Below are 56,741 nucleotides of genomic sequence, written 5' to 3'. Positions count from 1 at the left end.
TTGCCGAGACGTAAACGACACGAGCTTCGGGAAGGGCGCGCTGGAGGCGAAGACCCCCGCGGCCCTGTTGCGAGGCGGCTTTTTCGCCGCGCTCGGACTTGCCGCCGGCGGCATTGGCCATGGCATGGCTCTCATCGAAGATGACGACACCCTCGAAATCGCCACCGAGCCAGTCGACGATCTGCTGGACACGCGAACGTTTTCCTTCGCGCTCGTCGGTGCCCAGTGTGGCGAACGTGACGAAGAGGATGCCTTCATCGAGCTTGATCGGCTTGCCCTGGCGGAAGCGTGACAGCGGTGTAACCAGCAGCTTTTCCTGCCCGAGCGCGCTCCAGTCGCGCTGCGCATCCTCGATCAGGGTCTCGGATTTCGAGATCCACAGGTGGCGGCGACGGCCCTTAAGCCAATTGTCCAAGATGATGCCAGCAGCCTGGCGGCCCTTGCCCGCACCCGTGCCATCACCGAGAAACCAGCCACGGCGAAAGCGGATAGCGCCTTCCGCTTCGGGTGCGACGGCCTTGAGATTGTCGAAACTGGTATCAATGGACCAATGGCCCGCGAGATAGCCGGAGTGAGCCTCGCCGGCATAGATGACGCTTTCAAGCTGGGCATCGGAGAGATCGCCGTCTGTAATAACGCGCTTCGGCAGTTGCGGCCGATAGGTGGGCTTGGGTGGCGCGACGGATGCCATGGCGACGGATTCGACCAGCTTGTCCGGATGCGGTTTTGCGTCCGGAATGCGGATCGCCTGCAGCCGATAAGGCTCGTAGATGCCCTCGGCGACCTCGACGCGGGCCGGCGGGGATGCTTCGCGGAGTTCGTAGGTGAGTTCGACCGCTTCACCACCAACGGGCGGGGGCGCTGAAGACAGCGGCTGTGGCACGCGAGCAGCGGCCGAAGAGCGCGTTGCCGGAGTCGTCACGGCCGCGGGGCGCAGGGTATCCGCCGCCTTGCGGACGGCCATCTTTGCCGCACAGGCGCGTAAGATTCCGTAGGAAAGCGCGCCGATGGAGTTCGACGCGGTCGAAGGCGAGCGTGGCGGAAGGTCTGAGATCCATGAAAGCAATGTTTCCAGATCGGGAGCGACATCGTGCGAGACGATGAGGCGTGTCGGATCGGCGGCGGCGATCTTGTCGATCACGGTCAGCCGCGTTTCCATCGTCGTCCCGTGCCGGGCATAGACCGAGCCATCGATCGCGGCGCTGAACAGAACCGTGCCACGCTCCTGCAGGCCGACGAAGGCGTCGCGCCATTTGGAATTGTCTGGAGACAAGCTGGAGCCGGTGATCGCCACCAGCCGGCCGCCAGGAGCAAGCCGCGCGAAGGCGGACGCAAGGTGACGCCAAGCGGCGTCGGCCATGCGGCCTTCGACATGAACACCGGCGGAAAATGGCGAGTTCATCAACACAAGAGTGGGGCGAACCGAACGGTCGAGATAGTCGTCGATGTGGGCGGCGTCGTGCTGCGACACCGCCGATCCCGAGAAGAGTTGTTCCAAGAGCGAGCGGCGGACCGCGGCGTATTCGTTTAGAGAAAGGCGCGCATGCGCGAGTTCGGCAAAGATCGCCATCAGGCCGGTCCCGGCCGAAGGTTCAAGCACGATATCGTCAGCCATGACGCCGGCGGCGCGGGCTGCGACAAATGCTAACGGGATCGGGGTTGAGAACTGCTGGAGATGCTGGCTTTCCTCCGAGCGGCGTGTGTGCGTCGGGGCCAGGCACGCGACCTTTGTCAACATCGCCAACGTCGCCAGCGGAGCATTCGCGTGGGCGCAAATCGCCGCGCCGAACTTGCGCAGAAACAGGACCTGCGCCACTTCGGTCGCTTCATAGGCGTCCTTCCATGCCCAGAAGCCTTCGGCGTCCGAACCGCCGAAGGCAGCCGTGAGGATAGCGCGAAGATCGGCTGCGCCGATTGCCTGGCCGCGTTCGAGAAACGGCAAAAGCTGATGACCTGCGAAGAGAATTTTTCCAGCGCGGCCGGCGCGATCGGTGGAAGCAAGCGAGGTGACCGCCGCGTTTGCGGCGCCGGATGTGATGACGTTCATGACAAATCCTGTCGAGAGCGAGAAAGGACAGACCCGCCCCGACGCTCTCCAAAACCCCGGCAGGCCGCCCCTTTCCGGCCCCTCTCTCCCTCCGGGCGAGCAGGCGGGGAGCCCCCTGCCCTTCACCCAGGTGCGAGATTCAGGTTGCCGAAGGCTGCAGCGCCGGCGACCGAAAGCTCATGGAGGGCGGCGTTGCCGCCGGCGGCAATCCAGTTTGCGGCCTCATCTGCGCTGAGCTGGTGGACGTAGGGCCGTCAATGGACGAGCGCGAAGCGGACGGCCCGGACAACCTCCGAGCGGAAGTTGAGGATGACCGGTGCGACGGGTGAGACGGCCGAGCGGGACTGGTCGGTTGCAGGCATGGACATGATGCTCTCCGTGGAAAGCGGAAGGCCCGGCGCTCATGTCGGAGCACCGGGCCGGACGGTCTGGTGCGGGACGAGTTGTCACTTGAAAGGTGGAGGCAAAAGCCTTTACTATCTGTTATTTGATAGTAAAAGGAGGCCATCGATATACGCCCGAGCGCGGCAAGGGAGAACAGAGGTGCGCAACTTCACGATCGGCGATCAGACATTGCCCGAATCCTCGCCAGAGTTTCGGGCACTGCTTCCCCACGCCTATGAGCAACGGCTTCGCCCGATGTGTATGTGCAAGAAGCCGCCGGTTCCAATGTATATCGCGCGCCTGGAGGATCAGTATCACATCAAGCGCATGCCGCTTTCGGGTCGCGACCACGACCCTGCGTGCCCTTCCTATGAGCCGCCCTACGAGCTGTCCGGCCTCGGTCCCCTGATCGGAAATGCGATCCAGATCGATGCCACCGGCAAGGCAGAGCTGAAGCTGGATTTTTCCCTGACAAAGCGCGGGCCACGATCGGCGCCAGGCGCAACGACTGAAGCAGCCGAGCCCGGCATTCGCAGTGAGCCGAAAAAGCTGTCACTGAGGGCGATGCTGCATTATCTCTGGGAGGCGGGCGAACTGACGGAGTGGCGCTCGACATGGGCGGGCCGGCGCGGCTGGAGCCGGGTGCGCACGAGCCTCATCAATGCCGCCTCACAGATGACAGCAAGGGGCGGTCCGTTGAGCGACATCCTCTTCGTCCCCGAGGTGTTTCATCCCGAGGATAAGGACGGGATCGGTGCCCGGCGCGCCGCTGCGCTCAAAAACATACAGGCGACAGGGTCGGGACCGCGCAAGCTGATGATGATCGTGGCCGAGGTGAAGGAGTTTTCCGCGGCCCGCGTAGGGCACAGAATCGTTCTACGGCAAATGCCGTTCCCGCTGATGATCGAAGGCGGCGCATGGCGGCGGCTCGCCGCGCGCTATGAGATCGAACTGGAACTTTGGCGCTTGAGCGAGGCCTTCCATCTGATCGTTATCGCCACGTTCGGCGTCTCGGCGGCCGGCATCGCGTCAGTCGAAGAAGTCGCGCTCATGGTGGTCAACGAGCACTGGCTGCCCTTCGAGGACATCAATGAGTTGCGGCTCCTGGAAAAACTCAATCATCTCAAGCGAAAGTGCGTCAAGGGGCTGCGTTTCAACCTGCCCCGCGATGCGCCGATCGTGTCGGTCACATTGCCAGAACAAAAGCCCTCCCCGGTCGCGATGTTCATCGTGCCGGCAAGCGCCGGGGACGATTTCGAGCACGCGCTAGCGGATATGGTCGAGTCGAGACCGGAGATGGCACCTTGGATCTGGCGGGTGGGCGACGGCGAAATGCCGCGACTTCCTTGATATCGGCGCGTGGGAACCGGGGCGTTGACAGGGCGAGGCGAATAAGAGCACCCGCACATCGCTAACTCATTTTTGACCGGACCATGATGAAGCTTGAAAAGAAACCATTCGTCGTCGAGATCAAAAATCGACGCCGCCTGTCCCGGCAAGAGCACTCGATCTGGGGAACAATCGATCTGAAGGCCGCTGGCGATCAGGTCGCCGCCGAAGAGAAATCCGGCAAAAATGGTGCAGCGATGCCTCTGGGGCAGTCCGAGGCTGTTTCAGAGCAAACCGCAACCGAGATCAACGTCTGATCGCATCATAGACCAACTTCGGAACCACCCATCCGTTGACGTAGAAATATCACTTCGCCTTGAGACGCCCGATATAGGCGTCTTGTGCCTTGTGGGAAGCGAGCCGGTTGAAGTGCCTCCGGGAATAGTCGATCGTACCGTCCTCTTCGGTCAGATCCAGCAGACCGGCGGCCGCCAGCACCTCGATATGGCAGCGGAGCGATTTGACAACACCGTCGAAACGGTACTGCTTGTCTAGAGTCGCGTCCAGGCGGCCCTGCTGCATGGGAGAGAGTCCTTCGATCACGAACGTTGGATTGCCTTTCCGGGAATGCTAAAACCCGGCGCAACGGCCGGGTTCCGATCGGGAGAGAGAGGAGATGCGGCCTTCGAACACCATGATCAGGCAGCGCTTTCGAGCAGCTTTCGGCCTTTGCTCTCGAGTTCGAGGCGGGTGTCCTGATGGGTCTTGCCACGCGCCAGCGCGGTAATGCCCTGGACAAAGTCAAAAATTGACTCGGGCGGCCTCCCCTCTTCGGACAAGACCGTCTCGATGATCTTGCCGGTTTCGGCCTTGGAGAAGCCGCGCTTGCGCAGGAAATCCGAGCGATCCTCATCATTGCGAGCAACCACCCTCTCACGGGCGGCGCGAATGCCGGCGATGAAAGGCGCTGGGGAGGAATTGGCAAAGTTCGTGAGCGCGGGCGCCGCCTCGTGGGCGAAGCGTTGCGCCGCAAATTTCGAGTGGCGGATGGTGATTTCCTCGAAATTTTCGGTGCCCCACAGATTGCGATTGGCACAAACCGCCCGCAGATAGAACGACGCGATGCCGAGCGTCTTCGACCCGACTTCGGAATTCCAGGCATAGAACCCGCGAAAGTAGAGATCCGGATCGCCGTTCGGCAGACGCCCAGCCTCGATCGGGTGCGTGTCGTCGACGAGGAAGAGAAAGACATCGCGGTCGCTGGCATAGAGCGTCGTCGTGTCCTTCGTGATATCGACAAAGGGATTGTGGGTCATAGTCGACCAGTCAAGCACGCCCGGTACCTTCCAGATCGTGTCGCCGGTTCCGTTGCCGGCGATGCTCATCACGGCGGCAACCAGGTCTTTATCCCAGATGCGCCCATATTCGGGTCCAGTCACAGCCCGCAACTCCACGCGACCGTCGTCCATCTCCAGTGTTTTGACCAGCTCGGCGCTGTGGTTCAGGAGCCCGTGTTGAAGATTGATCGCCGCCAGCGGCGCAGGCAGCTGCCGCATATAGCTCGTAGGCGCGCCGACCAGGCTGCAAAGTTGACCGTAGCTCCAGTGCGTCGGTGCAATCGGCTGCCGTCCGCCAGGAACGATCAAGGCAAGGCGTTCGGCATTGTCACGGGTGGCTTCGACACGGATCTCGGCGCTTTCAACCGTTCGAACACGGGCGCGATCGGCCCTGGTGCTGACCGCGCGATGAAGATCGGAGAGCGACAGATAGCGCTCGTCGTCGTGGCGGGAGAACCATTCGGACGAGGCACGGCCGATGCGTTCGCCGCGCGAAATATCGACCTTGAAGCCGGAGGAAACCGGCAGCGGGCTGGAAATCATGGTGTTCATGCTCAAATCTCCTGAAACGAAGAAGCTCGGCTGATCGCTTCTGCGATAACCGGGCTGGTGGGGTTGCAAGATGGATTGCTGCCGAAGCGTCTATCCGACGCCGCGACGCGGGCGGGAACGCTTCAGGCGCGCCACCCGGGGGTGGCGCGCAAGCTTCTCAATCGATTGCCTGGAATATCTCGGCAGCTTCCGGATGCTCGGCCGAATAGGCGTAGAGACGCCCGTAGCCCTCTGAGAGATAGTCCGAAGGGTACTGGAACGAGAGATGGGAAAAGGCGAAAAGGGTGGCGATGATGCCGGCGGCCTCGGCGGACACCTCCCCCTGAAATCCGGTGATCTCACCGGTAATCCGAAACCGCGATCTGGATTTCGGCGCAAGGAACAGCGGCTTGCCTTCGTGTTCGTAGAAATCCCAGAAGCCGCCGCCATAGTCGTGCGGGCTCAGCCGGTCCATCAAGCTGTAAACGGCGTTCTCGGCAACAATCAGGAGTGAACGTCCGAACAAAGTGGGCAGGAATACCTGGCGACGCTCTTCGGGGACGACGGTGGCGCATTGAGGTACAATTTCGGATGTCGACATCGATAACTCTCCAGAGAGGCGACAGGGTTCAGGCCGGCCAACCCTCTCTGCATCGCCCGGCTTCGGCCCTGCACTGGCCCCTCTCTTCCTCCTCCGGCCAACCGCAGCCCCTTCCCGGCCCGACGCGCTTTGCCTCCAACGCTCAGACATCAGAAAGGCCCGACACGTAGTCGGGCCTCCATTGAGCGATGGGTTTGGCGCGATTATTCCGCCGCTTCGAGGCGCTCGCCGCCGCCCTTCGCAAGATCGATGGATGTCTCTTCGGCATCCACGCCTTCCCTCAGAAACGCAGGAAGTTCGACAGCGGTACTCTCCATGGCATTATCATCGATGCCATCCGCGTCCGCCACGGAGGCATCGTCGGGTTCGGCGAGGGTCGCGTCGACCGGGAGCCGCAGCACTTCGGGGAGCCAACCACTGCCTTCCAGCAGCCGAGCGGCTTCGCGCGCCATGTCGGGCTTCTTGAGATGATCGATGAGCTGCGCCGACTGTTCGCCCTTCGCCTCACGTACGGCTTGAAGGATATGCGCTTTGGTGACGCGGCCGAGGTAGTTGTCGACCGTCGGCGTCCAGCCCGCCGCGACCATTTCGAATCCGAGCGAACGCGCCAACTGCTTGGCATGAGCGGTTTCCTTCGTGCGCCGGTTCCACGCCTGGACGGTGGCGTTCACTGACAGCGAGACGCAATGGGCAAACAGCGCCATGCGGCTATCCTGGTCGAGCGCGATCAGATAGTCCCAGACCTCGTCGGCATTGCCAGGCAGGTCATAGCCCCAGGACTCCTGCCGCTGTTCGATCTCCTTTGCCCAGATCGTATCTCCGAGCCCCTGCGTCTGACTGAACGCGGTATGCTGCAGCGTGATCTCGAGGCACGAGTCCGCCCCGTATCTGTAGAAGATTTTCAGGACGGCGACATGCAGGGCGGCGATGAAGGCCATCACCGGGTCGTTGGCCAGAGCATTGCGGAGCGCGACCGTGCGGGCGGCCGTGAGATCCTCGATGACGCGATCGGAAAGCGGACGAATCTTGCCATCGTCGTCTTCCGCCTCCTCGACTGCGACGGGCTTGCCGTTGATCGAGATGCCGCCATTCGGCGAAGCCGCAACGGCGTCACCGCTTTGCCCATCACCTTCGCCATAATTGGCATCGACGTCATGCGATTCGACGACAGGTTCATCCTCGGGCCGGACAAAACCGCGTACGATCGTCAGTTCGCCATTGGCGGCAAGCGAGATGAAGGCGCCGCCGCGGGCGACGTCTTCAGAGTCGAAGACGTAGGGCCGGTCGTTCATGGCATCCAGCGCGTTGCCGAGTTCCTCAAGCCGGGCTTCGGTTTCCTCGGAATAATCCGCCGCCGCCGCATATCCCGCGTCGAGCTTATCATATTCCGCCTTCAGGGCGTCATGACGTACAAGCTCCTCCTCGGTGTATTCGGCGCGTTCGCCATAGAACCGGCGAAGACCGGAGGTGTGGCCATAGGAGAAGTCCAACGCCGCATCGACCCATTTCCAGCCCTCCCCGGCCTTCAGTGCTTCGGCGTCGGCGGTCAGCTTTTCGAGGACGAGCTGTTCGAGCAGCGCAGGATCCTGCAGCCATCCGCCATTGTCCTGTTCGAACAAGTCGCGCATCACGACACCGCCGGCTGCCTCATAGACGTCGATACCCACATAAACCACGCGGCGATCGGAGGCTCGGACCGCGGTTTCGGTCAACATCCGCCGGATATAATAGGCATCCTGATTATGTGACCGCGAGATCGTGTCCCAGACCTGCTCCTGGCGGACATGATCATTGGTGATCGAGAATGCCATGACCTGTCCGAGTTTCATCTCGTCATTGGCATAGAGCTCGAGCAGCCGCGGCGAGACCGAAGCCAGCCGCAGGCGTTGCTTCACCGTTGCGACAGACATATGGAAGCGGGCGGCGATTTCTTCCTCGTCAAGTCCCTGTTCGCGCAGCGTCATGATGGCTCGATACTCATCCAGGGGATGCAAATCGACGCGCATGACATTCTCGGCCAGCGAATCCTCGACTTCGAGGGTCTCGCTTTTGCTGACGATGCAGGGAATTCCGACTGTCTTCGAGAGTTTCTTTTGGTTGACCAGCAATTCGAGTGCGCGGTAGCGGCGGCCCCCAGCAGGGATACGATAGATTCCGGTCTCGTTGCCGTCGCCGTCAACTTCAGCACGGACATTAAGGCTGGTCAGCAGTCCGCGATGGGCTATGTCGTCGGCAAGCTCCTCGATCGAGACGCCGGCCTTGATCTTGCGCACGTTCTGCTGGCTGAGCACGAGCTTGTTGAAGGGGATGTCGCGCCCGACGTTGAGCGTGATTTTCTGGATGGCCTGTGCCATGTCGTTTCTCCGTGGCGGGCTGGCCGGAGCCTCTCTCCGACAACCTCAACCCGCCGCGAACACCCCTTCCCCCCTCTCCCTCCTTTTCGGGTCCGCAGCATCCACCGCCCCAGATGGTAGAGAAGGATTCGAGGGCCTTCGCCCGGACGAACGAAAAAATTTCCGGACAAATTCAACGAGAACCCTATTTCTTGGCCATTTCTGGTGTGCTTCCGCTTAGTATGCAAGCACCCTAGGCATTTTTCGCACTTATCATGAGCTCAATCCTCATAAGTCGCTGTATTATATAAGAAAAACACGGAAAAAAACGGCTGACAAGTTCTGGCACTGATCCCTTGGCGCGATCGCTTTGGGGTAAAAATCGACGGCACCGCCGACGGTGACCAGCTTCGGCCGTCAACCTGCGCGCCGCGATCCCTCCCCATTTGCCTTGAGCAACGCAATCAGCATCGGGCCGAGCGAAAACTCGCCACGTTCCGACCGTTTCGTCAGGTCCCGCAGGTAACCACCTGCAGAATTTATGAAGTTCGACCTTTCCAGAATGCACGCCACAGCCACGGCGGCATTCTGCGGTCCCATGGCTTCGCACGCCTCTTCGTAGGCGGACGGGCTGACGCCCAGCATCGAGCGGACCAACACGGCCGCCGCCATCAGCTCGCGCCAATGCGAAATGCCGCCGCCCGGCCCGTAGTCGGCGATTTGGGGGCAAGCTCGAAGAACCATGCCCAGCGGGAAGGACTTAATTGGCTGCGCTTCTGCCTGCGGCACCTTCCTCGGCTGCTGTTCAAGCCGCCCCGTTTCGCCCTGCTCTTTTTCGGAGCTAGGTTCAAGTTCATAGATGGATTCGGGTTTTGAATTCTGTATGTGACATCCATTTTGAATACCATTGCCATCTATATTTTCAGTTTTTATCTGGATTTCTAGGAGGTTGAGGACTTCCACTCTGAGAAGCTCCATTTCATCAAGTGTCGCTTCGACCTGTGTCCGGGAGGGGTGCCGCGGTAGATGCCCAAGAATGCCTGCGCACATGGCTTCTACGGCAAGCCAGTCGCCCGGCGCTCCCTCGTCAATCGCTGCTGTAATCAGTTTCCGAACGTCTCGCCGGCAAATGGTCAATGCTTCCTTCGCCCGGCGAAAGCGAATGCGTTCAGCTGCGATGTCCTGCGCAATAGCTGCAAACTCTGCGGCGCGTGCCACCAGCGGCGTGAGATCGAAGCCATATGCTTGTTCGATCTCACCGTCGCGGTTGCGATGCGCGTAGCGCTTTCCGTTGGGGCTGTCACGGCGCTGGATGAGCCCAGCATCGACGAGCGCCGCCAAGTGTCGCCGTAGCGTGGTTCCTGTGATCCCGTGCGCGCGCACCGATAACTGGCCGTTCGAAGGAAAAACGACCAGGCCCTGCGCCGCGTCGAGCTCCGTCTGGGGATAAAACGTCAACAGCGCGTCGAGAACGGCAAGCGCTCTGTCCTGGAGGCCGAAGCGCTCTCGTGCCTCGCAGAGGTCGCGAAACACTTTCCACTTTTCAACACGCGCAATGAGTTTTGATTCCGCGACCTCAAGCTGGCCCTTCACCAAGGCAAGCGTCATCGCCCGCCGCCCAAAGGGCGTCGTCACATGTCCCGTATGCATTTCTCTCTCACCTTTCTTTAGGCAAAAGAAATCCGCTCACCAAATCGGTGTCAAAGACACTTGACTAAGATTCCGGGAAATGCGATTCTCAATCTTGCTAAGGATAACGAGAGAGGCTTCCACGGTTTGCCGTTTGGGGGCCTTTTTCTTTTGCGGTCTAATCTCCGTCTTCAGGTTTTGACCGTCTGTATTCGTCGTACAGCCGGTCCAATCTGTCTTTAAGCCAATCGCTAAAGGGTTTCGCTTCGACATTCGAAAGCTCGATCGCAACCCTCTTCGCCCTCGCATTCATCACGAAACTCAATGAACTATCGTTCGACGTCCATTGCGTCTCGGATGAGGTGGCCTTCGTCTTTTTTGCCGCCGATCTGATCTTGTATCGCTTTAGATACTCGTGGAGATCGTCGAATCTGCTTTCTTCGGCGAGACCGAGAAACTCGGCACTGCCGGCGTAGTCCGTGGCAACTCGAAGAAGGGCAGGGGCGAGCAGTAGCTGGCGTAGGCTCAACCACTTGTCGCGTCCGATCCTCTTGGCGGCGCCGAGCACTTTAATGACAGGGGCAGGAACTACTTCGACGACGCCAAGCATCTTGGAGAGCATTGCCTCATCAATCGCGAGCGACGACCGGACGATTTCTTTCGTCATCCCTGAGGCAAGCAGGTTCTGAGCAAAATAGGCACGTTCGATAAATGACAGATTTGAGCGGGCGGAATTTTCCTGCCCTTGCGCGATCGCAGAGGCGATGTCGTCGAGTTTTTTGACAACGGCCTTGACCGGGATACCGAGCTCCTGAGCGACCCTGAGGCGACGATGTCCGAAGACGACCATGTAACGCTGGCCATCGGTCGAACTCGGCCGAACTAGAATGGGCGTCGACTGGCCGGATTCCTTGATCGCTTGCTTGAGTTCCTGATACTCTTCGTCATCGTCGGAAAGTCGATCTGCAACGAAGGACACGTCGAGCGACCGCGGATCCAACTCCACGATGACTTCGCCTTCCATCAGCCTCTTCGTATTCTCTGCCAGGTCCTCTATTGAGCGGACAACCGTTTTTGCGGCGCCTGTCATGCCGTAGCCCGGTTTGGTGGGTGCCTTGTTAGCCGTGATGGACGCAATGTCCAATTTTGCAAACGGGTTTTCACGCGACATAATCGGCCTCCAGTTTTTCCTTCAACCCGAATAAGGCACTGAACTGGCGGACGAAATCGGGAGAAAAAACGGCTGACAACTTCGTCATTTTCTCCCCCACGCGTTGTGGATCAGCTCCACTATTTCGCCGTTGGCCAAGTTCAAACTTTCCATCGCGCGGTCGTAAGTGGATCGAACAAAATCGCCTCGCTCGACCTCGTACAGCGTCTGCTTTTTTATCGAAGCATCGGAAATCGCAGTCGACTTCAGCACATGATTTCGCAGCATCTGCTGAGCAAACATCGATTGCATGAAGCCGACCATCTGGGCTTGCGGTATGTCCGTCGGTTCGAAGCGCGTCACGAGATAGCGGAACCATTCGACGCGGATTTCGGCGCCCGCTTCTGCGACCGGTGTCATGATCCCACCTAGCATCATCAGAAATTGGCTCATCGACATGATGTCCAGCATCTGTGGATGAATAGTGATGAGAATCCCGGTTGAGGCCATAAGTGCAGTGATAGTCAGATAGCCCAACTGTGGAGGGCAATCGATGACGACGACGTCATACTTATCGTCCACCACCTTCAAGGCGTTGACGATGCGCATGTAAAATAACCGACCGTCGTCACCTTTCTTCGAGGAGATCGCCAGGGGAACGTCGTACTCGTACTCCTGCAGAACAAGGTTAGCAGGAACTACGTCCAAGCCAGGAATGTTTGTTGGCTGAATGACGTCTGAAATTGACTTCCGCTCATCATCGAAACGAAGCGCCTCATACAGGGAAGCTGTATCGTCGAGTTCAGGCTGAATCCCGAAAAGAGATGTAAGCGATGCCTGGGGATCGAGATCGACTGCTAGAACGCGATGGCCGGTGAGGGCGAGATATTGCGCAAGGTGCGCGGCGGTCGTTGTTTTACCGCTTCCACCCTTGAAGTTTACGACCGATACAACCTGCATCGGCTCACCTTCACGACGCTTCGGAACGTAATATCTTTTGTCCGATTTCTTGTTGGCCTCAAGATAGTCCCGAAGTTCCAGCATCTGATCAGCTGTATAATAGCGTCTTCCGCTAACCGATTCGATCTCGGGGCCCTTACCTTCCGAATGAATTTGTCGAAGGTGGCTCTGGGTGACCCCGATAAATTCAGCGACCTCTCCGAGCTGGAACTTGCGCAATCCCTTGCGAGCGTCGGGGGGATATTGTTGAGTGCGCAGCATATGCAACGCACTTGAGATCTTCGCGCCTTGCTCAGCGATCTCGATATCAAATCGGTTAGGCAGCGACTGGCTCATTTTGCAAACTATTTCCCAAGGGACCATATTTTCGAAAAAATGGCTTCAATGCCAATAATTGCGAAACTATCGCCCGATTCCCGCTTCGCCGCAAGGGATTTAAGGTTAACAAGAAGTTAACGCGGCTTGGGCAATGACGAGAAGATCCTGAATCTTCATTACTAACCGAGAGTTAGGAAAATTTCGTTCCCTGCGGCCACTGTCTAAAAACGCAATTCTGCACGTGAGATTTGTGCTTCCGCACGGCGAAAAGTTGCGCGACCAGCAGCTTAAGAGACGACACCGTAGAATCGATAGACGCAAATCTGCACGGAGGCACAAACCCGACAAGATCATGTTGACTGCCGTTAGCCGAGCCCCAATCTCTCAAAGATTTCCGGACAGAACTCGTACTGCCAGGCCGTTCCGCGCCCTACCGAATTTTTCACGATCGTTTCCTTCAGAATGCCGCGTGTAACGAGCGGATCAATCGATTCCTTCGCTGTGTTGCGCGTCATCCCCGTCACCGCCTTGATATTCGCGAGGGTTAGCGTCTCGCCCCGCTGGTGCATCATGTAGAGCACCGTCATCATGCCGACCTGCTTCAGCCGCGACTGCGGCGTCTCTCCATCGACTGGTTTGTCGAGAACCTCCTCCAGGGCGAGGACCGAGACCCGTTGGTTCTGCAATTCCGGTTTGTGCGTGGTTGCCATCTGTCAAACTATCAGATATTTGATAGTATAACGAGTCGCGATTTTGAGACCCAGTGGCCTCCGAGTCGCGTCGCACCGGTGAAGGGTGGTGATCATGAACAAGTCTCTCGCAAAGGCATTCGTCGCTGCAGCCAGTCTAACGTTGTTCTCCTTCGTTTTCGATAGCAAAGCGCGCGCCGACGACTGGGGATGCCAGGTTATCCTATGCCTTTCCAACCCGGGCGGACCGACGCAGTTTGCTGAATGCCGTCCTCCCATCGAAAAGCTGTGGAGCGAACTGGCAAAAGGGCATTCTTTCCCGAGCTGCAGCGGCGCGGGATTCCAGATGTCCCGGCCTGGATATGAACCCTACTACTGCGACGAGGGCCATCGGCTGACGGTTCGTTACGGCGACCATGGACAGGAGGCGAGCTGCGTCTCTACGACTCCGCAGACTGTTTCAGACACCGAATGCTACTCTGACGGACGCAATTCGGGATTTTCTTCCAATTGGAGCTGGAACGGCAACGAACGTCAATGCCAGCGCTACGTGACCGTGCAACCTCATGTCCGCTCCCAACCGCGCTACGTCGATGTAACGATCGATGGGATCGGCCGCCAACGGGTGTGGTACTGAGCATGCCCGTCGTCTTCGTCGATCTCGCACAGACGTGCGCGCCTCTTGTTGCCGCAGAAACCTTGGCTGGCGTGGTGAGCCTCGATAGCCGCTTCGCCCCCTACAACATTCGGATCAACAGTGGTGCGCCTCTCGCCAGTCAGCCGAAGTCGAAGGCCGAGGCGATTGAGGTTGCGACGACACTCGCAGCGGAGCATCAGGACCTTCAGCTCGGCCTCGGTGGCGTGGGGATAGACGAGCTTCGGAAGCTGAAGCTGTCGATCTCCGACGCGTTCGATCCGTGCCTGAACCTTCAAGCAACTGCCACGCTGCTCGATGGTTATTATCGGCTCGCGATCAAGGCTGGCGCCGATCCAAAGCGGGCCGAGCAGGTGATGCTGCAATCCTACTATGGCCGGGACGATCCCTCTGTTGGTGCCATGGTCAAATACGACGAGCAGGTCCGCCAGGAAATCAACAGGCTGGGCAAAACCTTCGCAACGCTGACGATTGACGAGGGCGAAGAGGCGAGGGGGCCAAACGAGGCGACGCCTGTAGATGTCGCAGTCGAAGCCGAGGGCGACGATCCGCCGGTCGATCAGACGGCGTCCGCGCCGGCCTGGGATGTCTTCAATTCACGGCGGCAGTCCTCCGTCCTCGTATTTCAGAACAGTCCAATGGAGCAGAGTGAATGACTTTGAGTTCTCGAATCCGCCCAATCGCCACCTCCAGCGTGATGGCCGCCGCCATCGTGGCCATCTTGGTCGAACCGGCTTTCGCACAGGCTGCCGGCATCGAGACCGTGTTGCAGAACATCGTCGACATGCTGACTGGCAACATCGCCAAGCTGCTCGCCGTCATCGCGGTAATCGTGATCTGCATCGCGTGGATGTTCGGCTACATGGATCTGAGGAGAGCCGGATTCTGGATCATCGGCATCGGCGGCATCTTCGGCGCGACCGAACTCGTCAACACCATCGTCGGGAGCTGACGGATGGCTAACCAACGGTCGATGCTCGAGGAGGACACCCTTTTCGTCGCCTGCACCCGGCCAGCGATGATCGCGGGGGTGACGATGGAAGCCATGGGCATGAACATCATGCTCACGACCATTTTGTACATTGTCGCCGGTTCCATCGCCTACGCCCTCGTCGGCGTCGTCTTCCATCTTATTTTCCGTGCGCTCGTCAAGCACGATCACAACATGTTCCGCATCCTGCTGGCCTGGGTGGAAACGCGCGGCCGGTCCCGCAACAGCTTCTATTGGGGCGGGGCAACCCTATCGCCGCTCAGGCTGGGCCGTCGTTACAATGAAAGGGATCTCGCCATTGCCTAGTATTGCGACGCTGAAAGCCCGAGAGCTCGGACCGGAGACCTTCATCCCTTATGTCCGTCACGTCGATCCGTCGACGATTGCGCTGAACTCCCGCACCCTGATGGTGATGGTCGCACTCGAAGGCGTCTCGTTTGAGACTGCGGACGAGCTCGACCTGAACGCACTGCATCGTGACCTCAACACGCTCTATCGGAACATTGCCGATGAGCGGCTTGCCTTGTGGACCCATCTCATCCGTCGCCGGGACAGCGATTACCCCGACGGCACCTTCGCAACGGCTTTCTCGTCCGCGCTCAACGACAAATACCGCGCGCGCATGGTGCGCGAGGATCTGTTCCGCAATGACCTCTATCTGACGATCATCTGGTCCCCGGCTCGCGATCCGGCCGACAAAGCAGCCAAGCTCTTGTCCCGGCTGCGACAGGCTCGTCGGGCGAATGTCGAAGTCGATGAGGAAGCGCTTAAGCAGCTTCGGGATAAGGTCGTTGACGTCACCGCGGCGTTGAACCGCTTCGAACCCCGCGTATTGTCACTCTACGAACGCGATGGCGTCCTGTTCTCGCAACCGAGCGAGGTGCTGCATCAGCTCGTCGGCGGCCGACGGGAGCCAATTCCACTCACCGAGGGGCGCATCGCCTCGGCGATCTACTCGGACCGCGTCATCGTCGGCCGCGAAACGATCGAAATCCGGCACGAGGCGACGAGCCGCTATGCCGGTATGCTGAGTTTCAAGGAATATCCGGCGCGCACCAGGACCGGCATGCTCGACGACGTGCTCACCAGTCCCTTTGAGCTCATCCTGTCGCAATCCTTCTCGTTTGTCTCGAAGGCCGACGCCCGCACCATCATGGGCCGCAAGCAGAACCAGATGGTCAGCAGCGGCGACAAGGCGGCTTCTCAGATTGAGGAACTCGATGACGCAATGGATGATCTGGAGTCCAACCGGTTTGTGCTCGGCGAACACCATTTGACGCTTTGCGTCTTTGCCTCGGCAGTGAAGGAACTGACCGACAGTCTCGCCAAGGCGCGTGCCAGCCTGACCAACGGCGGCGCAGTCGTCGCGCGCGAGGATCTCGGCCTTGAGGCCGCCTGGTGGGCGCAATTGCCCGGCAACTTCCGCTACCGCGCCCGGTCCGGCGCGATTACATCGCGGAACTTCGCCGCACTGTCGCCCTTCCACTCCTATCCGATAGGACAGAAGGACGGCAATGAATGGGGTCCCGCCGTCGCTCTTCTCAAGACGGCTTCGGGCTCGCCATATTACTTTAATTTCCACCATGGCGATCTCGGCAACACCTTTGTCTGCGGACCATCGGGCGCCGGCAAGACGGTGCTGCTCAACTTCATGCTGTCGCAGCTCGAAAAACATGATCCGCATGTGGTGTTCTTCGACAAAGACAGGGGCGCAGATCTCTACGTCCGCGCCGCCGGCGGCACTTATCTGCCACTCAAGAATGGTATCCCGACCGGCTGCGCCCCCTTGAAGTCGCTCGAACTGACGCCGGAGAACAAGGTGTTTCTGACCCGCTGGGTCGGCAAGCTCGTCGGGTCCTCGTCTCGCGAACTGACCGTTACCGAACTTCGCGACATCGCTGCCGCGATCGACGGTCTCGCCGACCTTCCGGTGGACGGCCGCACGATCGGCGCGCTCAGGACCTTCCTCAACAACACCGATCCGGAAGGCATTGCCGCAAGGCTGCGCCGGTGGGAGAGGGGAGGCCCCCTCGGCTGGGTCTTCGACAATGTCATTGAGGACATCGGCTTGGGTGAATTCGGCGTCGGAGGCAAGTTCGTCGGGTACGACATGACCGATTTCCTCGACAACGAGGAGATCCGCACGCCGCTGATGGCCTACCTCTTCCATCGCGTCGAGCAACTGATCGACGGCCGACGCATCATCATCGTCATCGACGAGTTCTGGAAAGCGCTGCAGGACGAAGGATTTCGCGATCTCGCCCAGAACAAGCTCAAGACGATCCGGAAGCAGAACGGTCTCATGCTGTTTGCGACGCAGAGCCCGCGCGACGCGATCGTCTCGCCGATCGCCCATACGATCATCGAGCAATGCCCGACGCAAATTTTCCTGCCGAATTCGCGCGGCGATCGCGGCGACTATGTCGACGGTTTCAAGCTGACGGAGCGCGAATACGAGCTGATCGCGCGCGAGCTCTCGGTCGAGAGCCGGAGGTTCGTCCTTAAGCAAGGTCACAATAGCGTGGTCGCCGAACTGAATCTGAACGGTTTCGACGACGAACTTGCCGTACTTTCCGGCCGAACCGCAAATGTGGAACTCGCCGATGCGATCCGCGCCGAGGTCGGTGACCGGCGGGAAGACTGGCTTCCGATTTTTCATCAAAGAAGGAGTGCGAGCTGATGACCGGATATCGACTTTTTCGGGCGGCACTGGCCACGATCCTGATCCTTTCGGCGGGCGGTGCCGCGGGACAGGGGATTCCGGTCATCGATCAGACGGCGATCGCCAAACAGATCGAGAGCATCGTGCAACTAAAGGCCCAGCTCGATGCCCTGAACCAACAGATCGAACAGGCGCAACAGCTTTATGGTTCGCTGAACAAGCTGACAAACATGGCTGAAGTCGCCAGCGTGCTCAACGATCCGGATGTCCGCCAAGCGCTGCCGCCGGATTTTGCGGCAATCGAAAGCTTGCTCAAGGGGCAAAGCACCGACACGTTCGGTGACTCGGCGTCAAATTTCCTTGAGAACAATTCGACCTATCGCACGAGCGCCGACGATTTCTACGCCCAGGAACTGACTCGCATCCAGAACCAGAATGCCGGCCAGATGACCCTCGGCCAGCAGATTTATGACACAGCGACCAAGCGTATCTCTGGCATCGACCAACTGCGTCAGCAGATCTCCGCGGCCAGTGACGCCAAGGATGTCGCCGATCTGCAGGCACGCCTTCAGGCCGAAACGGCCTTCCTGCAGAACGATGTGCTCAGGATGGAAGGGCTGAAGATGGTGCAGCAGGCGCAGGTACAAGTGGATGACCAACGCAAGGCCGAGGACTGGCGCCAGCGCATGGACGCGATGAAGGCCGCCCTGCAATGAGACAGCTTGCCCTCTATCTCGCCTTACTCGTTCTATCGGGCTGCTCGGAACAGCCCGAAGTGTCCTATACCGTCGATGAGCTCATGGCGGACAAAAGCCTGCTCTCCGAGCTGATCGACAAATGCCGCAACAATCCCGGCGCGCTTCGCAACACCGCAAACTGCAGAAATGCGGAGGCTGCCGACGGCAAGCTTCGTCTCGAGCAAATGCGGCAATCGCTGGGAGGTTGAGCGATGTACCAGGTGTTCAGCTTCGTCGACGGGCAGTTCAGGACGCCTTTGGAGACATTCATCTCCACGGGGACCTCGAACATCGCCGGCTGGGTTACCGGGCCCTTGACGGCGGCAGTCACCCTGTATGTCGTCCTTTACGGCTACCTCGTGCTCCGTGGCTCGGTCCAGGAACCGATCCTCGATTTTGCATTCCGGGCGATCAAGCTCGCCATCATCGTCATGCTGGTCAAGAATTCCAGCGAATATCAGACCTATGTCACGAACATCTTCTTCAACACGCTGCCGCAGGAAATTTCCCAGGCGTTGAATTCTGGCTCGGCGCCCAGCGCCTCGACCTTTGACAGCCTGCTCGACAAGGGCCAGGCATCGGCCACCGATATCTGGTCGCGCGCGGCCTGGCCGGTCGATATCGTCACTGGCGTCGGCGGTATGATGGTGATTGGTGCGAGCTTCATCGTGGCTGCGATCGGTTACATCGTTTCACTCTATGCACGGCTGGCACTGGCGATCGTACTTGCCATCGGCCCGATTTTCGTGGCGCTCGCCATGTTCCAATCAACCCGGCGTTTCACCGAGGCCTGGATCGGCCAGCTCGCAAACTTCGTGATCCTACAGGTCCTTGTCGTCGCGGTCGGCTCGCTGCTGATCACCTCGATCGACACGACCTTTACACAGATCCAGGGCTATAGCGACGTTCTCATGCGGCCGATCGCGCTTTGCGCGATCTGCCTGGCCGCCCTCTACGTGTTCTACCAACTGCCTGGCATCGCTGCGGCACTTGCCGCCGGCGGCGCGTCGTTGACCTATGGTTATGGCGCGGCGCGCGATGCCCATGAAAGCACGCTTTCCTGGGCCGCTTCTCATGGCGCCCGCGCTGCTGGACGCGGCATCCGTGCCGTCGGGCAGACATTCAGATCGAGAGGCTCCAGCTAGCAGCCACGCTCGCATCATCAATAGGAAGGCTTACCTCGCATGATCAAGACAGTTTCGCTGCTGTTCATCGCAGCTACACTGAGCGGCTGTGCATCGCTCACATACCCCTTGCCCAAATGTGACGGCTACACGCGTCGGCCGCTCAATCGCGCGATGTGGCAGTGGGAAGAAAACAGCAATCTGACGCAGAAGCGTGCTGATGCGAGGTTGACGACAGCCGGCCAACTGGCGGCGTCTTATGTCGAGGAAAAGGATCCGGCCGCCTTTGCTCACTTCGATAGTGCCCGCTCTTATCGTCGTTGCGAGGCGTGAGCGAGATGATCACAAGAGACGATCTCAAAAGCTATTTCGACAAGGCGCGGCGTTTCGATCAGGATCGTATGCTCCAGGTGGAGCGGTCAAACCGCATTGCCTGGTCGATCGCCATTGTCGCCAGCATAGTCGCCGGCGCTTCGATCTTCGCAATTGCAGGACTGACCCCGCTAAAGACTGTCGAGCCCTTTGTCGTGCGGGTCGATAATTCAACCGGCATCGTCGATGTTGTTTCGGCGTTGACGTCGAGTGCCGGAACCTACGATGAAGCCGTCACCAAATACTTCGCCGCGAAATACGTTCGCGCCCGCGAGGGCTACGTTTGGAGCGAGGCCGAACAAAATTTCCGGACGGTCGCCCTGTTGTCGACGCAAGCTGAACAGACCCGGTTCGCGGCAATCTATCGCGGCAGTAATCCGGATTCCCCGCAAAACATTTATGGACGTAGCGCGACCGCGCGCATCAACATCGCCTCGATCTCCCTGATCAATTCGAAAGTGGTTTCCGTCCGCTATATCCGGAAAATAACCCGTGGCGACGAAGTCCGAACAACCCATTGGGTCGCAACGCTCACCTTTTCCTATGCAAACGCACCGATGTCTTCGACCGACCGGCTGGTGAACCCCCTCGGATTTGCCGTCAGCGAATATCGGGCCGATCCGGAGGCGATCAATTGAAACGAACCGTTGCTCTTCTCATCTTGCTGTCCGCCTTGCCATCAACAGTTCCTGCCCTTGAGATTCCAAGAGGTGCGAGCCAGGACAGCCGGGTCCGCTTTGTCAGCTATCAACCCTATAACATCACCAGGATCGTCGGCTCTTTGCGCTCGTCCGTGCAGGTCGAATTCGCGGCCGACGAGGAGATCGCCCATGTAGCGCTCGGCAACAGTGTCGCATGGGAGGTCGCTCCTGCCGGCAATATCCTGTTTCTCAAGCCACGCGAAAACCAGCCGGTAACCAATATCTCGGTCGTCACATCGCGCCGGGACGGATCGACGCGCAGCTACCAGATGGAGTTGACGGTGCGCGATGGATCCGTCGCCACCGGTCAGAACACCTATTTCTACGTCAAATACCGCTACCCGGCGGATGAGGCCGAGCTCCGACGTCAGCAGGCCGCCGCCAAGGCGCTGGCAAGGCAGGCAAAGAATGCTGACAACGTCCTTGGACTGCATGAAGCTTACGGACCACGGAACTGGCACTATTCGGCACAGGGGTCGCAGGCGCTCGAACCGCAAGCGGTCTACGACAACGGCAAGGTCACAACCTTCGCCTTTGTCGGCAATCAGGAAATGCCGGCGATCTATATCGAGAACTCGGATGGCAGCGAAGCCCTCGTTCCGAAATCCGTCGACGGCAATCTGGTCTTGGTACACGCGATCAGCCGGAAGTTCATTCTTCGCCGGGGCGGGGACGTGCTCTGCGTCTTCAACGAAGCTTATGATCGGGTTGGCATCAATCCCGACACCAACACCACGTCCCCGTCAGTCGAACGAATCGACAAGACCAATCCCGACGCGGCTCAGTAGGAGACGGCCATGGTTGAGCAAGACGATAACCGCATACCGGGCGAGAGAGCCGAGACGGTCGTGGGCAGAAGGATCGACAACAACCCCATTCTGAAGCGGGGCGCCGTGGCACTGGCCGTCATGGCATTCGTCGGCTTCGCTTTGTGGTCGATGAGCGGCGAGAAAGCGCAGACTGTTCAGCCTGAAAAGGTTGTCATTCGCCAAACAAACGACTTCGAGCCTGCCAAGGAAAAGGTCGAACCGGTCAGGGCAGTACCCGTGGTGAAACTGCCAACGCCAGCTGTCACGGAAAAAATCAAAGCCGAGGAGGATCCATTGCTTGACGCCGCGCGGCGCGCACCCGTGATAGCTTTCAACGGGCAGAAGACCCCGACGAAGCGCGATGGCGACAATACCGCAACGACGCAGGATAAGCCCTTCGTTCCCATTGACGGCAATCTTGCGAGCATGAATGCCCAGGCCAACAGCGAGGAACAAAGATTCAACGGCTTGTTGAGGCCCACACAGCTTGAGGGTTCGCGTGCCGGGACACTAGGAAATCGCGACTTTGTCGTCGCGATGGGCACGTCCATTCCTTGCATTTTGGAAACGGCACTGTCTTCGGACCAGCCTGGCTTTACGAGTTGCGTCATCAATCGCGACGTCCTCTCCGATAACGGGCGTGTCGTGCTGATGGAAAAGGGCACGCAGGTCGTCGGCGAATATCGGGGTGGACTACAGCGCGGACAAAAGCGGCTCTTCGTTCTGTGGAACCGGGCCAAAACTCCGACGGGCGTGATTGTCACGCTGGCATCCCCTGCCACCGACGCTTTGGGCCGGGCCGGCGTCGATGGTTACGTCGACACCCATTGGTGGGAGCGCTTCGGCAGCGCAATCCTGTTGTCAATCGTCGGAGACGCGACGAGCTATGCAAGCAGCCAGATGCAGGAGAGCAATGTCGAAGCCCAGAGCACCACCACGGCAGGTCAGCAGGCGGCGGCGATCGCTGTCGAGCAATCGATCAACATCCCTCCCACACTTCTTAAGCACCAGGGCGAGCTCGTCTCGATTTTCGTGGCGCGCGATCTCGATTTTTCCGGCGTCTACAGCCTTCGGGTGACAGAACCGAAGAGCAAGATCTATGACCGGGCCGTGCTCGGCGACTTCAGCTCCCGGCCAAAGCTGGTCACGAAATAGAGCAGGGCGGCATGACCGAGGCCGCCGACGCCGGCGTAGTTCGTGAACTGCTCGCACCGTTTTCGCGGTTCTTAAAGGACACTTCGCTCTATGAAGTCATCGTAAATCGGCCCGGGCAGGTTCTGACGGAAGGCGCCGGTGGGTGGCGGACCCATGATCTGCCGGAGCTTTCTTTCGAAAAGCTGATGCGCCTTGCCCGGGCCGTAGCCAGCTTCTCCCATCAGCGTATTGATGAGACACGGCCAATCCTGTCGGCCACGCTCCCGGGCGATGAACGGATCCAGATCGTCATTCCACCGGCAATCACCAGGAACACGGTCAGTATCACCATCCGAAAGCCGCCCTCGGTAACCTTTACGCTGGAGGATCTGGAGGAGAAGGAGTTTTTCTCCGAGACCCGGGCAGTCAACGAAGGCAGCTCGACGCCGGATCAGGGGTTGATCACCCTCTACCGCACCGGCCGTTACATGGAATTTCTGCGCGAAGCCGTTATTGCCCGGAAGAATATCATCATCTCAGGCGCCACCGGATCGGCGAAGACGACGCTCTCGAAAGCACTGATAAAGCACATTCCGGAGCACGAGCGGATAATCTCGATCGAGGACACACCTGAACTGGATATTCCGCAGCCCAACCACGTGCGGATGTTCTATTCGAAAGGCGCACAAGGAATTTCGGCTGTGGGGCCGAAAGACCTACTGGAATCGTGCCTTCGAATGCGGCCGGACCGCATTCTGCTGCAGGAGTTGCGGGATGGCACGGCCTTCTATTACGTCCGCAATGTCAACTCTGGTCACCCAGGGTCGATCACCACCGTTCACGCCGATTCCACCGAGTTCGCCTTCCAGCAGTTGACGCTTCTCGTGAAAGAATCCGATGGCGGGCGAAATCTGGACCGCGAAGACATCGACAGATTGCTGAGAATATCGATCGACGTCATTGTTCAGTGCAAGCGAATAGACGGGCGGTTTCGAGCTACAGAAATTTACTTTCGAGCCTGAATTCGCGCCAGCGGCACAGAGGCTGGGAGGGTCGGTCAGCGTCGCCGCGGCTCTCGATGGACATCGTTTCGATAGCAGGATCGTCGGTCATTTACGATTTCTTCTCGGATGGCGGTGTAGCTATGTGGTCGCGCGTTGAGTTTTGCGTACGCGCGTTTCCCATCATGTCAACCGAGAGTCCTGGGGAGCCTGCCGCTGCTCAGCTGACGTAGGACCACATGGTGATCACGAGCGGCACGGCAAAGCCAACGGTCACGGCAACTGTGAACCGCATCAGCTGTGTTCGTCGTGTGCGCTGACCGTCCCAATCATAGACCATGGCGCCCTCCAGGGGCTAATCAAGCAAACGGGAACAGATGAGTCAATCGGCCGCGAATGACGTTCTACTCAGGCAGTCCAGATGGCGCTGACGCCCAGTGAGCTGGGCTTGCAGGCGCGCGAGGAACTTTACGGCGAGCGCCGTGGACTCGCCGAGCCGCTGCAGTTCGGCAAGGACGCGTTCCTGATGGATGATGGCGCGGTTCAGCTCAGAAACCTGACTGTGCAGTGCCACGATGTCGTCCGTGCCCAAGAACATCTCAGATCCCCTCCACATGCCAGTTCGAACGCGCATTGAGGACAACGATTGGCTTGCGACATTTTGAAGACGGGGGGCCTTCGACGTGCCCGTAAGACGTCGCCTCTCGCACCGCGAGGATGCGTGCCGAGAACCGCGCAAATGGGGTGCCGGCGTGCCTCTTGTTTCAGGCAGTTCGTCGCTGGAACGGTGAGGGGGAGCTGCCAATGCGGACGTCTTGCCATGTGTATTGGGCGTCTTGCGTCTGGATGAGGCGGGTCGATCTGGGTTGCATCCCGTGGGAAATCGCAGCATGGTGCCGGCCTGCAAAGGACAATGCCGCACGGTGCGGCACTGCAGAACACTGGGAAGACAAGAATGGCCACTGGCACCGTCAAATGGTTCAATGCAACAAAGGGTTTTGGCTTCATCCAGCCGGATGACGGCGGCACCGATGTGTTCGTGCATATTTCCGCCGTCGAACGGGCTGGCATGCGCGGTCTCAACGATGGCCAGAAGATCAGCTATGAGCTGGTCAAGGATCGCAAGTCCGGCAAGATGTCGGCTGACAACCTGCAGGCTTAAGACCGATTCCAAGACCGGAGCGGGAAATGCCGGACCCGGCCTCACAGTCCGCGCTGTTTCGCAACGTGTGGACGGCATCTGGCATCTCCCAGCCGAAGAACCATCAAGCCGGAGTCGATTGTGGAAACCAACCAGCACGGCCACCTTGTCCTGGAATGCATGCAGCTCTTGGACATGGAGGCTGGCGACCACGTCAGTGTCGACGATCTGGCGGAATATGCCTTTGGCAAAGGTGTGGGATTGGACGAGCTCGAAAACGCCATCCTCCATGCCGGCTCAAATGGATGGATTCACACAACGGGCGACCTGGTCTATCTCACTGCAGGCGGGTACAAGCTTCTCAACCCGGCCAACGACAACGCCCAAACGATCATCCTGCCGAATTGACGCGACCGCCGTGCGCGAGGCGGGCTGCGGATGAATTCGGCCAACAAGTTCGACCATTCAGAGTGGCCAGCCGCTCGGTTTCAGCTAGTTTGAGTGACTGAAGACGTGGGTTAGGCCCGAAGCCAACACTTCGAGCTATCCTGCCGATGGGCGAGCTCTAGGTTATTAGGCGCGCCGCGCGCCCCATCTTGCGCTCGCTCTCATTGTAGTAGCTCGCAGCCTGGGCGATCGATTTGTGCAGTGACTGCTGCATGGCCTCGGGGAGGAGGATGCCACGATTGGCCGCCTCGGTGAGATAGCCGGAGCGCAGCCCGTGCGCCGAAAAGTTTCCCGCATCGAGGCCGGCCTGCTTCGCGCGCGCCTTGACCACCAGATTGACGGTTTGCGGCGTGATGCCGCGCCGGTCGATGTTTCCCCACTGATCGATCTTGCGGAATATCGGGCCGTTGTCGATGCCGGCCGCGGCGAGCCAGTGCTTCAGCGCCGCCACCGGCCGGCCAATCAGCACCACGGTGGCGTCGTCGGCGGCATCGGTGGTCTTGGTGCGGCCGAGATGAAGCGTCAGGCAGGGGAGCTTTGGGGAATTCGTATCCTTGGGGTCTTGCGGCACCGGTTCCTCGTCGACCAGATCCTCGACCCGCAGCCCGGCCACCTCCGAGCGCCTACGGCCGCCCGAGGCAAACGCGGTCAGCAGCAAAGCGCGATCGCGAATGTCGACCAGCCGATTGCCGCTACAAGCCGATAGCAGTTGGCCGAGGATCTCGCCGGTGACCGCCTTTTTGCTCTTGCGCTGCCGTGGCCGAGCGGCGGCGCGGACGGCCAGTCGCAGGGCGCTTTTGATCGAGGGTTCGCCAAAGTATCCTTTGAGGCCGCGCCAGCGGGTCAGGATCGACCACGACGTCAGGCGCCGGCGCACGGTGTCCGGCGCGTGCGGTCCGGGGGCTTTCAACAAAGCTTGATCCCGTAATGTTGCCTCGACATCGGCGGGCATGCCGTGCGCCGGATCCGCTTGCCGCCGGACAGGGTCCCAAAGATGATGGGCGACGAACTTCAGCAACAGGCTCTCCGGTGCCGGCCAGGGCAGGGCGGTACCGGTGGCGGCCACACACCAGGCCTCGAGATAGCCGAGATCCGAGGCCAACGCCCGCATCGTGTTGTCGCCCATGCCTTCGGACGCCAGATGCTTGAGAGTCTCGACGTCGTCGTCGGTGAGGATCGCGGCGAGCTGGTCGCGACGATCGAACGGCAAGATCGCGTCGAGCGCATCGAGCTGCTCGGATCGTTTGAGCACGGCATCGGTGGGAATGGCGGGCAGCGGACGTTTGGCCATCGGGTGGACCCAAAATTGGCGTTTCGAACGGCCGACGCGGCCGTGATTTGCCCGGATTCTAGCCGTTCCGGGCGGCAAAAGCCATCACTATCGATACTTGATCACTATCGATAGTTATGAGTTTGGAGCAGAGATCACCATGTGACGGACCTTAAATCTATTATAGCGTCTATTGTGCAAATCATCTACCATGAATTCAATGCGTTACGATCTGTCTAGACTGCCCATCCAGATGCTCCTGCAGCCGATTTCGGACGCGGGTGCGGCTTTGGCACGCCTCGATGAGCGGATCGCTCGCTCGGCGGTCGGAAGCGGCTGGATCGAACGATCCCATTTTGCCGACGCCTGCGCCTCGTTGTGGGTCGATGGCGAGCTGGTGCATCTCGAAGACCTCGTCCTTCACGACGCCGGCGCCGATATCAGGGCGCCGACCCACGAACTGACCATCACCCGCGATGTGCTGCGCGCCCGCCGCCGCATCGCTTCGCAGCCGCCCGGCTGGGCGCTCAGCCCAGACGGTGTGCGCAGCCTCCGTGGCCAGGCATGGCCTGGAGCATCAGATAGTGCAAACAGCACCGTAGCGAAGGGCGGCATGGTCGTGGATCTCGACTCCGTTGGAGCAGGGGAAGGGGAGTGGGACGGCGCGGACGATGCCGATCCGCTCGCCGCCGCGTTCGTCGCCATCGATGCGGCAATGGCGCGCTCGGAGACGGCATTGGCGGGCGCCAAGGCGCCGGGCCGGCGTGTCGTGGAGGATCGGGATCCGCTGGTCTACGATCTCGACTGGGACGAGGATGCCCGGCTCGATGAGTGGCGCATCGTGCTGACGGAAACCGAGGGCCTGCCGCCGGTGCTGCGGGCGGTTCTTCTCCTCGACGCCTGGAACACCTTGCAGGTCCTGCAGCACGCACCATGGCTCGGCCGGCTGCTGGCGGCCAGTCTTCTGCGCCAGGCCGGCCTGACGACAGCGGCCCATCTCACGGCCATCAATCTGGGCCTGAAGTCCATTCCGGTCGATCGCCGCCGCCACCCCGGCCGCAACACGCGGCTGCTGGCACTGCTCAACGGTCTCGCTGCGGCAGTAGAGCTCGGGTTGAAGGAGCATGATCGGCTGGCGGTCGCCCGCCAGGTGCTGCAGCGAAGGCTGGTGGGCCGGCGCGCCTCGTCGAAGCTGCCGAACCTGATCGACCTGGTGATGGCGCGGCCGCTGGTGTCGGCGGGGATGATTGCCGAGGCGCTCGATGTCACGCCGCGGGCGGCGCTCAGGATCGTCGAAGAGCTAGGCTTGCGCGAGATGACGGGGAGGGGGAGGTTTCGCGCGTGGGGAATTCTATAGGCCGAAACGTTGCCCTTTTGGCAATCGTGCCGTCTATGGAAATCAATCATTTTCTACTCCGCGCCGCTCGCCTCAAACGCCGACTGGAATGATATGAGCGAGGCAAAAAGCACGGAAGCTAACTAGGGCCCTCCCAATGGTCGCGCGAAGCCGGGGCCCGCCATTCGAACGAAGTCGGCGCTGCCCGCTACGGCGGCCCCGCCAACGTAAAGCATAGGAAAACCTCAGTGCAGACAGACGGCGACGAAACGATCTACCTGACCTGCTACGGAGTCCCCGTTGAGGGGAAGCCGCCTGGCGGGAAACCGTTCTTCGTGTATGACCAGCAGGGGGCTTGGCGGCTCGGAAACGGGGATTTGCTCGAAGCCATCGATGACGTGTGCGCTCGGATCCACGAAGCTCTCGCAACGAGAGTATTTGGCAGCTACGACAGCTACTATACCATTCTGCGCGAAGCTCCGGATTGGATCCATACCGCCGGACTGGACTCTGAATCCTCGATGTCGAAGCAAGACTTTGAAAAGATCACGCGCGCGCATCCGAGCGAGGAGCTGCACAAGCTTCTCTATCTTCACGACTGCCGGAAGCTCGTCTACGGCATCCAGGAGACGATCAAGGAGGTGGTCTATCTACAGGGCGAGTTCTTCAGGGGGCTGAACCTGGACGACCTGTTTCATCCACCGTCGATCATTCCGGACGGACTGCGCCATTCCAGTTCGCCTGTGACCTCAAAGCTCATCGCCTTCGTCAATGTCATCTATGTCAGGCTCCACAGCCTCCTGGACTACACAGTTAAGCTGGCCTACGAAGTCGAGCATCTCAAGACGTCATTCGCCGAATACCCCCGCCTTTCGTCCCGTCACAAGCTCTACGGTGACCGACGGCACCTCTCATGGAACATGAAGGCGGGGACGCTCTTCGAGCCGTGCGAGTTGGCAGTGGAGATTGAGACATTCCGAAATCTTGTCATCCACGACGGCTTGCTCGACCATTATCCGAAGGTCTATGAAGACAGGAAAGACGGGGTCGTAGTCGAGCGGTTCCTGTTGCTTCCGGATCGCGTCGGAGGCCGGCTGTCAACCTCTACGAACCGGAACCTGTTCTATAACGGCGAGGACAAGATCAACCTACGGCTGCCGCGCTGCTTGCGGAATTCCAGGAGCGCATCCTCGCGAGCGTGAACGAGATACTCTCAGTCCTCAGATAGATAACCGTTCGGTTTTCGACTTCAGGAAATTCGTACGGTGTAAGCAAAAGGCTTGCCGCCGTCGCCACCGACCCGGCCTTAAAACCGTTCTCCGAGATCGTCTTCGGCACCGCCATCGCAAATCCGGCTGCTGACCATCGCCGACGTTATTGCACACATTTACGGCAAGCAGTTGCCGAATCTTGATAGGCCAACTAGGGTTGCTATCCGGGCATTCCCCAATTTTCAATCACTTCGCGATATGCAGGAAAATGTGACAATAACGCCTGACCAACAAGACGAAATTGATGCGGCACGTTTAGTGACCTCGCGCACGCTGCGACCAACGGTCCAGGCAGTCGAAGATATCCTATTCAATGCCCGCCCGGTCCTTGATCAGGGGTTTGTTCGCGTAGTCGATTACATGGGGGACGACGCCTCGGTGATCCAAGCAGCGCGTGTTTCCTATGGCAGGGGAACGAAAAAGGTTTCCGAAGATCGCGGACTGATCCGTTACCTGATGCGCCATGCCCATAGCACGCCGTTCGAGATGGCGGAGATTAAGCTGCATGTTAAGCTTCCAATCTTCGTGGCGAGACAGTGGGTGCGGCATCGCACCGCAAGTCTGAATGAGTATTCTGCCCGATATTCGATACTCGACAAAGAATTTTACATACCTGATAAGACGCAGATCTCTGAACAGTCGAAATCGAACCGGCAAGGCAGGGGCGAAGCTGTAAGCGAGAACCAGGCTTTCGAGATTATGAAGCTTTTGCGCGACGACGCCGAGCGGAGCTATGCGGGTTATGCCTGGATGATCAACGAAGATGATAGTGGCGCTGTTATCGATGCAGGCAGACCCGGCTTGGCACGGGAACTCGCGCGCATAAACCTTACGCTAAATACCTACACACAGTGGTACTGGAAGGTAAACCTCCACAATCTCCTCCATTTCCTTAGGCTACGAGCGGATCCGCACGCCCAGCACGAGATTCGTGTCTACGCAGAGGAGATCTTGAAGATAGTATCGCTATGGGTTCCCCTGACGTATGAAGCTTTCCAAGACTACAAGCTCAATGCCTTTACGCTATCCGCGCAGGCGTTGACGACAGTTCGGAAACTCACTGAAGGCGCTTCAGTTTCACGAGAAGATAGTGGGCTTTCAGCTCGCGAGTGGAATGAATTGGTAGCTCTTTTTCCCGCTCTGGCGGGTCAAGCGCCTCAATGAACCGGATAAGCCTTGGCTTGGATAACAAGCGGTCTCACTCCCATCCCGATGCCTCAGGAGAGCCTCTGCTCGAGAGAAGAACCGACGGCGGGATAATCGATCCGGATGCGGGGTGGGTTCCGTTCCCTGTTGACACAACTCTCGAATATGAACGCTTCGCCAACGAATACGCGGCCAATCGGGAACCCATCCCGGTTTCCTTCAGAAAGCTGGTCCACTGGATAAAGGGCGAGCGCGCGGCTCATTACATTCATCCTTATCCTGCAAAATTGCTTGCCCACATCGCGCATTTCTTCCTTGCTGCAAGAAAGCATATGCCGAAGGACGCCGTGGTTCTCGACCCGTTTAGCGGTTCTGGCACGGTGCCATTGGAAACGGTTCTCGCGGGCCATACCTCCTACTGGTCTGACGTAAATCCGCTTGCGCGCGCAATTACCAAAGCGAAATCAACGCCGCTCGATTTGTCCGGCTCCGCCGATGTGTTGCGTGGTTTGAAAAAGCGTTTTGCGAACATTGTGAACACCGTTCCTCCTGAAGTCGTGAACATCAACCTCTGGTACAGTGAATCAACGGTCGACGCGTTGGCCCGACTGCGCCACGCAGTTGTCGCCGAGCCGCCGGGAGACTTTACGGATTTGCTTTGGGTGACCTTCTCGGCCACTGCTCGGACCTGCAGTCGAGCCGATCCGCGTTTCTCCGTGCCGGTGCGACGGAAAGACGGGATCGTTGCTCGGGGCAGAGTGGTTGAAGAGGAGCCCGATGTCTGGGCGATCTTCGAACAGGCCTTTAACGCCAACATCTCGCGCATGTCACAGCTTTCGGCAGCTTCAAGGTGCGGGTCAACGAAGTGTGTGGGTTTCGATGCGCGGGCGTTGCGAAATCCTAACGACCCGGATGTGGCGATGCCAGCTCGAAGCGTGGATTTGGTTATTACATCGCCCCCGTATGCGGGGGCGCAGAAGTACATCCGATCGTCGAGCTTAAGCATTGGCTGGCTCGGAATGGCATCCGGACAAGAAATGAAATCGCTAGAAGCCAGTAGCATCGGACGCGAACGCTTCTCAAAACAGGCTGTGTCGCAGCTGGGTGAGACCGGTATACCGGAAGCCGACGCCTTTATCAGGCGGATCGCCCCGAAGAACTCAATGAGGGCCGCTATTGTCTCCAATTATCTTTTGGAGATGAGCGATGTATTCGCCGAACTTAGCCGAATATTGCGACTAAACGGCCGGATCATCATGGTTGTAGGCAATAACACGATCTGTGGCGAGACGTTCGAGACATCAACATACATGAAGCTGCTCGCGGCTCGAGCCGGCTTCGACACCGCCTGCGAATTGGTAGACACCATCAAGGGGAGGGGACTAATGACGGCCCGCAACAAGACGTCAGGTTTGATTACGAGGGAATGGGTTCTCGTTTTTGAGAGGCGGCAGAATGAGCCGTCTCGATGAAATCAAAGGTATATTGCCGGATCCGGAAGACGCAGATCCGATTTCGACAGGAAGCGCTTTACGAGACAGGATAACGGTGCTGAACGAGCGACTGTGGGAGGGCCGCGTAAACGGGCCGCTCGTTTCGGAGTGGCTCGAAAATTTCGACGGAAAGAGCGGCTTCGATGTCGAAACCGAGCAGTTGCACGCGCTTTATTGGCTTTCGCAATTTCTCTATTATGGAAGCGTCGAAATCAGAATTCTTCTTAAGACGCTCTATCGCGACCTATTCCTAATCCCCTTGATCCAGGAAGTTCGCGCTTCGAATGGCGATAGTCGGGATGTAGCGGTCTTACGGCCGCTTTTGGAACAGAAGATCATGGCGACCCGCTTCCTAGGCATCGGAAATCCATCGGAGAGCGGCGTCCATCTCCTTTATTACTTCCGCCAAGAAAATTCACTTTCGAGGACAAACTTCCTCGACGGCAGCCAAATGACCAAACGCATTTCACTGCCGGATGGCGGCTCAACACGAGTGATCGCTGACGAAGGCGTCGAACAATATGTTTTCCTTGATGATGTTTGCGGCTCCGGGAAGACAGCTTTAGACTATTCAAGTAATGTGCTGGCCGATCTGCGCGACCTCAATTCAACCGCCAAGTTTTGTTACTATTCCCTGTTCGGAACCAAAGCCGGGATTGATAAAACCCGCAACGAAAGTTTGTTCGCAGCGAACTGTTCTGCGGTTATCGAGCTAGATGATTCGTACCGATGCCTTTCTGAACATTCGCGCTATTTAAAGGTAGTTCCGCAGGGGATAGACATTGAAACATTGAAAACGCTGGCGCTGCATTATGGCCAGCTCATTTGCCCTGGGCATAGCGGTGGATACGACGACAGCCAAATGCTATTCGGTTTTCATCACAACACTCCGGACAACACCTTGCCGATAATGTGGGGCGAGCGAATTAACGGCGCTCAGATTAACTGGACACCAGCTTTTCGGCGCTATCCCAAGATCGGAGCCCTCGCATGATCGGTCGACTCGACGAAAACCCGTTCGATCTGGTGAAAGCTTCGGATTTCTCCGCGGCGGAAATACTGGACTACTGGGTTGATATTTCAAACAACGATGGCGGACTCGTAGAGCTTCTTCAGCCGAAGCTCCGGACGCCTATGCTCATCGTTGGTGGCAAGGGAAGCGGCAAGACCCACCTGATGCGATATTGTTCGGCTCCAGTTCAGGCTGCGAGAGCGGGCGGAAGCCTTGCCGCTGCCGTTGCTAACGAGGGCTATTTCGGCATTTACGTCCCCGCTGAGGGCTTAAATTCACATAAATTCGCTGGAAAAGGTCAGTCCTCGGAGTTGTGGCTGGCGATTTTCAATATGTACTTTGAGCTCTGGTTGGCCACCAGTTTGCTCACGGCGGTCAAAGAAAGCCTCATTGGTCTCGCGCCCGTTCAATTTGACGAAGCAAGTTTTGTTGCTGGCGTGGCCGATGCCTTTGATGTGGATGTCAGCAAAGAATTCGACGCGATCGACACTTTGATAGCTTTTCTCACAACTCTTAGAAAGAAGATCGACTATGCAGCGAACAATGTCGCCATTACAGGGCAAATGGAGCGGATCGAGATTCCGTTCTCTCCGGGCAGACTGGTATTCGGCCTACCCAACCTTTTAGCTAAGACCTGCAGCGCTTTCTCCAACACCATCTTTATTTATCTGATCGACGAGGCCGAAAATTTTACTTCCGATCAACAGCAGTTCTTAAATACACTGATTCGATATCGGGTAGGGAACGCGACTTTCAGGATCGGAGCGCGCCTCTATGGTGTTCGGACCTTTCAGACACTGGGTTCCGGCGAGCCGATTAAACTCGGCTCCGAATTCATTCAACTCGAGCTCGATGGCTTTCTCAGAAATCACGAGAGCGAATATTTGTCCTTTGCTTCGAAGCTCGTCCTTAGGCGATTGCAACAGGCCGGTTCGGTTATAGCAGCCGGTGAGAACGCAAAGTTGAGCGACTTCTTCGAAGAAGTGGACAAAACAAACAATTATCAAAAGCCCCTTCTTAAAATTCTTGATGCCCGTGACAAAGGCGGGAAGGAGAGACCATACTTCAAGAAACTGAAGAGACAGCTCGGTGAACACTTTGATCAACCAGCCGAGTGGTCGGACCAAATATTGAATCTGCTAAAACTGGCTGACCATCCCCTGCTTGAGAAGCTCAACATTTTCTTGTTGTACCGGGAGTGGTCTGAAAGTGCGGCGGCAACTTTAGGTGCAGCCAAGCAGATCAACGAGATGGCTGTGGCTTATGTATCTGGCGGCAGCCAGAAATCGTCTAAATATGCGGATGTTCTCGCCCATTTCGCATCAGATCTTGTCGCTCAACTATACAGAGAATGCGGTCTGAACGTCCCATATTGCGGGCTGGACGAGATAATTCATCTATCGCAGGGGATACCACGCAACCTGCTTGGGATCATGAAGCAGATATACAGGCGATCGTTGTTCAACGGCGAAAAGCCATTTGCGGGCGGCAAAATAAGTGCTGAATCTCAATCCCTTGGAGTACTCGATAGTGCAGCCTGGTTCTGGGAAGATGCGCAACCCGACACCTTCGGGGTAGAGGCGCGTGAAAGCGTGGAGTCGCTCGCAGTTCTTTTCCGGACCATTCGGTATAGCGACAAACCGGCCGAATGCGACCTTTGCACTTTCGCCGTGGATGAAGAGAAATTGACAAGGAGCGCGCGAGACGTCCTGCAGGCCGCCGAAAACTGGTCCTATTTGATCAAGGTTCCTCTTGGCCACAAGGGGAAAACCCAAAGGGTTTTGGAGAGCAAGTATCAACTCGGACCAATGCTTGCGCCCCGCTGGGGCCTCTCTATCCACAGGCGCGGCACATTGGCCCTTCAGCCTGATCTCGCGAACGCCCTCCTTGACCACAGCAGGAAGGACGATATGCGAGCGTTGTTTCTGAAGAGGGTAAGTGGGATGTTTGTGAACAGCGGTGCAAACGAAAAGCAAAAGAGCCTGCTTTGATGCAACCAGATATCAAACACCTCCTTGACGCAAAAAGAGTAGTTGACCAAGCCGAAGGAGAGCGCGATCGAGTATTGTTTATCTCCGCGTACAACGATAACGAGCGCGTCGCACAGTTGTTCACGCGCATAAAAGCGCAAAAAAAGGTTTGGTGGATCCTTCCTGAGTATGGCTACACCGCTGACGAGTATCCGGCCGGGGAGATCGTGGACCAGCTACCAACTTACGAGGCAGATCTGGTGCGTATCGGCCTAGAAAGAAGTGGCTTCGACTCGAATAATCCAATCCCCGTCTGTATTGATATTACAGGTTTCCTGCACCCGCATATCTTGTTGTTTCTCAGATACTTCAAACTGTTTGCAGTACGGAACGTGGAGTTCGTTTATACAGAACCGGAGCATTATTCGAACAAGGTAGACACCCAGTTCTCGCTTGATGAGAAGTCAGACGTTCGTCAGGTTGCTGGTTTCGAGGGACAACACCTTCCCGCAATGGAATACGATGTCCTTATGATGGGCATTGGATATGAACACAATTTAATGGGGCAGGTAATTGCGACGAAGGAATCTGCTCGCCTTCTTCAAGTTCATTGCTTTCCCCCGTTGAGTGCAGACATGTATCAAGAAAGCATCCTTCGATTGGACCGCCTCGCCTCCGCGTCCGCTAGGAGCGCTCCAGACTTCAATTTCTTCGCCACGGGGAATGACCCCTACGTTACCGCGGCAGTACTCGGAGAAGCGGTATTATCGTTGTTGCTGCGGAAAAAAATTACGAACCTTTATCTTTGCCCCCTTTCTACGAAACCCCAAGCGCTTGGCTTCGGCTTGTTTTATCTTTCGGCTTTGGAAGGCAAAGCAGCGAGCATAATCTACCCCTTCGTGAAAAAGTATTCACGGCAACACAGTCAGGGGGTAGGGCGTTCTTGGGTCTATCCCGTGTCGTTCTGAAATCCGTCGAGCTTCGTGGAAGCCCTCGCGAAGGATCGTGCAGCGACGACCACCAACTATCTCAGCCCTAAGCTTGAAGGTGGCCATGATGATCGATCTATCGCCGAGATCTGTTGTGCGATGACAACACTGTTCGCGTGGTTGCGGCGCGGTCGTGAGCATCAAGGCGAAGCTAATCGCACCAGTGTATCTTTCCATTGCGAATGAAGAAATGGGAGCGGCATCCGACCTGCCGCCAGACGGAAGGGTGAAGCGTACCCGTTCCATCGGATTCGACTTTTGCCCGCCAGACGGCTTTTTCGTCGGTCACCAGGTTCATCTCCAAGGCGCAGCCGCAGCCGCAAGGGCACCGCATTGTCGCCTGCCATGGGTCGCCGTCTTCGTTGAGAATGTAAAGCGTCTTCGGGGCGATGAACCGTGGCATGTTCCCTTCTCGAACCACAGCTCGATAAGGCCGTCGGCACAGATGGCGAATTGTCCCGACGAGATACTGACCGGCGTCAGCAAGCCATAGAAGCTTCATGTGCGCGGCTCCGACAATTCAGGCAGACCAAGAAGTGGCGAGATCTTGCCGTGACCAACCCAAGGATGAAGAAGCGCGCAATCCTGCTGCTCTTCGTCAGCGGTTAGGCGAAGCTGGCCCAGACTGAATTCGATTGAGCCGACATCTCCGTTGGGCATTTGCCGATAGAGGTGGATCCTCGCGAGGAAGTCGTTCACAGCAAGTGCTGCAGCGAACATATTGATGCTGATCACTGCGGGTCTGCTGACAGTTAGGCCTCGAAAATACTTATCGCGAACCTGCTGGGCCGCCGCTTCCGGATCCGAGTTCGCCAGCCCTTCGGCTGCCACCGTTTGAAGAGAGATGACGTCGCGAGAAATCAGGCTGGAGCGTCCGGGCACGATGTAATGGACGGTTCCAAGAATATCGCTGACCCGACCTGTCCCGTCGGCTTCCTTGGTCGCATCAAGCATCACGCCGACGTCAAAGTATGGGATGATGTGATAGGTCGACACCAGGTTCATCGCAAAACGACCTGCATGCGTATCGACACAGCCAAAGATCACGTCGCAGACGGACAGTGCATTGATCGCTGCCGGTGACATCAATGTCGATGCAACCTTGATAATCTTTGTAGGAAGGCCTGTCGCGATGGCTGCAGCCTCTGCAATATCCACTTTTAGCCGACCCGCACCGGCGTCAGCGACGGTGCTATTAAGGATGCGGTTGAGGTTGCGATCCTCAATGATGTCTGGATCGATAATGACGATCTCGCCAAAACCGAGCCGGATCAACTGCTCAAGCAGGGGACTGCCAGTCCCAGAAATACCGACAATGCCAGCACGAAGTCTGCCAAGTGTAGCGGTTGTGCCTTCGCCGAAGGCTTGATCCTGCGACCGCCCAAAAGACCGAATCTCGCCATCGGCCGTAGTGATCGCCGGAAACAGGCGGATATCGGGGCCAGCCACGCTGATCATATCGATCGGCTTCATTTCGTATCCGTCTTGAAGATAGCGTCCGAAAAGACGCCCGCTAGGCAGCATTACGATGCTAGCATGTGGGATCGCCGCTCCTACCCACGACCGAATGATCGGAAGCAGTTCTCTATCGCCCTCGTCGTCCACGTCTGAAAATTCGGCAAAGCCGCCGGGGTGGCAATGGACTTTTATCACACTGAGGCCAAGTTCCTCGGCATGGTTGAGATGAGGCACGATGAGATCGGTTGGCCATGAGATGCGGTCGTGCAGTCTCTTGCACTTGCCGTGTTCGAGCAGGATCACCTCACGCACGGATAGCCGATAGCGTTCCGAATGGTCGGCTCCCCCGCACAAGATTAGTGCGGCGGCCTCAAGGCCGTCGCCGGGGAAGAGGTGGTCAGCCAGGGCCGCGTGCTGGTCTGCCGAAATGCTGAGTGTGACGTTCATCGTGCAGCCTCCTGTTCGAAGATTTCCTCGATGAGGAAAACGTGGGTTTCGAGACAATCGACGCCGGGCACCCACTGGTTCGCGCCTGAGCGGTGGCGGGACCACCGCTGGAAGACCTTGCCTTCGATCGTCTGTTCCACCTGCGTCTGCGGAATTTCACGACCGTCGATCCGAGCGAGCTTGGGGAAGACATAGAGCATATCAAGCTGGGTCATCGGATAGCCCTGTTCGATTCTGATCGCCAAGGATACGCGCTGATGGTTGAAGCCCGCGGGGATCGGAAAGTCATGAAGAACGACCCAGGTCGACCCGTCCTTGACGATGTCGAATTTATGTCCGTAGGCTTCCAAGAAGGCAGTATCGGCGTCCAGGAGCGGCGCATCGCGCCGCCCCTGAACTTCACCGTCAGTCTGTTCCTTGCGGATCGCGCGGAACTTTTCAGTACCCGGGTGGCGGAGGTCGATCCGCTCGTCGAGCTCCACCTTGTGAGGCTTGTGACCCACAAGCTTCACCCGCAGGGTATAGTTCTCGGGCGGCGTAAGGCCGGCGAGAACTAAGACCTCGCGTCCAGTGATGTGCGGCTTGTTCCAGACATAGGCCTTGTCGTTGATCTTGAAGCGGTACGCCTTAGCAAGCGGCGGGCGCTTGCCTTCCTTGGCGTAGACTTCCAGTTCGACGATTTCATCGAGGATATCTTCGAGAAGTTCCTCGATGCGGGACACCGCTGCTTCCTTTTTATTTCTAGTCATTTTCTTACCTCGTTGGTTAGTTGACCGATCCGCCGCGGCCGATCAGTGCGTGCATCATGGCGCAAGCATGCTAAGAAGATCAAGCATAAAATGAGCGCGCTTGATAAAAATAGCATATTGCACGCATGCTTGACTTATCAAGCAATGGCGTTAGGATGCCTTGCACCGCGAAACCCCGGCAGCGCGGCGCATCAAGTGCCGTATGAAAAGAGGAGAGATGTGAAAGTCACCCTTGGAGAATATCTTGGGTCAATCCGCACAGATCGAAAGCTTACCCTTCGCGCAGTCGAAGAAGCTACGAACAAAGAAGTCTCAAATGCTTATCTAAGCCAAATTGAGAACGGAAAGATTCAGAGGCCGTCCCCTAACATTCTATATGCCCTCGCAAACCTTTATGGCGTGGAATACGACAGACTAATGGAGCTGGCAGGTTACATTACTACGACGCGTACCGATGTTGAACGCCATGGGAGGGCGGCGACTTTCTCTGAATTGAATTTAACGCAGACTGAGGAATCGGAATTACTGAAATACCTTGGATATCTGCGGTCGAAGAAGGACTGACCCTTTGAAGCCTGACGACAGTTCACTCTCGCCGAGCGAGTATGCAGCAATCCACCGCGCGGCGACGGATCTGTTGAACAAGGCAAGCGCATGGGACCGGCTACCCACGCCGGTCCCAGATCTACTCGGCGCAGCAAAGCTTCGAGTCGCGCCGATGAGCGCTTTTGATCCGCGCTCATTGCTCCGGCACGCGCTCCAGTTTGGAGAACGCGCTGCCAGCCTCGTAAAATCTGCGATCGAAAAGGTGAGGGGCATCTTCGATGTTCACGAAGATCTCATTCACATCGACACGACTGTCACCGAATCCAAGCAGAATTTTCTAAAGCTGCACGAAGCAGGCCATAAGCACATCCCGCATCAGTCGAAGCTTTTTCGATGGATCCAAGATTGCGACAAATCGCTCTCGCCTGATGTCTCCGATCAGTTTGAACGTGAGGCAAACATATTCGCGACGGTTGTTCTGTTTCAGGATAGCCGGTTCTCCCAAATGGCAGCGGACAGCAATTTCAGCATCAAAGTGCCGCTTGCCTTAAGCAAAAAATTTGGTGCGTCGATTTACGCGTCCTTGCGAGAATATGTCAGGCGAAATGAACGAGCCTGCGCGGTAATCGTGCTTAACCCCGTCGAAGTCTGCCCCGTTTTAGGAATGCGGTCTGACCTCCGACGCCTCGAGCTCTCGCCGCTTTTCCAGAAGCGGTTCGGGAAATTGCAGGTCCCGGAACATATCGATCGGATGAGCCCCCTTGCGGAATTCATCCCGCTGGGTGGTCGAAAGATGTCCCGGCCTGGCACCTTGACCCTTGAGGACAAGAATGGAGATTTGGTGGAATTCGTTGCGGAAGGTTTTGCCACACCTTACAACAGCTTCATCCTGATCCACGCAGTCTCGGATCTGAGAAAATCGATTGTCGTACCAGCGGGCTTCCTCGGCGGTAAGATGACAAGTTCTAAGCCAATATTTTGATGTCCGAGATATCGTGAAATCAATCAGTGAAGCATTTGACAGTTTTTCGCATGCGCTCCGGCTCAACACTGAGCATCTCATTCACGCGCCCGCATTAATGAAGGTCGACCCGCAGGAAGCTGCAGGTAACCTCGACCTGGGCCTATCGGCCGTCCTGAACGGATTTCACAGTATTTACGATGCCGCGCAGGCCAGTTCACAAATTAATTTTCCATGGAATAAAGCCGCTCCAACGGCGACCCTTTTGGCGATCCGCAACGCCCGCCACCACAATCACGCCCATCGAATTCGAAGCGTGGAGACATATTTTACGAGGCCAAGGCAGGGGCGTGTCTCCGGGGAATTTGGTCTTGTTACCTACGGTGCGGCGTCGCCCTTGGAGCAACGACTATTCGTGCAAGCCCTCTCATGGCAGGACGTCAATGAGCTCCTGAACCTGCCATATAGCGTTACGCGATTGAATGCACAACGGGCGCAGACGATTAATGACTATCTCGGGGGAGATACTCTCACGAGCTTCGCAGCTAGTCGGACTCAGGAGGTCCCAATTTTTTTCGATATGTTGCCGATCATTACCAATGCAGCGAAAGCCGCTGTGCGGGTGCTCGAACCCGAGATCGAAGTGCTGTCGATGGAAGGCAGGGATTTCCTGGCTCATTTCAAGGGTGTTGGCGAGGTCGACATGGCTGTGCAGCATTTTCGGCTTGGCACATTCGAGATCTGATGCGGCGGCTTCCGCTGTCCTTTATTCCGATGATCGAAAAGGTGGCGAAAGGTAAGCCATGACTCTAGCTGAACATTTTCCGGCGTCCGCCAAGGCATTTCCAAATATTCTACCGTGGCAGTCGCCCTTCGACTGGATCAGGCAAGGGCAGTTTCTCGCCGAAGCCGTCTTTGAGCTGCAGATGAAACTTCAAGAATCAGACGATCAGCTGAACGTATTCTGTGAGGCACTGCGCGCTGACGTCGAGGCTGAGACAATAGTCCAGACTGATCCATCTGCGGCAGCCATGATTGACGGATTTCGTTTTGTCACCTCCCAGGTGCAAATCTATCGGACGATGACCTCGGGCCGCTTAGGGACGTGTTATCACTGGTTACTCTGGTCTATCTCGCGCGAGCATGTTTTCGATCGGACGGAAAACCATGCGGAATACAGGCTGCCGCCCTACGCCGGCGCTACGAGAGCAATGAACGAGCTTGCGCTCGAAGTCGCCGTTGATTGGGTCTGGGCGGCGTATATCGTGGCGCACAAGTTTGGTGGTCTGGACGGCCACTGCAATATGTTCCTGGAGGCAGCGGTGGCCATCGCCACCCAAGCCGGAAACGGCAAAGGAACGAAGGCACTCACCGCGATCGCCGTCTACTCGGCTGCGAAGAAGTTGGAAGGCACACAGTCGCAGGTCGATGCGCTTTTGCGGCGTCTGGAGGAGCCGGAGATACCCGTAACGGACAGGGCGCAGATCCAAATCTCGATGTCGACACATGTCGGTCATTACACCGACACCCATCCTGTCGAATGGGCGCGTCGCACCCTTCGAGATTTGCGAGCCGAGTTGAAAGAGCACGAACCGCTGCAGCTTCTTGCCGTCACACTGCAAGACCAAGAGGCGTGGCTTGCCGCACGTGTCGAAATCCTTTCGGAAATTCACGCGCTTTCCGAAATCTACCGCTCAGGCAATTCAAGGCATGCGGCACGGGTTGCGCTGGATTCGCGCATCTTGCTGCTCCATCCGATCATTTACGCGTTGTGCAAGTTTGGTTCGACCGACGACCTGATGGCGGTTCTGCGTGCATGGTACGCGGAACCCGATTCTGTCTGTGCGGACGGAGATATCCTTTTCATTTGCCCCAACCACGGAGATGGGGTCGCTTATGTTTGGCCGGACGATCGCTATTTTGCATCCAATATCGTTGCCGATTCTCTTGAAAACGCTCTGGTCGCCAACTCGAACGCGCTGAACGAATACTTTCGTGGACCGCAAGGAGATCGACAGGTCAGGGTCGACGACCGACTGAAGAGCACCCCAGCCTTCGAATTCGCCGCCCAGATCTGGGCGGCGATGGATGATCACTATAGGCTGTCGGAAGTTAGCAGCAGGCTGCCGCAGGGCTGGGTCCCGCGATCGGTGGTCGTCATGCCTGCACACCGCGACCCACTCCAAGCCATGATCCTAGACCGGCTCGGCTGGGTTGCACCCTTGGAAACCTCTCTAAGCGTCGCCAACGCTCTCAGGCCAATCAAAACTCTTTCGATTTGGCCGGGGTCCACGCAGACCACTGACGCAGAGGTCGAAGCGCTGCAACACGTCGCGGCGGCGGCAGGCTGGCATGTGAAGGACATGCCAGGGACCCTCGACCGGGAAGAGTTTCGCCGATTCTACGAAGATCCCGAAGCAGACTTGCTTTGGGTCATCGGGCACGGCGAACAAACGTCTGACGACCAGCGCCGGACGGGTATCGTGATGGAGGACGGCGCTATAGCGTCGCTTGCCGACATTGTAAGTTTTGACGTGCCGAGCGTGGGACGCCGCCTGCTCGTGTTAAACATTTGTTCGAGCGCGACCGCGCAGACCTTCAATGGAATGGCGCGGTCGGGCCTCGCCCAAGAACTTGTCTCTTCGTGCCAGCAGGTTATCGGCCATCTCTGGCCGATCGATTATTATGCCGCCCTGGCCTTCGGCAGCAGCTTGGCCGTCGGGCTCACCCGAGAGCCACCGCCGGCCGCGTTGCGAGACGCATCTCTGCTGATGCGCGATCAGGTCAAGCTGATAAATGTGCTGACGGAAATTTCACCGGAACTGCAAGCAATCCGGCGGCTCAATGGGCAACGGGCGGCCGAGGTCTTGCAAAACGTCCTATCTTGGGGCTGCCCTGTCATCCTGACATGACCGTTTCTGTGGTATCCGACTGATCGTAAGTGTCCGTTCCAAAAAGCAGTGAGTGATTTCAGTAGGTTGTGATTCTGTCGGATTGCTGAGATTCGACGGAGATCACGATGCCTTGGACCGAAACCACTCGGCCGCATTATGAGCGGCGTTGCCTTCGCTACGCAAGCGACCTGACCGATGAAGAATGGGCGTTGATCGAACCGCTGATACCGTCGCCGAACCGCATCGGGCGTCCGCGCAAGACGGACCTTCGCGAGGTGGTGAACGCGCTTCTGTATATGGCCTCCTCGGGCGGTGCGTGGCGGCTTCTGCCCAAGGACTTCCCGCCATTCTCGACGGTGCAGAAATACTTCTACCGCTGGCGTGACGATGGCCTGCTGCGCACGATCAATAATGAACTGGTGATGGCGGCGCGCGAACGGGAAGGCCGAGAGGCAAGCCCCACCGCCGGCGTCATCGACAGCCAGTCGGTCAAGACCAGCGAAAGCGGTGGAATTCGTGGCTTTGATGCCGGCAAGAAAGTGATGGGCCGCAAGCGCCATATCGTCGTCGACACGCTCGGCCTGCTGGTCGGTCTCATCATTCATGCCGCCGACATCCAGGACCGTGACGGCGCACCCGTCGTCCTGCAGTCGATCCTCAAACGCTGGCCATGGTTGCGCCATGTCTTTGCCGATGGCGGCTATGCTGGGCCGAAGCTGAGGGGAGCATTGCAAAAGGTCGGGAAGTTCACGCTGGAAATCATCAAGCGCTCGGACGGTGTCAAAGGCTTCGAAACCCTGCCGCGCCGATGGGTAGTTGAGCGCACATTTGCGTGGCTCGGTCGATGCCGAAGGCTGGCCAAGGACTTCGAACGAACCATCGCATCCGCCGAGGCCTGGGTCTTCATCGCAAATATTCGCCTGCTCACCAGAAGGCTCGCAAGGTCATGAAAACACGACGTTCATTTTGATTCAGACACTAAGTTCGCCTCGGAAAGGGCTGTTACCAGCTCGATTTCAAGAGATCTTCCGTCGAAACCCTCCATAGGCCGCAAGCGCAAAGGATCAGTTGTCGCGCCAAGCTTTGCACGTTGTGAACCTCGTATGGCCCCAAAAATGGAGAAGCCTCCACGAACCGGTGTGCTGTCATATAATTCCGGATGAAACTGCAGATGTGAAGTGCGTCTGGCAAAGTTACTTCAACATCTCGGACGGTTTGACCGTCTGAATATGGAGTAGGAATGCCAAGCACGGGCGTTATCTCGGTTTCGGCCAGCGACCGATCGCCTCTGACAATCCAGGTCATTGTGCTGTCGGGATCGATATGAGCTGCACGCAATCTCACACGGAGGTCTTCCAACACAGCAGGGTTCCATTGTCCCGCCTTTAAGTCGAGCCAGCGCTTGTTCCTGGCGCTAGATTTCACCTGAAGCTGGAGCTCCTCGATTGCTGAGAAGGCGAGATTGATTGCAATCGATGTTCCAACGTGGGCCGCGTGAAGGCGAGAGTGCTTGTCGAACATCTCACCGTAGCGTGGATGGGCAGACCACCAGGTGATGCTCTCCGTCGCGTAGCTCCGAGATAACTTGTGAATAGCGTAGATCAACGATCTATCCGACCATGCCTTGGCTGCGGTCGCCACAGCGACAGCGAGCTCGGGTGGGCCGACAAACTGCTCGAAAAAACCGCGTTTTCGAAACAGGTTGTCATAAATGCTGTTACGCTCCGCGGTGTCGTCTGGAAGCGGAAATACAGAACGAAGGGCGACGCGTTCGCCCGGGTTTCCTTCGATGATGTCATAGGCAGCGCAAATCAGATGGACGATGTTGTTGGCCACCGCCTCTTCCGCGGTATTGATCAGAAGCATTTGCCCTGGAATGCCATCGACAACTCGGGAACCGAGGGTTTCTGGATGCGAAATGATCGTTGTCCCGCCCTTGTGAAACCAGAATCGTTGGGAGGGGTCGGGAAGGAAGCTGATCGGCCAGCCAACTCGCTCGGCATGGCTCTCGATCAGGCTACAATGAAGAGGGTTTGCGATTAGAAAGCTGCAATAGGAGGTCATGATGCCGCTTCGACAGGTGGATACGGTAGCTTAACTTTCGGCGCATCATAGACTGCTAAGGGTTACCCCCGTTCCTGGATCGCAGCCAAAGCGTAGCGGAATTGTTTTGAGATATCAACGCATTGATCAGGGCTATTCCAGAGCCTTCAGTTCGTATCCGTTCAAGGCGACCGGATACCTACTGCAATCTGGATGTTCGCTCAATTGTGCGAGGTCTGCAGACGGTCGATCCCCTATGTTTGAACGCGAATTCTCTGCCTAATTCTCTCGTAAAGCTGGACTTCCGCCTTGTGAGAAATTTCGACAACAACGGCAAAATTCTGCCGATCTACGTGACTTGCCCAGCCACCCTCGCAGCGAACGACGAGATAATAATCGTTGCCATATTCCGCGACGTCTCGCTTGAATGTAACGGTTGCGCTCTGGACCGTTCCCTTTTCGCGAATGGTCGATGAAGGAGTAAGTTTGCAGTCGAATCGACCTGCAATCTCCGGAAACCGTTCTTCGTCCTTCCCGCGTTTCCGATAATGCTCGAAAATCAGGTCCGACGGGCAACCGCGCAAAAGCCGGAAACTCATTCCGACACCGGCGTAATCCGCCCGCGTGTGACGCACCGGCGGGTCATAGGCAAGCGTAACGCGGATGGACCTTTCTCCGTTTTCCGTCTGAAACGGTTCTGGGATAGGGATGCGATAGACGGCGAAATGATCGATGGCCAGTTCATCCTCACCATAAAGAACGACCCGCGCATCATCGGAGAATGCTGCCCGTTCAAGGTCGACCATCCCGTGACCAACAACGGAGCGGATGGCATCGCCACCAAGAAGTGCCATCCGCTCTCTGGCTGCATCAGGGATTTCAGCTGAGCCCACCATGAGCGCGCGGATAAGATTTGCCGAGGCCGTCGGCATCCGGCCGAGAATTTGCGCTGCGATGAAGGCCACGCGTGGCGCCGCATAAGACGTTCCGGAACCTGCCGTGAAAAGTCGGTCGAGAAACGTGTGATGCAGCGTCAATACTCCAGCACTTGGAACTTCCTCGCCCCTCCGGAGCCTCTGAACGACGGGATCGTAAATCAGCGTGCCGCCGATATCGACAAGATCGGGTTTGGTAGACCCACCCACACCCGGGCCAATGCGAGAAAATGGCGACGGCTCATTTTGCCGGGTGATCGGTCGTACCATCACCTCGGCCAAGTGCTGGGCATTTAGTCCCTCACCGTGCGCGAGCGATCCGACAGTGAGAACATTCATTGCACCCGCCGGCTCGAAGAAGCGGTTGGTGCCCTCCAGCAAATAGGCAGGATACTGTGTCACCGCCTGTTCAAGGCGATTTCCCCCTCGTGGGCTCCTGTTACCGGAAGACACGACGATAACGACATCGAGTTCGCGGGCGAGTTCGTCCAGCGTCGCGGCCCACGTCCCGACCTTGCCGCCATCGTAGGGCCGTTTCGTGTCGCCCAAGGCAATCACGAAGATCCGGCAGCCATAGTCGGCATTGAGCGTGGTTATAGCTTCCCGCATTTGCGAGGGAACCAGACGGCGATCGTCGAATGCCCCATGCTCATTGACGACCTTTGCCGAGCAAAGCCGAGCTCCTCGATCAAGCGTGCCTGCCGCGAGCTGCGCGCGCAAATCACCGAATACAGCGACCCCACCGACCCGCGTGCCGTGCCCGAAGTCGTCGGCAGTTCCCAGGCGGGCGGGAACGCCGATCGAACCTACCAAAATATCATCGATGAAAGGATGGGCGTTGATGCCACTATCGAGAATTCCGATAAGTGGTGCATCGGCCGCAACCCCATTCAACGGGGGAACGTTCTCCAAGGTGAGATCATAAGCCTCGCTCGTCGTAACGTCGGGCTGGGGCGGTTGGTCGATCGTAGCAACGGCCTCTACGGCGAGCAGGGTCTTTAGGAGCGAGCCCGACACTCGAATGCGGGCCATGGTGATTGACGGGCCGATATAACGATCAAGGACTTCACCGTCCCTGGCCTCAATGTAGGCTTCAGTTTGCTCCAGCTTGCGCTCGCGCAACCGTCGCTCGCCCAGATCCCAGAGTTCAAGGTCAACGAGATATGTCGTGCCGTCTTCAAAATCGGAAGATTCGGTGAAGCCGTCCTCACGGAAGCGGACGCCGATGCGATCTCGCGGTTCGACAGCGCCGATGTTTTCGATCGCGGCGATGAAGCCGTTATACGAATGCGCCTTCTTCCCCTCAGGTATTCCGGCCTTCCATGCTGCCAACCGGCGCCGGAACTCCTGCATCTCGTCGGTTGACGCAAACAGCACAAGCGAACGATCCAGATCGCTCGAAAGGACCGTGAGACCCAATTGCTCCCACTGCTCCTCGAGCAATTGGCTGCTCATGTGGACACGCAGGATCAGAGAGGGATCGACAAATTCGGCTTTGCGCCGACGTTGCTGCGTGGCAATGGCGGCGTCCAGTTCGGTCTCAAGTTTCGTGCTATGAGCCGCGAGGTCTCTGCTTGGCGGCGGTGACCCGCCACCGTGCCTGCGCCGTTCAAAGCGTTCGGGAAGACGGACGAGTTGTAGATGGTCATACCGTGCCATGTATCAGCCGATCAGGAGCCGGCTTTCAACCGCGCGGAGTTCGAGCGCCGACGCGTCTCGTCTTTCAGAGCTCGATTGAAATCACGCTCCTGGACCTGCTTGCGGCGTTCGACAATCATCGACTTGATCGCCTGAATGCAGACCCGCTCGATCTCTGCGTAGGAATAGCCCTCAAGCGATGAGATGAAAGCCGTGGGCTCGAACGCGGTTGCAACGTTCTTGAACTTCATGCGCAGGAAGCGATCAATCATCCTGCGATCGGGCCGCTCAAACCATACGACTTCGTCGAACCGGCGCCACACCGCGGGATCAAGTGACTGGTCAAGATTCGTGGCCGCGATCAGGAAACCCTTGGGCCTGATCTGGTCTATGAACAGCAAAAGGCTGTTCACGACCCTGCGCAGCTCATTGTGCTCACCGCTGTCGTCGCGTGCTCGAGCAAGCGCATCGAATTCGTCGAAGAACAAGACGCAGGGCTGTTTGCGCGCGAACTCGAAAATCTTGCGAATATTGGACGCTGTCTCACCGAGATAGGATGAAATAAGCCTGTCGAGTTTGACAACGAAGAATGGCAGACCGAGTTCGGCTGCAAAGATCTCTGCGCAAAGCGTCTTGCCGCAGCCAGGTGGCCCACAGAAAAGCACCTTCGAGCGGACCTGTAATCCATGGCGGCGAAGGTCCTCACCGCGCCGAAATTCTTTGACCAACCCCAGCAACACGCGAACATTCGTTGCGCTAAGGACAATTTCCCCCTTCGTGTGCTGAGGCTCGATTCGTTCTATGAAGTCGGATGCCGCCTCCGGAAAAGGAAGGAGAGGTGCGAGCGCTTTCGGAGCTGCTGGACGGTTTGACCCACCCTCAAGCGTCTTCCTCAAGGTCTTTGCCAGAGCCAGATTGTTCTTCTTTTCCTCTTCTGTGATGATCTGTTCGGCAACGGCGCGGAACTCGTCATCCCGACCGTAGCTTGCTAGCAATTTCTTCATCAATTCGCCGCGTGCCATTGGTCGCCTGAAGAGCTTTCTGCCTAGAATCAGCCTATCATCACAGGCTTAACCCATTTGTTACGTGAACAGAGTGCTCGTCAACTGTAAGCAGCTATCATTGGACGAACAAGGCCTGCCGCAAAGCCGACTGCGACGGAAAATCGCGAGAAACACGACCCATTGCAATTCAATCGCTGCCCTATCAACACCTTCGCTTGCTTGTGTGTTCGAACGCGGAAATAATTTCTGCATCCTGCGCGTCGTATAGCCTGTCAGAAGAGCGTTCGCTGCGCTGGCGTAGCCGCCGATTTCTCGCCTGTTGCGCCGCGCCGCGTTAACTCGGTTTGCGCGCTGAAGCGAATATCCAGATCTCTGTCCTGGGCGAAATGGGCCAGCGATTCCAGTGTCAGGCGATCCCACTCCTTTCCCCGGTCCGGTCCCGAGGGAACGCGTGGCAGCAGGCCGGGTTCTCGGCTCCAGGCCAGAAGCTGCTCGGCGGAAACCTCGTTGAGCAAATCACGCAGGTGATGGGCGGTGACATATGCGTCCGGCATGGCGCGATGGGCGGGGAGGCCGATCTGGTGGACCAAGCCCTCTGGCATCCGCTGGTATCGGAGCATCTGGTTGGAAAATTTTTGTAAATGCGGCCAAACGCGAAGCGCACATTTCCAGGTGCAAATCCATGGGGCACCTCCGCATAGCCGCGGCGTGCAGTAGCGCTGCTCAAATGCCGCGCGATGGGCGGCCAGGGCCAACACCCCTTGCTCCGGGCGCAGTATGGTCGATGCAATCTCCTTCCATAGCGGTGCCCCGGCGACATCGGAATCTAGGATGTGATGAACTGCCATCGTCTCGGGAGAAATCGGACGGCCAGGATTGACGAACAACGCCCCACGCTCGTCGTTCAAACACCAGCGACCGTCATCCTCAAGCACAACATCCTGCCAGCCAATTTCACAGACGTCGCTTGGGCCGTTGCCCGCTGTCTCAAGGTCGATAACGCGAATACGGGCGGGTTGCATTGGATGCTTTCTGTTATCGCCGCTCAGGGGACAATACGGAGTAGCGATGACCTCGCCAACTCACTCGACAGCGGACGGCATAGGAGTGCGATCGAGACGGCTGGCGCATTGTCTGCTGTCGTCGGACTAGCACATCGTCCCTGACAGCCGACGTCAGGGTGTCCCATCCACCATTCTGTCAGTTATCGACGCACGCGCAAACCCTAATCGAAACGCCAGCGCCAACCCTGGTGACGAGCCAGGTCGAAGACGGCTTCCATGTCGTCGTTCGCGCGCTGACCCAGCATCAGATTGTCAGCAAGCTCAACGATGGCAACGGCAATTTCCTCCGTCGACCATCCTGCCGCCCGTGCGTCATCCATGATGATATTGATGCGGTCTTCCAAGATCTCCTGACAATCGATGTGACGATCAGGATGACGGGCGGGAAGTCGGGGGGAGTTGAGCATGTTTTGACTCCGCAAGTGGGCACCCTATAGTCGAGGCAAGCTCAAGAGAGTTCAAGGTTGGCTGAGAAATTCTATCCTACCAGGCATACGACGATTGGTTCGGTGATAGACGCCGGCATGCATATCCATGCCTATTGTTTCGACTGCGGATATGATCAGGATGTCGATCTCAACCGTGTGGCTGGTGAGCTCGGCCGGGATCAAAGCGTGCTTCCTGTCTATCTGGTCCCCAAGCTCCATTGCCCGCAATGCCACAGCAAGAATGTCGGGACTGTTCTGGTGACTGAAGGCAGCGAGGTGAGCGGCGATCAGATCGAGCATCTGAAATCGCGGCGGCGCGGCGACAGCTAGTTTGCGAGTCCGGTTAGAACGACGATGGACCATATAGCCACGACCAGTACGACCATGGCACCGAGCGCCAGGATTCATTTGATTCTCCGCGATCGTCTGTCATCCCAATCGTAAGCCAAGTTCGCTGTGTCCTCCCGCTGACGGCATTTTAAGAAATCTCTGGCGCAATGGCGCCATGGCAAAGCGACCCAAACCTCCGAAGTCCGCACCGCTCAAACGCGATATCGACCTGCCGTTGGTCTCTCGACCGATCCTTCCACCTGATACGCGTCAGGCCCACCTTCCATTCGATCCCATGCCAACGAGGATCGAGCCTTGCCTCGCGCGTTTGGCGAACAAGATTCCCTCGGGCGAGGAATGGCAATACGAGATCAAGTTCGATGGCTATCGGCTCGCCGTTCACGTCGAGCTCAACGGCATCCGTATCATCACGCGAGGCGGGCACAATTGGACCGATCGCTTTTCCGGGATTGCGGCGGCCGCGCGCGGGTTCAGTCCACGAACGCTCATTCTCGATGGCGAGGCGGTCGGGCTGGACGATCAGGGCCGGTCGAGTTTCTCCGCGCTGCAGAAGGCACTCGGCGGCCGGGGCGGGAAGCGGAACGCCAGCGAGGCGGTCTTTTATGCCTTCGATCTGCTTTATCTCGATGGCTATGATCTAACGAAGCTCGGCCAACACGAGCGCCGGCAGATGCTGCAGGATCTGCTCGAGGGTGTGAATCAGCAACGTAACTTGATCCCCGTCTGAATCGCAACAAGCGCATGACTTTTCTAATGAATTCGTCCTACGATTGGGGTCATGATCGGCGCCGATCGTGACCCCACCGATTTTCTGATTTAGACCGGAAAATTAAAGTCTTATGCAGCCTTCGCGTGGGGTCAACGTTTGGCGCCGATTCACAATCGGGAGATGTATGGATATCGGCCACTATTTAAGCAAGCGGGCTTTCGCTTAATGAACGACGACACTAACATAACGACTCTTAAATAAGCCTCCGGCGAGCTTTCAAACGCCCTAGACCTATGCGGTGTCCGAGCCCAACAACCAAGACGGCCGATGGCTCGACGCGTCAGTCAAGGAATTTCAGGGATTTCATTATTTGCTTCATCGTGTCCTTTTCAACCGCGCTATTGCCCACTGAGAGAATTATCGAAACACCCGATCGGTGGGCGACCGATTCGTAGCAGACGCCTTCGTATCGCCCTCCATCAGCGGAGCAAGCGTATGAAAATATCATGCCACCCCAGTTCGGGCCGGCAACCTCTTCTGATCCAATAAAGACAGGGACCGCCAACTCGACGCGCCCATTTGTGGTTTTCGTAAACATTTCGTCTTCGTCGCTGAAAAGCTCAACCAGACTCCCGTATTTGACGCGGACAGTAAGCCGGTCGTCGCCAAAGAAGACGGATTTGCATCCTGCGCAAGCACGGCAGATACCGTCTTGCGTAGTGCCGTCACATTCGGTGGGTTTCCAGGAGGAGGGATAGGCAAACTGTATCTTGAATTCGCTGTTGCGGTAGATCTTTAGATCCTGGGCATGGGATATCGTCATGCCCAGTATCATTGATCCGAGCAGACCGAATATTCTCTTGACGAATTGATTGAAGAGCAAACACATCCCTTCAGGGTTATCTCTATTCGGAGGATTATCAATAGGGCATTTATCGTCGGTGCTTCTATTCGTTCAGCGCCGCGTCAATTGGCACTGCCGCTCTCGGTTCGCGCATGGCCTCAAGGGCTGCTTGGGCTCGACGCGCCAAATACCCGGGCATGGCTATGTGACGTCTTGGGGTTCGACGTTCTGGCGGGAAAGAAAATGAAAGGAGACGATCTGTTCCCGGTCTATCTAGGTGAGCCGAACCTCGAAAGCGAAGAGGAGAAGAGCAATTCTCTATTGAGAGATTGAACGATTAAGATCGTTATTTTCTATCCAGCGCTGGCTCTGGCCGGCCTTGGTGCAGTCTTTCTCGGCATACTGAGCCTCAATTAGAGCGATTTTCAACCGTATTGGCCAAATGGCGTCGCAACAGCTCAATGCTCGGTGGTTCCTTTCGGCTTTGGCCGACGATGAGGGCCGCGACCGTCAGCCGGTATGTGGCTCCAATTCTGGGACGCGCGTTACCAGGGCGTCGTTGCACATCCGCCTTGCGTCATTAGCTTGCACACGGTGTCCCACGAGGTTTGCGCATGCTGAAACATTGGACATCTCCTCTTTGGGTCGCTTTATCCTCGTTTACGATGGCGAGCTGTGATCCCGCCCCGATGTACGATCAGGGGCCGACCAAAACTGAGGCTGAGGCGCTCACCGGGGAAACGTTTGAAAGAAAAGACGCCTGTTTCGCGCGCATAGGGCTTGAAGGTTACGAGTGTGCGTTCATCGGGAAACATCCGAATGGGCAGAGAGCGGTCGTTGTTCATGCTTTCGTCAAGAAGGATGAACGCTGGATTTTTGTTAAGAACCGCTAGATTTTGGCTCATTGGCGGCGCTACTTGGGTGGGTCTGTCGCATTGCACCGCCGCAGGCGCTGCGATGACGGCGGCAATACGATCGAGCAGGCATTTCGAGTGACGCTGCCGCCACAACGCTGCATCGTTTGGTTTTGCAAATATTACTGTGCACCGATGGCAATGGGATCGACTCTATGAGGCTATGGAAAAGGTTCGTTTCGGTGCTCTCGTTCCGAGAAGTCGATCGAATGACTGTGGGCCTCGGCCCTAGCCAAGGTAGAATGACATTGCGCTTGCGGCGAAACGATGCAAGCGGCTCGCAGTACGTCATCTTGGAATACGGGGCGGAAGCGCCATTGATTTTGGACCGAGATCAGCTCGACGAAATGATTGATGCGGCCTTGCAAATCCGCAAGCAGATGTTGTGATCTGAAACCCATGTTGTTTTCTGCATTGCAACATATGCCCCGTATGCTGCAGGAACCCACGATACAGCTGATGCGTTCTGCGAACTTGAATCACCGCTAAGCTCGACAGTTTATCTAGCGGTCAGAAAGGGCGGCAATGCGTTTCACTATCGATGGAAAGCCGGTGCAAGCTTCGGCTGACATCCGAACATCACTTCCCGATCTGCTTCGATATCTCCTCGGCCTTGTGGGTGCCAAGAAACGCCGCGACCAGGGCACTTGCAGCGCCTGCAACGTCCCGATCGATGGAGAGAGGATCAAGGCTTGCCTGGAACTCGCTGTTCCGCCTCGGAACAGTTTGAACATTGCCTCAGATTGACCTGCTCTCGGAAAGCGGCAGACGACACTGGCTCGTCCACAATGGGCCAAGGCGGAAGTCATGTCGCATTTGCGCCCCTATTTCGGCAATTGGCGCGGGTTCGGCCGTGTCCCGAAAGCGGTCGTTCTGGTTTGGCGAAAGGTGTGGCGAGCCATCAGTCCGGGTTTTAGAGCCTTCAAGGAAGCAGACGTCGCTTACCTAGCAAGTTGAACCGGCAGCAACCTGCCGCTTTCAGCACCGGCGCGTGAACGAGCTGAGAAATGGCGAAACTGCGCCATTCCTGCGGCGCACGCTGGCCAGCGTGCTCCGGCAGCTCCAAGCCGAAACTGGTAGGCAACCATCGTATTTTGGGCGCTTCTATTTCGTTGCACCCTATGCCTGGCAACTTGACAGTCCCATTTTTGTTCCCCTTATGTTCGAGACCATGTCTCGAGCCGAGAATGAAGATTCGGGGAGCGGCAGAAGGATCAAACTCGCCGCATCGGGGCCACATTCTATCGACTATCTATTCTCAAGAAACCGCGACGGTACCGCAGCTGGGGGGAGAAATTATGCAAGTGACGGCGGACAATAGAATGCTGGATTATTATGGCACGCAAAGCGCAGTGACTGACCCGCGCAAAAATGAGTACCTCTACGGTTCGCTGCCGGACGCGGCCATGGAAATCGGTGCTGCGTTCCAAAACATTCTCCTCCACAATTGGAAGACTTATGCCGAGGGTATCCAGCTGTCTGAGAGGAGGCGTGGCGAGATTGAAATCCGTCCTGTTGCGCGTCTGCTCGAGCGGATTAAGGAGGTTGATGAGCGCCCGTGGAGCATCGAGCGTCCCGTTGAGCATCGGGTTGTAGTGGACTGCAGACACTTTGCTACGATGCTTTGCTCGGTTCTTCGAAGTCGAGGCATCCCATCGAGAACGCGACACGGATTCGCGTCTTATTTGGCGCCGGGACATTTCCAGTCTCATGTCGTCTGCGAGTACTGGAACGCAGCTGAAGATCGCTGGATCTTGGTCGATGCTGACACCATGCAGCAGGACATGCCTGTTGACCGCTTCATCTCCGCGGACCAAGCGTGGCGAGGCATTGAGGCGGGCGAACTCGATGCATCGGAGTTCGGCTATGGAGCCGAGATCCGGGGAGCCTGGTGTGTTCGATGGGAGGTCATCCGAGATTTCGCCGGGCTCAACAAGCAGGAGATGCTAACTTTCGATGTCTGGGGTCTCAACGCCAGCTACGACTTTAGCAAACCACTTATGCCCCAAGACGCTGACCTTCTGAATAATATCACTGCCCTGCTTCAGGACCAGCAACAGAATTTCTCGGCCTTGCGCGCGATCTACGAATCGGATGACCGGGTCCGAGTCCCATTAGTAATTCGCAGCCAGCCCTACACCACCGGCCTCACTCACACTATTGATCTGTCAAAGGATGGGAGCATGAACGTCTAGCGCCGAAAGCACGAGACGACGAACGGCGGCTGCCGAAGCAGCAACGCGCCCAAAATCGACGAGTTTGCTGCGTTAGACGACTGTTTCATATCCTCCCCAAAAATGGGAAGCCCCTCTGCCCCAACACACCTAGATGTTTCCCACGAGCGAAATGAACTCACCCTCCTTAATGGCAAATGAAACGTTGGTCGGCGCCACCAGAGGGCCAGTGGCGGTGGAATACACCTTGTCGAGGTTGGATCCTTCGATGAGTCCCACTGGGCATTCTCCACTGCCATCATTCTTCTTGGCTAACGCGTCAGGACGCCACTTCGTCACCGAGGCTGGCGCGGGAAGCAATGAACGAGTCAAGATTGCGCCCGATCCATAACGACAGGTCCTGCAAACGCCGTGCGCCTTCCTGACCAAGTTCTGTCAACGAACAAGTAACCTGCGGAGGCACGGTGTTGCGCACCGTTCGGTCGATGAGGCCGTCGCGCGCTGGGTCACGGAGCGTTTGCGTCAATACCTTCTCGCTTACACCTTCCAGGGCATCGCGCAAGCTGTGAAACCGCATCGGCCCCTCGCTCAATGCGATTAGCAATGAGAATCCCCATTTGCTTGTGAGGTGGAGAAAAACCTCCCGTCCCGGACAATCGAGAGGCGAAACAGATGCTGTTTTACGCATGCTAACTTCCTCTTTTGTTTCAGTGGCTTACCAAAAGGTAAGCTCTTCCCGTTGTCCGCCGGCTTGACTAGATTGTATCGAAATAGGAGAGCCGAATATGAATTACCAGCCGCCCGCAACGATGCGCGCCGTCGCCATTGATCGCTTCGGTAGCGTCGATACTCTCAAGCAGGTCACCCTTCCGACACCGACGCCGGCGCCCGATCAATTGCTGGTCCGCGTAGCAGCTGCCGGCGTAGGCACATGGGACAAGTTTGAGCGAGAGGGATACTTCGCGTCGCTGGGGGCGGAGGCGCCGAACTTTCCATACGTGCTGGGATCGGAAGGCGCGGGAAAGGTCGTGGCCACCGGCGCCAACGTCGGCAGTCACGGGCGCGGCGACAGGGTGTACGGCCTTATTCCGGCGCGCAATCCGAAGGGTGGCTTCTACGCCGATTTCGCAGTGGTTGATGCGGACAAAGCATGGTCGATCCCGTCACATCTATCGCTGGAGCAGGCGGCGACCCTGCCCAGCAACGGAGGCACTGCGCTGCGAGGGCTCAGGGATAAGATCAGGCTGATGCCTGGAGAAACCGTCCTGATTTTTGGTGCCGGGGGCGGGATGGGCCACTTGGCGGTGCAGCTGGCGAAGGCGATGGGTGCGCGCGTCATTGCGGTTGCGTCGGGGGAGGATGGCGCGGCACTCGCGTCCCGACTCGGCGCTGACGTCGCGTTCAACGGTCGCGACGAAAGCTTCAAGCGACGCCTTTCGGAGGTGCTGCCAAACGGGCTGGATGCTGCGCTGGTAACGGGTGGCGCAGACGCTTCTGCGAGTGCACTTGTTCATTTGCGGCCGCAAAGCAGGGTTGCTGTGCCAAACGGCGTGTATCCGCCACCGCAACTGCCTCATGGCATTCAACCGATCTATTTTAATGGCGACTACGACGACGAACTACTAACCACACTCCGCACATTGGCAGAAGCAATCCGATTGGAGGTTCATCTATCACATCGGTTTTCATTAACGGCCGCCGCCGACGCACACCGAATGCTGGAAGAGCACTATCTCGGCCGTCTCGCGCTGGTGGTGGATTGATTGGAAGGCGGGGCTTGCCGGTCGTTTGCGTCCATAATGGCTATTTGGTCTTCAGCGCTGTTGGAGTGCCAATCTCACACCCAAGGCGCAGTAGATGCCACCAACCACTTTACCCTGCCACTTCAAAACCGCAGGATGTCGGCGCAGGAAAGCGCCGAGGCTTCCTGCGCTGCAGGCGAAAACAGCTGTGCTCAAGAAACCAAGGAGTGAAAAGACGATCCCGAGGATGGTCAATTGCATAAAGACAGCC

At 57.6% G+C, this 56,741-nt stretch carries 56 protein-coding genes and 1 pseudogene (1 of these 57 running past the window's edge); 35 read left to right on the top strand and 22 right to left on the bottom strand.

Features of this window, described 5'->3' with window-relative positions:
- Window positions 1-2,047 carry the 5' end (the start) of a strawberry notch-like NTP hydrolase domain-containing protein gene (locus AC2YI2_RS32230; protein WP_487390626.1) on the bottom strand. It extends 2,408 nt beyond the left edge of the window, so only the first 2,047 of its 4,455 coding nucleotides appear in the window; it begins with the start codon at window positions 2,045-2,047; its stop codon lies off the left edge, out of view.
- Window positions 2,048-2,590: 543 nt separating this feature from the next.
- On the opposite strand from AC2YI2_RS32230, the gene AC2YI2_RS32225 reads away from it, so the two are divergent.
- Together AC2YI2_RS32225 and AC2YI2_RS32220 are read left to right on the top strand one after the other, a co-directional pair.
- Window positions 2,591-3,781 carry a DUF1173 domain-containing protein gene (locus tag AC2YI2_RS32225; protein ID WP_487390641.1) on the top strand — a complete coding sequence of 397 codons (1,191 nt, stop codon included), beginning with the start codon at window positions 2,591-2,593 and terminating at the stop codon, window positions 3,779-3,781.
- Window positions 3,782-3,864: 83 nt separating this feature from the next.
- Entirely contained in the window at window positions 3,865-4,077 is a 213-nt protein-coding gene (locus AC2YI2_RS32220; protein ID WP_487390625.1) for a hypothetical protein, read from the top strand.
- A gap of 49 nt (window positions 4,078-4,126) precedes the next feature.
- On the opposite strand, the gene AC2YI2_RS32215 is transcribed toward AC2YI2_RS32220, so the two are convergent.
- From AC2YI2_RS32215 to AC2YI2_RS32180, 8 genes are all read right to left on the bottom strand, one after another.
- A complete protein-coding gene (locus tag AC2YI2_RS32215; RefSeq protein ID WP_487390624.1) occupies window positions 4,127-4,342 on the bottom strand; it encodes a hypothetical protein in 216 nt (71 codons plus the stop codon).
- 116 nt (window positions 4,343-4,458) lie between these two features.
- Complete coding sequence (locus AC2YI2_RS32210) at window positions 4,459-5,649, bottom strand: DUF932 domain-containing protein (RefSeq protein ID WP_487390623.1); 1,191 nt, start codon at window positions 5,647-5,649, stop codon at window positions 4,459-4,461.
- A 157-nt stretch (window positions 5,650-5,806) separates the two neighbouring features.
- Window positions 5,807-6,229: an antirestriction protein gene (locus AC2YI2_RS32205; RefSeq protein WP_487390622.1), complete on the bottom strand. Its 423-nt coding sequence runs from the start codon at window positions 6,227-6,229 to the stop codon at window positions 5,807-5,809.
- A 203-nt stretch (window positions 6,230-6,432) separates the two neighbouring features.
- Window positions 6,433-8,583 carry a ParB/RepB/Spo0J family partition protein gene (locus tag AC2YI2_RS32200; protein WP_487390621.1) on the bottom strand — a complete coding sequence of 717 codons (2,151 nt, stop codon included), beginning with the start codon at window positions 8,581-8,583 and terminating at the stop codon, window positions 6,433-6,435.
- 396 nt (window positions 8,584-8,979) lie between these two features.
- Window positions 8,980-10,212, bottom strand: a complete 1,233-nt coding sequence (gene repC / locus AC2YI2_RS32195; RefSeq protein WP_487390620.1) for a plasmid replication protein RepC — start codon at window positions 10,210-10,212, stop codon at window positions 8,980-8,982.
- 157 nt (window positions 10,213-10,369) lie between these two features.
- Window positions 10,370-11,362, bottom strand: a complete 993-nt coding sequence (gene repB, locus AC2YI2_RS32190; protein WP_487390619.1) for a plasmid partitioning protein RepB — start codon at window positions 11,360-11,362, stop codon at window positions 10,370-10,372.
- Between the two features lie 84 nt (window positions 11,363-11,446).
- A complete protein-coding gene (gene repA / locus AC2YI2_RS32185) occupies window positions 11,447-12,637 on the bottom strand; it encodes a plasmid partitioning protein RepA (RefSeq protein ID WP_487390618.1) in 1,191 nt (396 codons plus the stop codon).
- 347 nt (window positions 12,638-12,984) lie between these two features.
- A complete protein-coding gene (locus AC2YI2_RS32180; RefSeq protein ID WP_487390617.1) occupies window positions 12,985-13,329 on the bottom strand; it encodes a MarR family transcriptional regulator in 345 nt (114 codons plus the stop codon).
- Window positions 13,330-13,423: 94 nt separating this feature from the next.
- Here AC2YI2_RS32180 and AC2YI2_RS32175 point away from each other — a divergent pair, with 94 nt between their 5' ends.
- The 13 genes from AC2YI2_RS32175 to virB11 are packed head-to-tail and all read left to right on the top strand — an operon-like array spanning window position 13,424 to window position 23,515.
- Window positions 13,424-13,945, top strand: coding sequence for a hypothetical protein (locus tag AC2YI2_RS32175; protein WP_487390616.1), 522 nt, complete (start codon window positions 13,424-13,426; stop codon window positions 13,943-13,945).
- A gap of 2 nt (window positions 13,946-13,947) precedes the next feature.
- Complete coding sequence (locus AC2YI2_RS32170) at window positions 13,948-14,619, top strand: lysozyme family protein (protein ID WP_487390615.1); 672 nt, start codon at window positions 13,948-13,950, stop codon at window positions 14,617-14,619.
- The gene (locus AC2YI2_RS32165; RefSeq protein ID WP_487390614.1) at window positions 14,616-14,915 is read left to right on the top strand and encodes a TrbC/VirB2 family protein; all 300 of its coding nucleotides are present in this window, start codon (window positions 14,616-14,618) and stop codon (window positions 14,913-14,915) included. Before AC2YI2_RS32170 ends, AC2YI2_RS32165 begins: the two co-directional genes overlap by 4 nt.
- Window positions 14,916-14,918: 3 nt before the next feature.
- Complete coding sequence (locus AC2YI2_RS32160; RefSeq protein WP_487390613.1) at window positions 14,919-15,260, top strand: VirB3 family type IV secretion system protein; 342 nt, start codon at window positions 14,919-14,921, stop codon at window positions 15,258-15,260.
- Complete coding sequence (locus AC2YI2_RS32155) at window positions 15,253-17,634, top strand: VirB4 family type IV secretion/conjugal transfer ATPase (protein ID WP_487390612.1); 2,382 nt, start codon at window positions 15,253-15,255, stop codon at window positions 17,632-17,634. The genes AC2YI2_RS32160 and AC2YI2_RS32155 overlap by 8 nt, the downstream gene beginning before the upstream one ends.
- Entirely contained in the window at window positions 17,634-18,332 is a 699-nt protein-coding gene (virB5, locus tag AC2YI2_RS32150; RefSeq protein WP_487390611.1) for a P-type DNA transfer protein VirB5, read from the top strand. The genes AC2YI2_RS32155 and virB5 overlap by 1 nt, the downstream gene beginning before the upstream one ends.
- Window positions 18,329-18,562 carry an EexN family lipoprotein gene (locus AC2YI2_RS32145; RefSeq protein WP_487390610.1) on the top strand — a complete coding sequence of 78 codons (234 nt, stop codon included), beginning with the start codon at window positions 18,329-18,331 and terminating at the stop codon, window positions 18,560-18,562. The genes virB5 and AC2YI2_RS32145 overlap by 4 nt, the downstream gene beginning before the upstream one ends.
- Before the next feature lie 3 nt (window positions 18,563-18,565).
- Entirely contained in the window at window positions 18,566-19,498 is a 933-nt protein-coding gene (locus AC2YI2_RS32140; protein ID WP_487390609.1) for a TrbL/VirB6 family protein, read from the top strand.
- Window positions 19,499-19,537: 39 nt separating this feature from the next.
- A complete protein-coding gene (locus tag AC2YI2_RS32135) occupies window positions 19,538-19,810 on the top strand; it encodes a hypothetical protein (protein WP_258163375.1) in 273 nt (90 codons plus the stop codon).
- Between the two features lie 5 nt (window positions 19,811-19,815).
- Entirely contained in the window at window positions 19,816-20,487 is a 672-nt protein-coding gene (locus AC2YI2_RS32130; RefSeq protein ID WP_487390608.1) for a VirB8 family type IV secretion system protein, read from the top strand.
- Complete coding sequence (virB9, locus tag AC2YI2_RS32125; protein ID WP_258163373.1) at window positions 20,484-21,338, top strand: P-type conjugative transfer protein VirB9; 855 nt, start codon at window positions 20,484-20,486, stop codon at window positions 21,336-21,338. Before AC2YI2_RS32130 ends, virB9 begins: the two co-directional genes overlap by 4 nt.
- Window positions 21,339-21,347: 9 nt before the next feature.
- Window positions 21,348-22,514, top strand: coding sequence for a type IV secretion system protein VirB10 (virB10, locus tag AC2YI2_RS32120; protein ID WP_487390607.1), 1,167 nt, complete (start codon window positions 21,348-21,350; stop codon window positions 22,512-22,514).
- An 11-nt stretch (window positions 22,515-22,525) separates the two neighbouring features.
- Complete coding sequence (virB11, locus tag AC2YI2_RS32115; protein WP_487390606.1) at window positions 22,526-23,515, top strand: P-type DNA transfer ATPase VirB11; 990 nt, start codon at window positions 22,526-22,528, stop codon at window positions 23,513-23,515.
- Window positions 23,516-23,876: 361 nt separating this feature from the next.
- Here the strand turns inward: virB11 and AC2YI2_RS32110 are convergent, their stop codons facing one another.
- On the bottom strand, window positions 23,877-24,092 hold the full coding sequence (locus AC2YI2_RS32110) for a hypothetical protein (protein ID WP_487390605.1): 216 nt from the start codon (window positions 24,090-24,092) through the stop codon (window positions 23,877-23,879).
- A gap of 357 nt (window positions 24,093-24,449) precedes the next feature.
- Between AC2YI2_RS32110 and AC2YI2_RS32105 the strand changes: the two genes are divergently transcribed.
- Window positions 24,450-24,656 carry a cold-shock protein gene (locus tag AC2YI2_RS32105; RefSeq protein ID WP_487390604.1) on the top strand — a complete coding sequence of 69 codons (207 nt, stop codon included), beginning with the start codon at window positions 24,450-24,452 and terminating at the stop codon, window positions 24,654-24,656.
- Window positions 24,657-24,776: 120 nt separating this feature from the next.
- Window positions 24,777-25,043, top strand: coding sequence for a hypothetical protein (locus AC2YI2_RS32100; RefSeq protein ID WP_487390603.1), 267 nt, complete (start codon window positions 24,777-24,779; stop codon window positions 25,041-25,043).
- 157 nt (window positions 25,044-25,200) lie between these two features.
- Here AC2YI2_RS32100 and AC2YI2_RS32095 read toward each other — a convergent pair whose 3' ends face one another.
- The gene (locus tag AC2YI2_RS32095; protein WP_487390602.1) at window positions 25,201-26,373 is read right to left on the bottom strand and encodes a site-specific integrase; all 1,173 of its coding nucleotides are present in this window, start codon (window positions 26,371-26,373) and stop codon (window positions 25,201-25,203) included.
- Window positions 26,374-26,563: 190 nt separating this feature from the next.
- Between AC2YI2_RS32095 and AC2YI2_RS32090 the strand changes: the two genes are divergently transcribed.
- From AC2YI2_RS32090 to AC2YI2_RS32060, 7 genes are all read left to right on the top strand, one after another.
- The gene (locus AC2YI2_RS32090; protein ID WP_487390601.1) at window positions 26,564-27,709 is read left to right on the top strand and encodes an RHE_PE00001 family protein; all 1,146 of its coding nucleotides are present in this window, start codon (window positions 26,564-26,566) and stop codon (window positions 27,707-27,709) included.
- A 227-nt stretch (window positions 27,710-27,936) separates the two neighbouring features.
- A complete protein-coding gene (locus tag AC2YI2_RS32085) occupies window positions 27,937-28,890 on the top strand; it encodes a hypothetical protein (RefSeq protein ID WP_487390600.1) in 954 nt (317 codons plus the stop codon).
- A gap of 198 nt (window positions 28,891-29,088) precedes the next feature.
- The gene (gene thyX / locus AC2YI2_RS32080; RefSeq protein WP_487390599.1) at window positions 29,089-30,123 is read left to right on the top strand and encodes an FAD-dependent thymidylate synthase; all 1,035 of its coding nucleotides are present in this window, start codon (window positions 29,089-29,091) and stop codon (window positions 30,121-30,123) included.
- Window positions 30,120-31,577, top strand: coding sequence for a hypothetical protein (locus AC2YI2_RS32075; protein WP_487390598.1), 1,458 nt, complete (start codon window positions 30,120-30,122; stop codon window positions 31,575-31,577). The genes thyX and AC2YI2_RS32075 overlap by 4 nt, the downstream gene beginning before the upstream one ends.
- Window positions 31,561-32,592: a phosphoribosyltransferase-like protein gene (locus AC2YI2_RS32070; RefSeq protein ID WP_487390597.1), complete on the top strand. Its 1,032-nt coding sequence runs from the start codon at window positions 31,561-31,563 to the stop codon at window positions 32,590-32,592. Before AC2YI2_RS32075 ends, AC2YI2_RS32070 begins: the two co-directional genes overlap by 17 nt.
- Entirely contained in the window at window positions 32,589-34,601 is a 2,013-nt protein-coding gene (locus AC2YI2_RS32065) for an ORC-CDC6 family AAA ATPase (protein ID WP_487390596.1), read from the top strand. Before AC2YI2_RS32070 ends, AC2YI2_RS32065 begins: the two co-directional genes overlap by 4 nt.
- The gene (locus AC2YI2_RS32060; RefSeq protein WP_487390595.1) at window positions 34,601-35,548 is read left to right on the top strand and encodes a hypothetical protein; all 948 of its coding nucleotides are present in this window, start codon (window positions 34,601-34,603) and stop codon (window positions 35,546-35,548) included. The genes AC2YI2_RS32065 and AC2YI2_RS32060 overlap by 1 nt, the downstream gene beginning before the upstream one ends.
- Window positions 35,549-35,720: 172 nt before the next feature.
- Here the strand turns inward: AC2YI2_RS32060 and AC2YI2_RS32055 are convergent, their stop codons facing one another.
- From AC2YI2_RS32055 to AC2YI2_RS32045, 3 genes are all read right to left on the bottom strand, one after another.
- Entirely contained in the window at window positions 35,721-35,972 is a 252-nt protein-coding gene (locus AC2YI2_RS32055; protein WP_487390640.1) for a ubiquitination-like system serine protease family protein, read from the bottom strand.
- A 95-nt stretch (window positions 35,973-36,067) separates the two neighbouring features.
- The gene (locus AC2YI2_RS32050; protein ID WP_487390594.1) at window positions 36,068-37,474 is read right to left on the bottom strand and encodes a ThiF family adenylyltransferase; all 1,407 of its coding nucleotides are present in this window, start codon (window positions 37,472-37,474) and stop codon (window positions 36,068-36,070) included.
- Entirely contained in the window at window positions 37,471-38,223 is a 753-nt protein-coding gene (locus tag AC2YI2_RS32045) for a multiubiquitin domain-containing protein (protein WP_487390593.1), read from the bottom strand. Before AC2YI2_RS32045 ends, AC2YI2_RS32050 begins: the two co-directional genes overlap by 4 nt.
- Window positions 38,224-38,313: 90 nt before the next feature.
- Here AC2YI2_RS32045 and AC2YI2_RS32040 point away from each other — a divergent pair, with 90 nt between their 5' ends.
- The 5 genes from AC2YI2_RS32040 (at window position 38,314) to AC2YI2_RS32020 (ending at window position 43,574) form a co-directional block, all read left to right on the top strand.
- Window positions 38,314-38,787, top strand: coding sequence for a helix-turn-helix domain-containing protein (locus tag AC2YI2_RS32040; RefSeq protein WP_487390592.1), 474 nt, complete (start codon window positions 38,314-38,316; stop codon window positions 38,785-38,787).
- Between the two features lie 4 nt (window positions 38,788-38,791).
- Window positions 38,792-39,751, top strand: coding sequence for an ImmA/IrrE family metallo-endopeptidase (locus AC2YI2_RS32035; RefSeq protein ID WP_487390591.1), 960 nt, complete (start codon window positions 38,792-38,794; stop codon window positions 39,749-39,751).
- A gap of 13 nt (window positions 39,752-39,764) precedes the next feature.
- A complete protein-coding gene (locus AC2YI2_RS32030) occupies window positions 39,765-40,475 on the top strand; it encodes a hypothetical protein (RefSeq protein WP_487390590.1) in 711 nt (236 codons plus the stop codon).
- 58 nt (window positions 40,476-40,533) lie between these two features.
- Window positions 40,534-42,642 (top strand): CHAT domain-containing protein, encoded by a 2,109-nt coding sequence (locus AC2YI2_RS32025; RefSeq protein WP_487390589.1) that lies wholly within the window; start codon window positions 40,534-40,536, stop codon window positions 42,640-42,642.
- A gap of 107 nt (window positions 42,643-42,749) precedes the next feature.
- Window positions 42,750-43,574: an IS5 family transposase gene (locus tag AC2YI2_RS32020; RefSeq protein WP_487390588.1), complete on the top strand. Its 825-nt coding sequence runs from the start codon at window positions 42,750-42,752 to the stop codon at window positions 43,572-43,574.
- A gap of 52 nt (window positions 43,575-43,626) precedes the next feature.
- Here AC2YI2_RS32020 and AC2YI2_RS32015 read toward each other — a convergent pair whose 3' ends face one another.
- The 5 genes from AC2YI2_RS32015 to AC2YI2_RS31995 form a co-directional block, all read right to left on the bottom strand.
- Complete coding sequence (locus AC2YI2_RS32015) at window positions 43,627-44,688, bottom strand: hypothetical protein (protein ID WP_487390587.1); 1,062 nt, start codon at window positions 44,686-44,688, stop codon at window positions 43,627-43,629.
- A 233-nt stretch (window positions 44,689-44,921) separates the two neighbouring features.
- On the bottom strand, window positions 44,922-47,261 hold the full coding sequence (locus AC2YI2_RS32010; RefSeq protein WP_487390586.1) for a S8 family peptidase: 2,340 nt from the start codon (window positions 47,259-47,261) through the stop codon (window positions 44,922-44,924).
- 11 nt (window positions 47,262-47,272) lie between these two features.
- On the bottom strand, window positions 47,273-48,262 hold the full coding sequence (locus tag AC2YI2_RS32005; RefSeq protein ID WP_487390585.1) for an AAA family ATPase: 990 nt from the start codon (window positions 48,260-48,262) through the stop codon (window positions 47,273-47,275).
- 254 nt (window positions 48,263-48,516) lie between these two features.
- Window positions 48,517-49,266, bottom strand: coding sequence for a DNA polymerase III subunit epsilon (locus AC2YI2_RS32000; RefSeq protein ID WP_487390584.1), 750 nt, complete (start codon window positions 49,264-49,266; stop codon window positions 48,517-48,519).
- Window positions 49,267-49,469: 203 nt separating this feature from the next.
- Entirely contained in the window at window positions 49,470-49,715 is a 246-nt protein-coding gene (locus AC2YI2_RS31995) for a hypothetical protein (protein ID WP_487390583.1), read from the bottom strand.
- A gap of 57 nt (window positions 49,716-49,772) precedes the next feature.
- On the opposite strand from AC2YI2_RS31995, the gene AC2YI2_RS31990 reads away from it, so the two are divergent.
- Both AC2YI2_RS31990 and AC2YI2_RS31985 read left to right on the top strand, forming a co-directional pair.
- Window positions 49,773-50,066 carry a hypothetical protein gene (locus tag AC2YI2_RS31990; RefSeq protein WP_487390582.1) on the top strand — a complete coding sequence of 98 codons (294 nt, stop codon included), beginning with the start codon at window positions 49,773-49,775 and terminating at the stop codon, window positions 50,064-50,066.
- Window positions 50,067-50,241: 175 nt separating this feature from the next.
- Window positions 50,242-50,814, top strand: a complete 573-nt coding sequence (locus AC2YI2_RS31985) for an ATP-dependent DNA ligase (protein WP_487390581.1) — start codon at window positions 50,242-50,244, stop codon at window positions 50,812-50,814.
- A 322-nt stretch (window positions 50,815-51,136) separates the two neighbouring features.
- On the opposite strand, the gene AC2YI2_RS31980 is transcribed toward AC2YI2_RS31985, so the two are convergent.
- Complete coding sequence (locus tag AC2YI2_RS31980; protein WP_487390580.1) at window positions 51,137-51,679, bottom strand: hypothetical protein; 543 nt, start codon at window positions 51,677-51,679, stop codon at window positions 51,137-51,139.
- A gap of 575 nt (window positions 51,680-52,254) precedes the next feature.
- Between AC2YI2_RS31980 and AC2YI2_RS31975 the strand changes: the two genes are divergently transcribed.
- From AC2YI2_RS31975 to AC2YI2_RS31965, 3 genes are all read left to right on the top strand, one after another.
- Complete coding sequence (locus AC2YI2_RS31975) at window positions 52,255-52,533, top strand: hypothetical protein (protein ID WP_487390579.1); 279 nt, start codon at window positions 52,255-52,257, stop codon at window positions 52,531-52,533.
- 230 nt (window positions 52,534-52,763) lie between these two features.
- Entirely contained in the window at window positions 52,764-52,943 is a 180-nt protein-coding gene (locus AC2YI2_RS31970) for a hypothetical protein (protein ID WP_487390578.1), read from the top strand.
- A 933-nt stretch (window positions 52,944-53,876) separates the two neighbouring features.
- Window positions 53,877-54,749: a transglutaminase-like domain-containing protein gene (locus AC2YI2_RS31965; RefSeq protein ID WP_487390577.1), complete on the top strand. Its 873-nt coding sequence runs from the start codon at window positions 53,877-53,879 to the stop codon at window positions 54,747-54,749.
- Window positions 54,750-55,047: 298 nt separating this feature from the next.
- Here the strand turns inward: AC2YI2_RS31965 and AC2YI2_RS31960 are convergent, their stop codons facing one another.
- On the bottom strand, window positions 55,048-55,416 hold the full coding sequence (locus tag AC2YI2_RS31960) for a winged helix-turn-helix transcriptional regulator (protein WP_487390576.1): 369 nt from the start codon (window positions 55,414-55,416) through the stop codon (window positions 55,048-55,050).
- A gap of 97 nt (window positions 55,417-55,513) precedes the next feature.
- Between AC2YI2_RS31960 and AC2YI2_RS31955 the strand changes: the two genes are divergently transcribed.
- Window positions 55,514-56,491 (top strand): quinone oxidoreductase family protein, encoded by a 978-nt coding sequence (locus AC2YI2_RS31955; RefSeq protein ID WP_487390575.1) that lies wholly within the window; start codon window positions 55,514-55,516, stop codon window positions 56,489-56,491.
- A 51-nt stretch (window positions 56,492-56,542) separates the two neighbouring features.
- Here the strand turns inward: AC2YI2_RS31955 and AC2YI2_RS31950 are convergent.
- Window positions 56,543-56,741, bottom strand: a pseudogene (locus tag AC2YI2_RS31950) (LysE family translocator); the annotation flags it as partial.

This window comes from Rhizobium sp. SRI_017, from assembly GCF_057586295.1.
The sequence above is the reverse complement of the archived record's forward strand: the minus strand, read 5'-3'. Positions and strand labels throughout refer to the sequence as shown.

Coding starts and splice junctions, on each gene's coding strand:
- AC2YI2_RS32220 (WP_487390625.1), top strand. CDS start 3,865: ATGATGAAGCTTGAAAAGAAACCATTCGTCGTCGAGATCAAAAATCGA.
- AC2YI2_RS32215 (WP_487390624.1), bottom strand. CDS start 4,342: ATGCAGCAGGGCCGCCTGGACGCGACTCTAGACAAGCAGTACCGTTTC.
- AC2YI2_RS32210 (WP_487390623.1), bottom strand. CDS start 5,649: ATGAACACCATGATTTCCAGCCCGCTGCCGGTTTCCTCCGGCTTCAAG.
- AC2YI2_RS32205 (WP_487390622.1), bottom strand. CDS start 6,229: ATGTCGACATCCGAAATTGTACCTCAATGCGCCACCGTCGTCCCCGAA.
- AC2YI2_RS32200 (WP_487390621.1), bottom strand. CDS start 8,583: ATGGCACAGGCCATCCAGAAAATCACGCTCAACGTCGGGCGCGACATC.
- repC (WP_487390620.1), bottom strand. CDS start 10,212: ATGCATACGGGACATGTGACGACGCCCTTTGGGCGGCGGGCGATGACG.
- repB (WP_487390619.1), bottom strand. CDS start 11,362: ATGTCGCGTGAAAACCCGTTTGCAAAATTGGACATTGCGTCCATCACG.
- repA (WP_487390618.1), bottom strand. CDS start 12,637: ATGAGCCAGTCGCTGCCTAACCGATTTGATATCGAGATCGCTGAGCAA.
- AC2YI2_RS32180 (WP_487390617.1), bottom strand. CDS start 13,329: ATGGCAACCACGCACAAACCGGAATTGCAGAACCAACGGGTCTCGGTC.
- AC2YI2_RS32175 (WP_487390616.1), top strand. CDS start 13,424: ATGAACAAGTCTCTCGCAAAGGCATTCGTCGCTGCAGCCAGTCTAACG.
- AC2YI2_RS32170 (WP_487390615.1), top strand. CDS start 13,948: ATGCCCGTCGTCTTCGTCGATCTCGCACAGACGTGCGCGCCTCTTGTT.
- AC2YI2_RS32165 (WP_487390614.1), top strand. CDS start 14,616: ATGACTTTGAGTTCTCGAATCCGCCCAATCGCCACCTCCAGCGTGATG.
- AC2YI2_RS32160 (WP_487390613.1), top strand. CDS start 14,919: ATGGCTAACCAACGGTCGATGCTCGAGGAGGACACCCTTTTCGTCGCC.
- virB5 (WP_487390611.1), top strand. CDS start 17,634: ATGACCGGATATCGACTTTTTCGGGCGGCACTGGCCACGATCCTGATC.
- AC2YI2_RS32145 (WP_487390610.1), top strand. CDS start 18,329: ATGAGACAGCTTGCCCTCTATCTCGCCTTACTCGTTCTATCGGGCTGC.
- AC2YI2_RS32140 (WP_487390609.1), top strand. CDS start 18,566: ATGTACCAGGTGTTCAGCTTCGTCGACGGGCAGTTCAGGACGCCTTTG.
- AC2YI2_RS32135 (WP_258163375.1), top strand. CDS start 19,538: ATGATCAAGACAGTTTCGCTGCTGTTCATCGCAGCTACACTGAGCGGC.
- AC2YI2_RS32130 (WP_487390608.1), top strand. CDS start 19,816: ATGATCACAAGAGACGATCTCAAAAGCTATTTCGACAAGGCGCGGCGT.
- virB10 (WP_487390607.1), top strand. CDS start 21,348: ATGGTTGAGCAAGACGATAACCGCATACCGGGCGAGAGAGCCGAGACG.
- virB11 (WP_487390606.1), top strand. CDS start 22,526: ATGACCGAGGCCGCCGACGCCGGCGTAGTTCGTGAACTGCTCGCACCG.
- AC2YI2_RS32110 (WP_487390605.1), bottom strand. CDS start 24,092: ATGTTCTTGGGCACGGACGACATCGTGGCACTGCACAGTCAGGTTTCT.
- AC2YI2_RS32105 (WP_487390604.1), top strand. CDS start 24,450: ATGGCCACTGGCACCGTCAAATGGTTCAATGCAACAAAGGGTTTTGGC.
- AC2YI2_RS32095 (WP_487390602.1), bottom strand. CDS start 26,373: ATGGCCAAACGTCCGCTGCCCGCCATTCCCACCGATGCCGTGCTCAAA.
- AC2YI2_RS32090 (WP_487390601.1), top strand. CDS start 26,564: ATGAATTCAATGCGTTACGATCTGTCTAGACTGCCCATCCAGATGCTC.
- AC2YI2_RS32075 (WP_487390598.1), top strand. CDS start 30,120: ATGAACCGGATAAGCCTTGGCTTGGATAACAAGCGGTCTCACTCCCAT.
- AC2YI2_RS32070 (WP_487390597.1), top strand. CDS start 31,561: ATGAGCCGTCTCGATGAAATCAAAGGTATATTGCCGGATCCGGAAGAC.
- AC2YI2_RS32065 (WP_487390596.1), top strand. CDS start 32,589: ATGATCGGTCGACTCGACGAAAACCCGTTCGATCTGGTGAAAGCTTCG.
- AC2YI2_RS32060 (WP_487390595.1), top strand. CDS start 34,601: ATGCAACCAGATATCAAACACCTCCTTGACGCAAAAAGAGTAGTTGAC.
- AC2YI2_RS32055 (WP_487390640.1), bottom strand. CDS start 35,972: ATGCCACGGTTCATCGCCCCGAAGACGCTTTACATTCTCAACGAAGAC.
- AC2YI2_RS32050 (WP_487390594.1), bottom strand. CDS start 37,474: ATGAACGTCACACTCAGCATTTCGGCAGACCAGCACGCGGCCCTGGCT.
- AC2YI2_RS32045 (WP_487390593.1), bottom strand. CDS start 38,223: ATGACTAGAAATAAAAAGGAAGCAGCGGTGTCCCGCATCGAGGAACTT.
- AC2YI2_RS32040 (WP_487390592.1), top strand. CDS start 38,314: ATGAGCGCGCTTGATAAAAATAGCATATTGCACGCATGCTTGACTTAT.
- AC2YI2_RS32025 (WP_487390589.1), top strand. CDS start 40,534: ATGACTCTAGCTGAACATTTTCCGGCGTCCGCCAAGGCATTTCCAAAT.
- AC2YI2_RS32020 (WP_487390588.1), top strand. CDS start 42,750: ATGCCTTGGACCGAAACCACTCGGCCGCATTATGAGCGGCGTTGCCTT.
- AC2YI2_RS32015 (WP_487390587.1), bottom strand. CDS start 44,688: ATGACCTCCTATTGCAGCTTTCTAATCGCAAACCCTCTTCATTGTAGC.
- AC2YI2_RS32010 (WP_487390586.1), bottom strand. CDS start 47,261: ATGGCACGGTATGACCATCTACAACTCGTCCGTCTTCCCGAACGCTTT.
- AC2YI2_RS32005 (WP_487390585.1), bottom strand. CDS start 48,262: ATGGCACGCGGCGAATTGATGAAGAAATTGCTAGCAAGCTACGGTCGG.
- AC2YI2_RS32000 (WP_487390584.1), bottom strand. CDS start 49,266: ATGCAACCCGCCCGTATTCGCGTTATCGACCTTGAGACAGCGGGCAAC.
- AC2YI2_RS31995 (WP_487390583.1), bottom strand. CDS start 49,715: ATGCTCAACTCCCCCCGACTTCCCGCCCGTCATCCTGATCGTCACATC.
- AC2YI2_RS31985 (WP_487390581.1), top strand. CDS start 50,242: ATGGCAAAGCGACCCAAACCTCCGAAGTCCGCACCGCTCAAACGCGAT.
- AC2YI2_RS31975 (WP_487390579.1), top strand. CDS start 52,255: ATGCTGAAACATTGGACATCTCCTCTTTGGGTCGCTTTATCCTCGTTT.
- AC2YI2_RS31970 (WP_487390578.1), top strand. CDS start 52,764: ATGACTGTGGGCCTCGGCCCTAGCCAAGGTAGAATGACATTGCGCTTG.
- AC2YI2_RS31965 (WP_487390577.1), top strand. CDS start 53,877: ATGCTGGATTATTATGGCACGCAAAGCGCAGTGACTGACCCGCGCAAA.
- AC2YI2_RS31960 (WP_487390576.1), bottom strand. CDS start 55,416: ATGCGTAAAACAGCATCTGTTTCGCCTCTCGATTGTCCGGGACGGGAG.
- AC2YI2_RS31955 (WP_487390575.1), top strand. CDS start 55,514: ATGAATTACCAGCCGCCCGCAACGATGCGCGCCGTCGCCATTGATCGC.